This window comes from uncultured Stenotrophomonas sp. (assembly GCF_963519125.1).
Lineage (GTDB): Bacteria > Pseudomonadota > Gammaproteobacteria > Xanthomonadales > Xanthomonadaceae > Stenotrophomonas.
In genome coordinates this window covers 1-50,115 of the sequence record NZ_CAUQLJ010000025.1, presented here as the reverse complement: position 1 = coordinate 50,115, position 50,115 = coordinate 1, and the positions used below count along the sequence as shown (strand labels likewise).

General features: G+C 68.6%; 40 protein-coding genes. 19 read left to right on the top strand and 21 right to left on the bottom strand.

What is annotated here, in order from left to right:
- The first annotated feature begins 281 nt into the window (after nt 1-281).
- Nucleotides 282-1,475 (top strand): benzoate/H(+) symporter BenE family transporter, encoded by a 1,194-nt coding sequence (locus RYM47_RS17125; protein WP_315389479.1) that lies wholly within the window; start codon nt 282-284, stop codon nt 1,473-1,475.
- On the opposite strand, the gene RYM47_RS17120 is transcribed toward RYM47_RS17125, so the two are convergent.
- The 5 genes from RYM47_RS17120 to RYM47_RS17100 all read right to left on the bottom strand — a co-directional run bounded on the left by RYM47_RS17120 (nt 1,453) and on the right by RYM47_RS17100 (nt 6,973).
- Nucleotides 1,453-2,007, bottom strand: a complete 555-nt coding sequence (locus RYM47_RS17120; protein ID WP_315389477.1) for a DUF2628 domain-containing protein — start codon at nt 2,005-2,007, stop codon at nt 1,453-1,455. The genes RYM47_RS17125 and RYM47_RS17120 overlap by 23 nt on opposite strands.
- Entirely contained in the window at nt 2,004-4,181 is a 2,178-nt protein-coding gene (locus RYM47_RS17115; RefSeq protein ID WP_315389475.1) for a lytic murein transglycosylase, read from the bottom strand. Before RYM47_RS17115 ends, RYM47_RS17120 begins: the two co-directional genes overlap by 4 nt.
- 55 nt (nt 4,182-4,236) lie before the next feature.
- Nucleotides 4,237-5,211 (bottom strand): L-histidine N(alpha)-methyltransferase, encoded by a 975-nt coding sequence (gene egtD, locus RYM47_RS17110; RefSeq protein WP_315389473.1) that lies wholly within the window; start codon nt 5,209-5,211, stop codon nt 4,237-4,239.
- Nucleotides 5,208-6,500 carry an ergothioneine biosynthesis protein EgtB gene (gene egtB / locus RYM47_RS17105; RefSeq protein ID WP_315389471.1) on the bottom strand — a complete coding sequence of 431 codons (1,293 nt, stop codon included), beginning with the start codon at nt 6,498-6,500 and terminating at the stop codon, nt 5,208-5,210. Before egtB ends, egtD begins: the two co-directional genes overlap by 4 nt.
- A gap of 83 nt (nt 6,501-6,583) precedes the next feature.
- Entirely contained in the window at nt 6,584-6,973 is a 390-nt protein-coding gene (locus RYM47_RS17100) for a YchJ family metal-binding protein (RefSeq protein ID WP_315389469.1), read from the bottom strand.
- Nucleotides 6,974-7,032: 59 nt separating this feature from the next.
- Here RYM47_RS17100 and RYM47_RS17095 point away from each other — a divergent pair, with 59 nt between their 5' ends.
- Nucleotides 7,033-7,809 (top strand): TSUP family transporter, encoded by a 777-nt coding sequence (locus tag RYM47_RS17095; RefSeq protein WP_315389468.1) that lies wholly within the window; start codon nt 7,033-7,035, stop codon nt 7,807-7,809.
- Nucleotides 7,810-7,812: 3 nt separating this feature from the next.
- Here the strand turns inward: RYM47_RS17095 and RYM47_RS17090 are convergent, their stop codons facing one another.
- The 4 genes from RYM47_RS17090 to folE are packed head-to-tail and all read right to left on the bottom strand — an operon-like array spanning nt 7,813 to nt 13,974.
- Entirely contained in the window at nt 7,813-11,181 is a 3,369-nt protein-coding gene (locus tag RYM47_RS17090; RefSeq protein WP_315389467.1) for an SbcC/MukB-like Walker B domain-containing protein, read from the bottom strand.
- Between the two features lie 19 nt (nt 11,182-11,200).
- A complete protein-coding gene (locus RYM47_RS17085; protein WP_315389465.1) occupies nt 11,201-11,902 on the bottom strand; it encodes a DUF4194 domain-containing protein in 702 nt (233 codons plus the stop codon).
- Nucleotides 11,889-13,358, bottom strand: coding sequence for a DUF3375 domain-containing protein (locus RYM47_RS17080; RefSeq protein WP_315389464.1), 1,470 nt, complete (start codon nt 13,356-13,358; stop codon nt 11,889-11,891). The genes RYM47_RS17085 and RYM47_RS17080 overlap by 14 nt, the downstream gene beginning before the upstream one ends.
- A 13-nt stretch (nt 13,359-13,371) precedes the next feature.
- A complete protein-coding gene (gene folE / locus RYM47_RS17075) occupies nt 13,372-13,974 on the bottom strand; it encodes a GTP cyclohydrolase I FolE (RefSeq protein ID WP_102947124.1) in 603 nt (200 codons plus the stop codon).
- Nucleotides 13,975-14,103: 129 nt separating this feature from the next.
- Between folE and RYM47_RS17070 the strand changes: the two genes are divergently transcribed.
- From RYM47_RS17070 to RYM47_RS17045, 6 genes are all read left to right on the top strand, one after another.
- Entirely contained in the window at nt 14,104-14,559 is a 456-nt protein-coding gene (locus RYM47_RS17070) for a MarR family transcriptional regulator (RefSeq protein WP_102947082.1), read from the top strand.
- Between the two features lie 84 nt (nt 14,560-14,643).
- The gene (locus RYM47_RS17065; protein WP_017354740.1) at nt 14,644-14,853 is read left to right on the top strand and encodes a DUF1656 domain-containing protein; all 210 of its coding nucleotides are present in this window, start codon (nt 14,644-14,646) and stop codon (nt 14,851-14,853) included.
- Nucleotides 14,850-15,758 carry an HlyD family secretion protein gene (locus RYM47_RS17060; protein ID WP_315389459.1) on the top strand — a complete coding sequence of 303 codons (909 nt, stop codon included), beginning with the start codon at nt 14,850-14,852 and terminating at the stop codon, nt 15,756-15,758. Before RYM47_RS17065 ends, RYM47_RS17060 begins: the two co-directional genes overlap by 4 nt.
- Nucleotides 15,755-17,218: an efflux transporter outer membrane subunit gene (locus RYM47_RS17055; protein ID WP_315389458.1), complete on the top strand. Its 1,464-nt coding sequence runs from the start codon at nt 15,755-15,757 to the stop codon at nt 17,216-17,218. Before RYM47_RS17060 ends, RYM47_RS17055 begins: the two co-directional genes overlap by 4 nt.
- A gap of 3 nt (nt 17,219-17,221) precedes the next feature.
- Complete coding sequence (locus RYM47_RS17050) at nt 17,222-19,249, top strand: FUSC family protein (RefSeq protein ID WP_315389457.1); 2,028 nt, start codon at nt 17,222-17,224, stop codon at nt 19,247-19,249.
- A 37-nt stretch (nt 19,250-19,286) separates the two neighbouring features.
- Entirely contained in the window at nt 19,287-19,700 is a 414-nt protein-coding gene (locus tag RYM47_RS17045) for a hypothetical protein (RefSeq protein WP_315389456.1), read from the top strand.
- Nucleotides 19,701-19,820: 120 nt separating this feature from the next.
- On the opposite strand, the gene recD is transcribed toward RYM47_RS17045, so the two are convergent.
- From recD to recC, 3 genes are read right to left on the bottom strand one after another with little or no spacing between them, the layout of a single operon-like run.
- The gene (gene recD, locus RYM47_RS17040; RefSeq protein WP_315389453.1) at nt 19,821-21,692 is read right to left on the bottom strand and encodes an exodeoxyribonuclease V subunit alpha; all 1,872 of its coding nucleotides are present in this window, start codon (nt 21,690-21,692) and stop codon (nt 19,821-19,823) included.
- The gene (gene recB, locus RYM47_RS17035) at nt 21,689-25,336 is read right to left on the bottom strand and encodes an exodeoxyribonuclease V subunit beta (protein WP_315389452.1); all 3,648 of its coding nucleotides are present in this window, start codon (nt 25,334-25,336) and stop codon (nt 21,689-21,691) included. The genes recD and recB overlap by 4 nt, the downstream gene beginning before the upstream one ends.
- Nucleotides 25,333-28,677, bottom strand: a complete 3,345-nt coding sequence (recC, locus tag RYM47_RS17030; RefSeq protein WP_315389451.1) for an exodeoxyribonuclease V subunit gamma — start codon at nt 28,675-28,677, stop codon at nt 25,333-25,335. Before recC ends, recB begins: the two co-directional genes overlap by 4 nt.
- A gap of 231 nt (nt 28,678-28,908) precedes the next feature.
- Between recC and RYM47_RS17025 the strand changes: the two genes are divergently transcribed.
- From RYM47_RS17025 to RYM47_RS17000, 6 genes are read left to right on the top strand one after another with little or no spacing between them, the layout of a single operon-like run.
- Nucleotides 28,909-29,697 (top strand): ATP-binding cassette domain-containing protein, encoded by a 789-nt coding sequence (locus RYM47_RS17025; RefSeq protein ID WP_315389449.1) that lies wholly within the window; start codon nt 28,909-28,911, stop codon nt 29,695-29,697.
- Nucleotides 29,697-30,446: an MlaE family lipid ABC transporter permease subunit gene (locus RYM47_RS17020; protein WP_070208301.1), complete on the top strand. Its 750-nt coding sequence runs from the start codon at nt 29,697-29,699 to the stop codon at nt 30,444-30,446. The genes RYM47_RS17025 and RYM47_RS17020 overlap by 1 nt, the downstream gene beginning before the upstream one ends.
- Before the next feature lie 34 nt (nt 30,447-30,480).
- Nucleotides 30,481-31,005 carry an outer membrane lipid asymmetry maintenance protein MlaD gene (mlaD, locus tag RYM47_RS17015; RefSeq protein ID WP_070208321.1) on the top strand — a complete coding sequence of 175 codons (525 nt, stop codon included), beginning with the start codon at nt 30,481-30,483 and terminating at the stop codon, nt 31,003-31,005.
- Nucleotides 31,002-31,664 carry an ABC transporter substrate-binding protein gene (locus RYM47_RS17010; RefSeq protein ID WP_315389445.1) on the top strand — a complete coding sequence of 221 codons (663 nt, stop codon included), beginning with the start codon at nt 31,002-31,004 and terminating at the stop codon, nt 31,662-31,664. The genes mlaD and RYM47_RS17010 overlap by 4 nt, the downstream gene beginning before the upstream one ends.
- A complete protein-coding gene (locus RYM47_RS17005; RefSeq protein ID WP_315389444.1) occupies nt 31,654-31,968 on the top strand; it encodes an STAS domain-containing protein in 315 nt (104 codons plus the stop codon). Before RYM47_RS17010 ends, RYM47_RS17005 begins: the two co-directional genes overlap by 11 nt.
- 1 nt (nt 31,969) lies before the next feature.
- The gene (locus RYM47_RS17000; protein WP_315389442.1) at nt 31,970-32,989 is read left to right on the top strand and encodes a VacJ family lipoprotein; all 1,020 of its coding nucleotides are present in this window, start codon (nt 31,970-31,972) and stop codon (nt 32,987-32,989) included.
- A 125-nt stretch (nt 32,990-33,114) separates the two neighbouring features.
- Here RYM47_RS17000 and RYM47_RS16995 read toward each other — a convergent pair whose 3' ends face one another.
- The 4 genes from RYM47_RS16995 to RYM47_RS16980 form a co-directional block, all read right to left on the bottom strand.
- Complete coding sequence (locus RYM47_RS16995) at nt 33,115-33,675, bottom strand: glutathione peroxidase (RefSeq protein ID WP_315389440.1); 561 nt, start codon at nt 33,673-33,675, stop codon at nt 33,115-33,117.
- A 58-nt stretch (nt 33,676-33,733) separates the two neighbouring features.
- Nucleotides 33,734-34,105 carry a hypothetical protein gene (locus tag RYM47_RS16990; protein ID WP_315389438.1) on the bottom strand — a complete coding sequence of 124 codons (372 nt, stop codon included), beginning with the start codon at nt 34,103-34,105 and terminating at the stop codon, nt 33,734-33,736.
- 54 nt (nt 34,106-34,159) lie between these two features.
- Nucleotides 34,160-35,542, bottom strand: a complete 1,383-nt coding sequence (locus RYM47_RS16985; RefSeq protein ID WP_315389436.1) for a DNA recombination protein RmuC — start codon at nt 35,540-35,542, stop codon at nt 34,160-34,162.
- Nucleotides 35,543-35,609: 67 nt separating this feature from the next.
- Nucleotides 35,610-36,617 (bottom strand): zinc-binding alcohol dehydrogenase family protein, encoded by a 1,008-nt coding sequence (locus RYM47_RS16980; RefSeq protein ID WP_315389435.1) that lies wholly within the window; start codon nt 36,615-36,617, stop codon nt 35,610-35,612.
- An 87-nt stretch (nt 36,618-36,704) separates the two neighbouring features.
- On the opposite strand from RYM47_RS16980, the gene RYM47_RS16975 reads away from it, so the two are divergent.
- The 3 genes from RYM47_RS16975 (at nt 36,705) to RYM47_RS16965 (ending at nt 39,958) form a co-directional block, all read left to right on the top strand.
- Nucleotides 36,705-37,628, top strand: a complete 924-nt coding sequence (locus RYM47_RS16975) for a LysR family transcriptional regulator (RefSeq protein WP_315389433.1) — start codon at nt 36,705-36,707, stop codon at nt 37,626-37,628.
- Nucleotides 37,629-37,687: 59 nt separating this feature from the next.
- Entirely contained in the window at nt 37,688-38,323 is a 636-nt protein-coding gene (gene leuE / locus RYM47_RS16970) for a leucine efflux protein LeuE (RefSeq protein ID WP_315389432.1), read from the top strand.
- A 204-nt stretch (nt 38,324-38,527) separates the two neighbouring features.
- Nucleotides 38,528-39,958 carry an amino acid permease gene (locus tag RYM47_RS16965; protein ID WP_315389431.1) on the top strand — a complete coding sequence of 477 codons (1,431 nt, stop codon included), beginning with the start codon at nt 38,528-38,530 and terminating at the stop codon, nt 39,956-39,958.
- Nucleotides 39,959-40,008: 50 nt separating this feature from the next.
- Here RYM47_RS16965 and RYM47_RS16960 read toward each other — a convergent pair whose 3' ends face one another.
- Nucleotides 40,009-41,241, bottom strand: coding sequence for a dipeptidase (locus RYM47_RS16960; protein WP_315389429.1), 1,233 nt, complete (start codon nt 41,239-41,241; stop codon nt 40,009-40,011).
- Nucleotides 41,242-41,322: 81 nt separating this feature from the next.
- Nucleotides 41,323-42,495, bottom strand: coding sequence for a class I SAM-dependent rRNA methyltransferase (locus RYM47_RS16955; protein WP_315389428.1), 1,173 nt, complete (start codon nt 42,493-42,495; stop codon nt 41,323-41,325).
- A 282-nt stretch (nt 42,496-42,777) separates the two neighbouring features.
- Between RYM47_RS16955 and RYM47_RS16950 the strand changes: the two genes are divergently transcribed.
- On the top strand, nt 42,778-43,734 hold the full coding sequence (locus RYM47_RS16950; protein ID WP_315389426.1) for a TerC family protein: 957 nt from the start codon (nt 42,778-42,780) through the stop codon (nt 43,732-43,734).
- 99 nt (nt 43,735-43,833) lie between these two features.
- Nucleotides 43,834-44,604 carry a rhomboid family intramembrane serine protease gene (locus tag RYM47_RS16945; RefSeq protein WP_315389424.1) on the top strand — a complete coding sequence of 257 codons (771 nt, stop codon included), beginning with the start codon at nt 43,834-43,836 and terminating at the stop codon, nt 44,602-44,604.
- A 37-nt stretch (nt 44,605-44,641) separates the two neighbouring features.
- On the opposite strand, the gene RYM47_RS16940 is transcribed toward RYM47_RS16945, so the two are convergent.
- The 3 genes from RYM47_RS16940 to RYM47_RS16930 form a co-directional block, all read right to left on the bottom strand.
- Nucleotides 44,642-45,691, bottom strand: coding sequence for a glycerophosphodiester phosphodiesterase (locus RYM47_RS16940; protein WP_315389422.1), 1,050 nt, complete (start codon nt 45,689-45,691; stop codon nt 44,642-44,644).
- A gap of 185 nt (nt 45,692-45,876) precedes the next feature.
- A complete protein-coding gene (mnmE, locus tag RYM47_RS16935) occupies nt 45,877-47,220 on the bottom strand; it encodes a tRNA uridine-5-carboxymethylaminomethyl(34) synthesis GTPase MnmE (protein ID WP_315389420.1) in 1,344 nt (447 codons plus the stop codon).
- A 3-nt stretch (nt 47,221-47,223) separates the two neighbouring features.
- Nucleotides 47,224-49,902, bottom strand: coding sequence for a polysaccharide deacetylase family protein (locus RYM47_RS16930; RefSeq protein WP_315389418.1), 2,679 nt, complete (start codon nt 49,900-49,902; stop codon nt 47,224-47,226).
- Between the last annotated feature and the right edge of the window lie 213 nt (nt 49,903-50,115).

Genomic DNA, 50,115 nt, shown 5'->3' with positions numbered 1-50,115 from the left:
AGCGAGCCGCCTATTATGTCAGGCTTTTCGTTTCCGTCAACACCTTCTTTCGAAGCTTGTTGCCGCCGCTTCGGGTTGGTGTTCACCGGGGTGAAGACCGCGTCGCAGCGAGGGAGCGAATACTAAAGACTTCTGGAAATTCGTCAACCCTTTTCTGCAACTTTTCATCGGTGCGTCATGCGCGCGTGCGTCGGCGACACCACGAAACGCAGCACGCGCGTTGCGCGTGCTGCGCAGGACTGCCAACAATGCAGTTCTTGTGTGCTCAGGGAAGCTGCGTGATGCCGGGTGGTGCAAAGCGTTCGTTGTGGCGTGATCTCTCATTGCCTTCTGTAGTGGCTGGCTTCATTACCGTATTGGTGGGTTTCGCCAGTTCTGCGGTGATCGTGTTCCAGGCTGCGCAGGCGGTAGGCGCAACACAGGCGCAGATCGCGTCCTGGATGTGGGCGCTTGGGCTTGGCATGGGTGTGACCTGCATTGGTCTGTCCCTGCGCTACCGCGTGCCGGTGGTCACTGCATGGTCCACCCCGGGCGCGGCAATGCTGGTAGTGGGTGCGGGCGCGGTCGGCTACAGCGATGCCATAGGTGCGTTCGTGCTGGCTGCGGTGCTGGGCATGCTGGCCGGCTTCTCCGGCGTGTTCGCCAAGGTGATGCGGCGCGTACCGATGGCCTTGGCCGCCGGCATGCTGGCCGGTGTGCTGTTGCGCTTCGGGCTGGATGTGTTCGTCTCCATGGGTACGCAGCTGGGCATGGCCTTGGCGATGTTCGCCACCTGGCTGGCAGGTCGCCGCCTGTTTCCGCGCTATGCGGTGATCGCTACGTTGCTGGTCGGTGTTGGCGTGGCCGCCGCCCAGGGCCTTCTGCATGTAGAAGCCCTGCGGGTGGAACTGGCAGTGCCGGTGTTCACCTGGCCCACCCTGTCCTGGCAGGCCGTGTTCGGCATTGCCCTGCCCCTGTTCGTGGTCACCATGGCCTCGCAGAACATTCCCGGGGTGGCGGTGATCCGCGCCTCCGGCTACGACACGCCGATCTCACCGGTGATCGGCTGGATCGGGGTGGCCAACACGGTGCTCGCGCCGTTCGGGGCCTATGGGCTTAATCTGGCCGCGATCACGGCAGCGATCTGCATGGGTCGCGAGGCGCATGAGGATCCTGCGCGGCGTTACACCGCTGCGGTGGCAGCCGGTGCGTTCTATATGCTGGTGGGCCTGTTCGGGGCGACCGTGGCGGCGGTGTTCGCCGCCTTCCCGAAGGAACTGGTGGCCTGCGTGGCCGGCATTGCGTTGTTCGGGACCATCGCCAACAGCCTGGCGACCGCCCTGCGCGAGGAAGCAGACCGCGAGGCGGCGCTGGTGACCTTCCTGGTGACCGCGTCGGGGTTGTCGCTGGCCGGGATCGGCTCGGCGTTCTGGGGCCTGGTGGCCGGGGCGATCTGCCTGATGGTGTTGCGGGTCAGGCCTCAGCGAACAGCGTAATGGCGAACATGATGGCGATACCGATGACGAGGGCAAGCGCACTGGTTCCGCCGCGGCGCTCAAGTTCGGCCAGAACGCGGTCGGGCTGGTCGGGATGGCGTGCCTGCGTGCGCCTGATCAGGCGTTCGCAATGCCATCGATACACCTGGTTGGCTGAGAGGCAGAGCACCAGCTTCAAGGCCAGGATGGCGAGCAGCGCACCGGTCTCGGCCGCAGGCACGAGTGCGATCACGGCCCCTGCTACGAAGCTCAGCCCGAGGTAGGTAAAGGCGAGCAGGTACAGCTTGCGGTACATCAGCCAATAGAAGTCGAACAGCAGTGCCGGCCAATGCCATGGCCGCGCCAGCCTGTCGTCCCCCTGCTGCAGGTGCCAGCGCCGGGCGTAGTGTCCGAAGTATTGGCCCACTGCCTTGGCCAGCAGCGGGAAACGGTCGTGGACCGACACAGCGTCCGCGATCTCCTGATCGGTCGGCATGTCCGGCATCGCCACGTCCGAGGCGCGGTACGGGTTGTCGGCGGGAACCTCGCTCATAGCGGCGCCACTGCAAAGGTCTGCTTCAGGACATGACGGGCACCGGGAGCCAGGGTCACCACGTCGGGGCCGGCGTTGGCCGCTTCCAGGCAGATGTAGTTCTTCCAGCCGGCGCCGACGTCGGCCATGCCGGCTGCGCCCTTCTCGCCCGGGTTCCAGGCCACCAGCGAGCGGCTGCCTTCGGTGGTGATCTCGATGCTGCGCTTGAGGCCCGGGTCCTTCAGGACATAGCGGCCACCGGCCTGGGTGTAGATGCGGTCGCTGCGGCCGGGATCGCGTGGGTCGTTGAGCGACCAGTCGCCCTTCTGGGTGCGCGGGGTGGCGTAGTCCTCGAACTTGTCCAGGTAGGTCAGGCCGTCCAGGCCCGAGACGCTGACCTGCAGGGCGTCGCTGACCTTGAAGTAGTTGTGCAGCGCCTGGGTGAAGGTGACCGGGGTGGAGCCGATGTTCTCTGTGACCAGCTGCTGTTCGAGGGTGCGGCCGATGCGCAGCTGCATGGTCAGGCGCAGGTCCAGGTTGTCCAGGGTCGGCGGTGCCAGGGTCAGCACCACGGTGCCGTCGGCCTCGCGGCGCGCGTCACTCAGCGTCCACGGCACGTTGCGCACGAACCCGTGCGACGGCACATCCTTGCCCTGCCCCTGGCGGCCGAAGTACGGCCAGCACACCGGGCTGCCGCCCCGGATCGGGGTTGGCAACGCCTGCGCGGTGGGCGAGAGCCACAGCAGGTCCTGGCCGCCTTTGGGAATGAACGACAGGAGCTGGCCACCGAACACCGAGATGGCGGCAGTGGCCAGTGGGGTTTCTACCTTCCAGGCCGGGAAGCCCTGGACGTCGACCAGGCTCAGCCCCTCAAGCGTGGGCAGGGCGGCGCCGGGCGCGGCCGGCGACTGCACGTAACGGGCGTGGTTGGGCGGGAGGGTGAACACGGTGCTGTCGGGCATGGCGGTAGTGGGCTTGGGCAAAGGGGGCGCGGTGCGCAGGGTGGTGAGGATGCGTTGGCCGGCACGGCCGTCCGGGTTGGGCCAGCCGAGCTGCTGTTGTTCGAGCTGGATGGCGCGCCGGGTTGCGGTGCCGACCATGCCGTCGGCGGCGCCGATGTCATGGCCCCGCGCGAGCAGCAGGGTCTGCAGCTCGCGCCGCTCGGTGCGGCCGAGGCCAGGGTCGTCGGTCGGCCAGGCGGCGACGGTGCCCGACCCACCGCGCAGGCGGTCGGCCAGGGTGGCGATGGCCAGTGCGTAGCTTTCGGCAGCGTTATAGGCGTAGATCGCGTCGTAGTTGCGGAACACCAGCCAGGCCGGGCCCTTGGCGCCGGTGGGCAGCAGCAGCGCGGCGTTGGCGTCGGCCGGCAGGCCTTCGGGAGCCAGTGCGCCGCCGCCGACCGGGGTGATGCCCATGCCGCGCCAGTCGGCCAGCGGCTTGCGCTGGGTGCGTCCGGCCAGACTGGCGTTGAAGCCCGGCGGCAGCTTGACCTCGATACCCCACGGCTGGCCGGTACGCCAGCCGGCCTTCTTCAGGTAGTTGGCGGTGGACGCGAGCGCGTCGGGGATGCTGGCGACCAGGTCGCGGCGGCCGTCGCCGTCGCCATCCACCGCGATGCGCGCGTAGGTGGAGGGCATGAACTGGGTGTGGCCGAAGGCCCCTGCCCACGAGCCGGTCAGGCCGTCGGCACCGAGGTCACCGGCATCGAGCAGCTTGAGCAGGGCCAGCAGCTCGCCACGGAAAAATGGCTGCCGGCGGCCGTTGCAGGACAGCGTGGCCAGCGACGGCAGCAGCGGGCGCTTGCCGAAGACGCGACCGTAATCGCTCTCCACGCCCCAGACCGCGACGATGGTGGCCGGATCGACGCCGTATTCGGTCGACACGCGGGCCAGCAGGTCGCGGTGCTGGACGAGCTGCGCGCGTCCGTCATCGACGCGCTGGGTGTCGACCAGCGCGGCGAGGTAGTCCCACAACGGCGTGGTGAACTCCGGCTGCGCGTCCAGCAGCGGCAGTACGCTCAGGTCCGGGGTGAGACCCGCGGTGAGCCGTGTGAAGCCGGCGGCACTCACGCCCTGCTTGACGGCCTGCGGCTGCATCGCGGACAGGCAGCGGTCGAAGTCGTCCTGTGGCGCGGCCGCGAGCGGGTCGCTGGCCAGGCACAACACGCCGAGCAGTCCGACGGAGGTAACTCTCATTGGCGTGAATCCGTGCAGCCAAGTAGAACCGCATCATAGCGGCAAGCCGCGCGTTTCAGGCCCGTTGCAGCAGGCGCAGCCCAAAGGCCGGCGAGGCGGCGTCCCAGTGGGTGCGGACGCGCAGGCCTGCTTCGGCGACCAGCGCGGCGAACGAGGCGTCGGTGTACTTGTGGCTGTATTCCACGGTCATTGCCTCGCCTTCAGCGAAGTCGAAGCTGCGACCGTCCACGCGCACGCGCTGGGCGCGGGTGCTGACCAGCTCGGTTTCGATACGCAGGCGCGGCACGCTGTAGCGCGCACGGTGCTGGAAGCCGGCCAGGTCGAAGTCGCTGCCGATCTCGCGGTTGAGCCGTTGCAGCAGGTTGAGGGTGAAGGCGGCGGTGACCCCGGCGGCGTCGTTGTAGGCGGCCTCGATCAGCGCCGGGTCCTTGTGCAGGTCGATGCCGATCAGGGCCAGGCCGTTCGGCCCCATGGTCTGGCGCATGGCGTCGAGCAGGGCGACCGCGTCGTCGTGGGCGAAGTTGCCGAGCGTGGAGCCCGGGAAGAACATCAGCCGCCGCGCGGGTTCGTTCTGCGGCTCGGGTAGTTCCACCGGGCGGGTGAAATCGGCGCAGACCGGCAGCATCTCGATGTCCGGCAGCGCTTCGGCCAGCCGTGCGACGCTGTCGAGCAGGGCCGCGCGCGAGATTTCGATCGGGGTGTAGGCGACCGGGTCGACCAGTGCGTGCAGCAGGTGTTCGGTCTTGCGCCCGCTGCCGCTGCCCAGTTCGACCACGTGCACGCGCGCGCCCACGGCGCGGGCGATCTCGGCCGAGACGTCCTGCAGCAGCTGCAGTTCGGTACGGGTCGGGTAGTACTCGGGCTGGCGGGTTATCTGCTCGAACAGTGCAGATCCGCGCGCGTCGTAGAAGTACTTGGACGGCAGCTGGCGGGGGTGCAGCGACAGTCCGTGCAGGATGTCGGCGGTGATCCGCGCGCGATCCGGTTGCAGGTCGGTCAACGCGTCGAGGGCATCACTGACAGTACTCATGCGGCGTCCTTGGCCAGGCGCAGGCCGGCAAACTGCCAGCGCGCCGACGGTGCGAAGAAATTGCGGTAACTGGGGCGGATGTGGTCGGCCGGCGTGGCGCAGCTGCCACCGCGCAGTACCCACTGGCCGCACATGAACTTGCCGTTGTATTCACCGAGGTTGCCCTCGAAGGTGCGGAAGCCGGGGTAGGCGCCATACGCGCTGCTGGTCCATTCCCAGACATCGCCGAACAGCTGCGCGGGGCGGCCCGTTGGGCTGTCATGCGCAGGGGCCGCGGGGTGCAGGCGATCATCGTCGGCGAAGTTGCCGGCGGTACCCTGCCCTGCGGCCGCCGCTTCCCATTCGAATTCGGTGGGCAGGCGCGCGCTGGCCCAGCGTGCATAGGCATCGGCTTCGAAATAGCTGAGATGGCAGACCGGCGCGTCCGGGTCGATCGCGCGCCAGCCGGCCAAGGTGAACTCGCGGGCCAGTGCGTCGTCCCAGTACAGCGGGTGCTGCCAGTGTTCCTGCTGGCACAGGGTCCAGCCTTCGCTCATCCAGAAGCCGGGTTCGCGGTAACCGCCGGCTTCGACGAAGCGGCGGAATTCGGCGTTGCTGACCGGTCGGCTCGCCAGTGCGTGCGCGGGAACCAGCACTCGGTGGATCGGCGATTCATTGTCGTAGGCGAAGTCGGCGTTGGCCGGCCACGCCGGGGCACCGATCTCGATGATCTGCTCGGGGCTGTGGATCCATTCCAGCGGCGCGGCCACACCCGGTCGGCTGACCAGGTCGTCGCGGTAGGCCGACTGCAGCGGATTGCACCACAGTGCGTGCTTGATGTCGGTGAGCAGCAGTTCCTGATGCTGCTGTTCGTGGTGCAGGCCCAGTTCCAGTTGTCGTAGTGCCTGCGGGTCGAGCGCATCGGCCTGCAGAAGTTCGATCACCTGCTGGTCGACCCGACTGCGGAACTGCAGCACCTCGTCCAATGACGGTCGTGACAACAGGCCCCGCTGCGGCCGCGCATGCGCCGGGCCGATGCTCTGGTAGTAGCTGTTGAACAGGTAGTCCCAGTCGGCGTTGAACGGCGCGTGGTCCGGCTGGGTGCCGAGCACGAAGCGTTCGAAGAACCAGGTGGTGTGCGCCAGGTGCCACTTGGTCGGGCTGGCGTCGGGCATGCTCTGCACCATCGCATCTTCGGCGCTGAGCGGTGCGGCCAGGGCGACGCTGCGGGCGCGCACCGTGGCGTAGCGGGCGGCCAGCGCGTCGGTGGCGCGGGCGGCAGGTGAAGACGGGGCAGCGACAGCGTTCATCCAACCGAGGATCGGTGAGCGCGGGTGAGCGCTGTGTCACGGGCCGGGGTCTGCCGTATGACCGGTTCACATTGAATGGGGACTCAGGGCAAGGCGTCCAGATAGAACCAGCGCCCGTCCAGACGCTCGAAGCGGCTGTGTTCCTGCATTTTGACCGCACTTCCGCCGCCGATGCGGTACCGCGCGGTGAAGCGCACCTGGGCATGGTCGGGGTCGCTCTGGGTGTGCTCGTGGACGGTCAGCCCCAACCAGCGGGTGCGCTGCCCGGCGGGCTCCTCCAGCGAAAGGCTTTCCGGACGGGTGTCAGGATGCCAGCTGGCCAGCAGGTAATCGGGCAGCTGCTTCACGTACGCGCTGTAGCGCGACCGCATCAACGCCTCGGCATCGGGCGCGGCCTCACCGGCATGGAAACGGCCGCAGCAGGCGGCGTAGGGGTGCGGACGGCCGCAGAGACAGGGATCGGCAGGGGTCATGCGGGCATTGTCGCCCGAGCGGGCGTATGCTGGCGCGCTTTCCGCCGTGATGTGCTGCCGTGTTCGAGCTGGTACCCCCTGAGCTGTTGTGGTTGGTGGCGATCGCCTTCATTGCCGGTCTGGTCGATGCCGCCGTGGGCGGGGGCGGACTGGTGCAGTTGCCGGGGCTTTTCACGGTGCTGCCGCAGCAGGCCCCGGCGATGCTGTTTGGTACCAACAAGTTCAGTTCGATGTTCGGCACCGCCGCCGCAGCGTTCCGCTACGCGCGCAACGTGCGCTTCCCGTGGCGGCCGGTGCTGTTCGCGGCCGGCACGGCGTTTGTGTTCTCCTTCGCCGGCGCCACCGCGGTCAGCCTGCTGCCCAAGGACGCGGTGCGCCCGCTGGTGCTGGTGCTGCTGATCGCGATGCTGGGCTACACGCTGTGGAAGAAGGACTTCGGCGCGCTGCACCGGCCGCGTGAGATCGGCCGCAGGGAACTCACCATCGCGCTGGCGATCGGCGCGGTGATCGGCTTCTACGACGGCTTCTTCGGTCCCGGCACCGGCAGCTTCCTGATCTTCCTGTTCGTGCGCTTCTTCGGGCTGGACTTCCTGCGCGCCTCGGCCGCCTCGAAGGTGGTCAACCTGGCCACCAACGTGGCCGCGATCTCGTTCTTCGTGCCCACCGGCAACATCCTGTGGCTGTTCGCGCTGCCGATGGCCGCGGCCAACATCACCGGTTCGGTGGTTGGCACGCGGTTGGCGCTGCGCGGCGGCACGCCGTTCATCCGCAAACTGTTCGTCGGCCTGGTCGTGGTGCTGATCGCACGGATGGGCTGGGATACGTTCGCAGGCTAGCGGTCAGGCCTCGGCTTCTTCGGCCTGGCGGGTCCGCTCCGGCAGCTTGAGCCGCTTGCCCTCTTCGTCGTACTCGATCAGCAGCACGCCGGAGTCGTGGCGTCCGCTGATCTCGACGAAGCAGGCGCCGCCGATGAACGGTTCCAGCGTCATCACCGACTTCAGCGGGGTGGCGACCACCATCTGGAAGCCGAAGTTGTCGAAGATGTTCATCGCCAGCGCGGTGAACTCGTTGTCGGCCTTGTCGAAGGCTTCGTCGAGCACCACCGCCGCGTAGCTGGGCAGCTGGCTGTCGGCGCCACCCAACTGGTAGCGCAGCGCCGCGGCCAGGCAGGTGGTGGCCAGCTTCTGCCGCTGACCGCCGGACTTGCCGGCGCCGCTGCGGTAGATCTCGACCTGCTGGCGGGTGGCTGCATCCAGTTCGACACCGATGAATTCGACATGCAGGCGCACGTCCAGCACGTTTTCGCGCCAGCGCTTGTCCTCGCCTTCCTGCGAGCCCAGTCGCTTGACCAGCTCACGCAGCACCGCGAACTGCGACTCGGCGACCTCGCGTTCTTCGGTCTGGTGGTGCGAGAGGACTTCGCGCAGCTGCTGGTGGAACTCCAGCACTTCGGGCAGGCGACGGTCGCTGAGCTCGATGGTCAGCAGGGTGCCACGGTTGAACGGCACCTGCTCCAGCGAGGCGTTGACCTCGTCCAGGCGCTGGCCGATCGACTTGCGCGCTTCGGCACTGTGCCGCTGCAGGGCCAGCAGGTTGTTTTTGCTCTGGTTCTGCAGCAGGTCGAAGAAACGTTCTTCGTGCTGCGGCAGCCCGTCGCGCTCGAGCCGCTGCAGGCGGGCGAGGAAGTCGTCGGCCGATGCCACCGACGCGGTGAAGTCGCCGGACTCCTCCGGCCAGGCCTGGGCGAAGCGACGGAAACAGGCCACCAGCTGGGTCTCGACGCCGTGCACCTCGTGCTGCGAAGAGGCCAGGCTTTCGTTGATGCCCTTGCTGATCTCGCGCATGTGCGCTTCCAGCGTCTCCAGGCTGAGCGTGCCATAGGCGTCCAGGCGCTTCTGCAGCCCGGCCTCCTGGGTCGCGCCCAGCGCCGGCAGCACCAGGGCACGGCTGTGCTGGCGGCGCGATTCAAGCTTGTCGCGTTCGCGGGTGAGCTCGCGCAGTTCCAGCCGGGTGTCTTCGTAGGTGCGGCGCGCCTGGTCGATGTCGGCGCGGCCGCGGTCGATCTGCGCGGCCAGGCGGGCCAGGTCGGCATTGCCTTCCTTCAGGTCGCGCAGGGCCGATTCGATGTCTTCAACGCGCTGCAGCGCGGTGGCAACGTCCACCTCTTCCCAGCCGACGTTCACCAGCTGGTTGCAGGCCAGGCGACGGTCGTTGTCCAGATCACGCTGGCCGCGCAGGCGCGCGACGTCCTGGTCGCAGTCGGCGATGCGCTGGGCCAGTTCCTGCGCTTCCCGGCGGAACAGCGCGAGTTTTTCCGCATTGTTGAACCCCAGCAGCCAACGGCGACGGTCGCCGATGGCGTTGCGGTCGTCCTTTTCGAAGCGGTCGCCGGGATGCTTGACCTGCCCTTCGCGGGAGATGCCACGTTCGACATCGCGCAGCTGCTTTGCATCCACGCATTCGTAGTCGTAGCGTTTGCCCAGCTCGCGACGCAGCCACGGCTCGAACACGCTGTCGCGCAGTTCCAGCTTGTGCAGCAGCGAGCGCGCGGACGGCTGGCGTGCGATGGCGTCGTCATTGCGGCGCACGCGGTAGTAGGTGAGGCGCATGCCGAGGTGGCTGCGGTTCACCCACGCGTTGACCTCGTTGTAGTGCTTGTCTTCGACCAGCAGCGACTGCGCGAAACCGAACAGCACGCGCTCGATCGCACCCTGCCACGCCGCGTCGTCCTGGCCCACCTGGATCAGTTCGCCCACGAACGGCAGCGCCGCTTCGGGTACGCCGGTCTCTTCGGAAATGCGGCTGCGCAGCTTCTGCAGCGGCGCCGGGATGCTGGAGGGGTTGCGCTCCATCGCTTCCATTTCGCTGCGGACCTCGGCGAAACGACGGGTATCGTCCTGCTTGCCGGCCTGGCGTTCGGTGATGGCGTCGTCCAGCGCAGCAGCCGCCTGCTGGCGGTTGTCGAGCTCGGCCTGGGCGCGCCCGATCAGGTGCGCGAAGCCATGGGCGTCGTCGGGCAGCACTTCCTGCAGCCGTTCGGCGGCCTTGCCGATCTGGGCACGCTTGGCCTGGCGGCGCTCGTGTTCGGACTGGGCACGGCCCTGCTCGCGTTCCAGCTCCTCGATGCGCTCACCGCCCTGCTGGCGCCGCTGCAGCTCCAGCTCGGCAAGATGCTCCTCGTGGTTGGCCAAGGCCTGGCGGCGCTGGGTCTCTTCGCCCAGCAGCCCGCGGTGGCGGACGTCGATTTCCTGCAATCGCGTTTCCAGCAGCTTCTGCAGGCGCGATTCGCGGAAGCTGTCTAGGCCGAGCTTCAGGGTCTCTTCGTCGGCGCGACGCAGGTTCATCGCCTTCAATTCGGCATGCAGCGCACGCGCCGGCAGCAGCGTTTCGACCTGGCGACGGGCGGTGACCACCGAGGAGTGCGCACCGTCCAGCTCGGCGAAGTCGCTGACCAGCCGTTCGGAGGCATCGAAGGTCTTCGGCGTGTCCAGCATGAAGTCGCGCAGGAAGACGTTGAGGTCGCCCAGGTTCTTGGCCGACTGCGTCTTGTGCAGCAGGCGCAGCGCCATTTCATTGTCGATGCCGAGCAGGTGGCGGAAACGCTCCGCGTAGCCGGTGAAGCTGTCGAAGTGGTGCACGTCGCCCAGGCGCTGCTTGAGCTTGCGCAGGTCCAGGTCGAAGCCGCCGAGGTCCTTGGCGATGTCGAACGGCCGCTCGGCGATCAGGTAGTGCTTGCGCACGTCGGCGGCAGCCGCACCGTTGCCGGCGATCCAGAACAGGCGCACCAGGCTGACCACGCGGCCGTCGCCGGCGCGGTACTCCAGCACCAGCGCGGTCCAGGTCGCGCCCTTGCGCAGGTACTGCGTGGCGATTTCGCCGGTGCCCCGGTCCTGCTGGTCGGCCCAGGCGCCACGCACGTAGGACACGAGGTTGCGGTCGCGACCACTGCGTTCGGCTTCGCGCGCGGCAGCATTGAAATCGACGATCGACGGCGGTACCAGCATGGCCGACATGGCATCGAGCAGGGTCGACTTGCCCGAGCCGGAACGGCCGACGAACAGGAAGCCGCGCTCGGCGATGGGCACCTCGGTCAGGCCGTTGAACGTGCCCCAGTTGTGCACCTGCAAGCGGCGCATGCGGAACTGCGCCAGCCGCGGATCCGGCAGACCTTCGGTGAACAGGGCGGGCGTGTGCTTGGAGATGGCCATGCGTAGTCGGTCGTTCCGTTCAGGCGTTGGACGCCGGGGTGTCGCGCAGCTGTCGGTACACCGACGACAGCGCAGACACATCCTCGGCGGAGAACAGCAGCTTCAATGCCGGCGAGACTTCATGCCGGTCTTCCTGGCCTGCCAGGCGGGTCAGGATGTGGTTCTCTTTCATTTTCTGCACCGCCGCCGAGACACGGCGGTTGAAGCCGGCGCGGTCGGTGGACAGGTTCTTTTCGTAGATGGCCAGCGCTTCGGCCATCTCGGTGTCGGCCACAACCGCGCGGTTGCCGCGCGCATCGGCTTCGGCCAGCTGCTGGCGCAGGTACAGCAGCAGCACCGAGTCGATGAAGGTCAACGGCGAACTGCGCAGCAGCACCGGCGCTTCGATGTCTTCGGTGTCGGCCTGGCGGGTGAAGGCCACGCCACTGTCGCGGTCCAGTACCAGTTCGAGGAACAGGTCGGACAGCGCCGAGCGGATCGCCGGCTCGTTGCGGATCAGCGCCGGCCACAGCTTGGCGTGGCGCAGCTGGTCGATGCTGGGACCGATCAGCAGCTGGCACAGCGCGCGTCGCCCATCCAGCGGCAGGCGACCGGTGTCGCCCATGTAGAACACGTCGCTGTTGCGCTTGGGCAGCGGGGTCACCACCACCGGTTCTGCGTCGTACTCGTCGCCTGCGCCGTCTACCGGTGCAGCGCCGTTGGATTCTTCATGCCAGTTCATGGCGTTTCTCCTGGGTGAACCACACCAGCGGGATGCGGGCGCGTCGCCATTGCCCGTCATTGCCGCGCCAGTGGGCAAGTTCCTGTTCGCCGTCGACGATGACGCCGTGGCGGGTGCCCAGCGACAGGTAACCGATGACGCTGCCCAGGCCCTGCGGCGCGTCGCGCTGCGAGAGCGCCTGGGCGATGCTCAGTTTCGGCTGGACGGCCAGCAGCTCATGCAGGTCGCGGCGCAGGGTGCGGAAGTCGATTTCCGATGACGCCACCAGGTCGCCGACGCTTTCGAGGCTGATGCTGGCGGCGTCGTTGCGCTGCACGCTGCCGTCGACATGGGCGCTGCGCGGGTCGTGCAGCTTCCACTGCGACCACGAGCGCAGGCGGCTGGTGGTCAGCTGCAGGTCGCGGCCGATCGGTCGCTGCGCGGTGAAATCATCGCGCAGGGCCAGTGCTTCGGACTGCGCCTGCTTGAGCAGCTGGTTGAGTCGGCGCTGTTCCAGGTAACCCCGGCTCTGCACGAAGCCGCGCAGGCTGCGCGCGAAGTGCTGGAGTACGTCGTGGACCTGGCCGCCGCGGTCGAGCATGGTGCCGGTGAAGCCGCGCAGGAAGGCGCGCTCATTCCGGTCCAGCTTGCGTGCGAAGCCGCGCGCCAGCACGGTTTCCAGCGCAGCGTCGAGCTGCGCGCTCTGTTCGGCGTCATTGAGCAGTCGCCAGAACGCCTGGAAGCTGCGTCCCGCGTCGCTGTCGCCGATCACGTCCACGCCTTCGAACAGGCGCGAGAGCACGTCGCCGCGCTCGCTCTCGTCGTCGATGATGCGTTCGCGGAACTCGCGGTTGAGACGCTCGAAGTCGTCGCGGACGCGGCGGAAGTCTTCGGTGAGGTCGTCGGCCAGGCCGATGATCTGGCGGGCCCGTTCCAGCGCGCGCTTGCCGTCCAGGGTGGTGACCCGGCCGGCGCCGACCCGTGCGATTTCGGCGTCGATGCGGTCGCGCTCGTCGCGCAGCGCCGACAACCGGGCATCCGGATCGGATTCGGTCTGGGCGGCCAGCTGCGAGAGCTGTTCGATCACCAACGCCAACCGGCTTTCGGTGGCGGCAACACGGCTCTGCTCCAGGCTGTCGGCGAAGCGGATCGCCTGCAGTGCCTGGGTGGAGAGCTCGTACTGCTCCTGGTCGGCACCGTCGGGCAGGCGCCGCTCCAGCCAGCCCTGCGCCAGCCAATGGGCGACGTAGGCCTGGGCAGTGCGCGGCAGCTCACGCGAGAGTTCTTCGCCGTTGAGCTGGTCCAGCGCCCGCTGCAGGCGTTCGTGCAGGACGGCCGAAGCCAGGGTGCGCTCGCCGTCCATCAGCAGGCTCTGCAGCAGGCCGATGATTTCCGGGGCATTGGCAGCGGCCAGCAGCTTCCACTGGGGCTGTTCGCGCAGGGTGCGGTAGCGTGTAATCCGTTCGCGGTGCTTCATGTAGTGGGGGCGATCAGCGCTTGCCGCCCACTTCGATGAAACGCAGGAATTCGGCGCGGGTACGCGCGTCCTCGCGGAAGCTGCCGAGCATCTTGGAGGTGACCATGCTCACGCCGCGCTTGTGGATGCCGCGGGTGGTCATGCACTCGTGCGCGCCTTCCACCACCACGCCCACGCCGATCGGCTGCAGCACGTCCTGGATGCACTGCGCGATCTGGGCGGTCATCTTTTCCTGGACCTGGAAGCGGCGCGCATAGGCTTCGACCACGCGGGCCAGCTTGCTGATGCCCACCACCTTGCCGGCCGGCAGGTAGCCGACGTGCACGCGGCCGATGATCGGCGCCATGTGGTGTTCGCAGTGGCTTTCGTACTCGATGTCGCGCAGCACGATCAGTTCGTCGTAGCCGGCCACTTCCTCGAAGGTGCGCTCCATGTAGGCGCGCGGGTCGTCGCGGTAGCCACTGAACCAGTCGCCGTACGCTTCAGCCACGCGCCGCGGGGTGTCCAGCAGGCCTTCACGGGTGGGGTCTTCACCGGCCCAGCGCAGCAGGGTGCGCACGGCCGATTCGGCTTCGGCCTGGGTTACGGGGGTCGCGTCGTTGTCTTTCTGGCTCATGGCATACAGCACCCTAAGGGGGCGAGCATCGTACCCGACAGAGCCCTTGGCCGTCCCCCGCCCCGTTGGGCTGGGGTTGGGCCAGGGGTATTGATAGGATCGTAATTAGTAGTATCCTATCTATCTGCCATGAAACGCTCACTCGACGAACGCACCCAGCTGCAGATGCAGCTCAGCTCCGGCCTGCTCCACTCAGGGCGGCAATGGCAGCGCCTGGCCGACCAGGCGCTGGGCAGCTATGGCATTTCCGCCGCCTGCACCATGCCGCTGCTGATGATCGGCCGCGCCGGCGGTGGTATCCGCCAGGTCACCCTGGCCCAGCAGCTCGGCATGGAGGGCCCTTCGCTGGTGCGCCTGCTCGACAAGCTGTCGGCCAGCGACCTGGTCCGCCGCGAGAGCGACGCCAGCGACCGCCGCGCCAACCTGCTGTGGCTGACCGACAAGGGCGAGGCCCTGGTCAGCGAACTGGAGCAGCAGCTGATCGGCCTGCGCCAGGACGTGTTCGGCGAGCTGAGCACCGAGGAACTGCGCACCGTGCTGAAGCTGTGGAAGCTGCTGGCCGATGCGTCCGACCGCGTGACGTAAGCCCCTGCCCTGCCGTGTTTCCCGGTGTCGCCTGGCGACGCCGTGGCGTTCCCCTTTCCGCTCCCCTGCGAAGTTCCTGCCCCGATGTACGGTGAATTCAGTCTCTACGGTGTGTTCGTCCCGACCCTGCTCGGGCTGATGCTGCTGGCGTACCTGCTCAAGAGCGGGCTGCGCCTGGTCCTGCAGCGCACCGGCGCCTACCGCCACATCTGGCACCCCGCCCTGTTCAACCTGGCCGTATACGTGATCGTGCTCGGCGGGTTGTTTTCCCTGATGCGTTGGATGCAATCGTGAACAAGATCCTCAAGCACACCGTCCCGGTCGTCCTGACCGGGGTTGCCGTCATTGCCGCCCTGCTGGTGCTCCGTCATCTGTGGTCGTACTACATGGACGAGCCGTGGACCCGCGACGCGCACGTGAGCGCCGACGTGGTGCAGGTCGCACCGGACGTGTCCGGTCTGGTCGAGGCAGTCAACGTGGCCGACAACCAGCCGGTGACGCGTGGCCAGGTGCTGTTCGTGGTCGACCGCGCGCGCTACCAGATCGCGCTGGAGCAGGCCCAGGCAACACTGGGCGAACGCAACGCGACGTTGCAGCAGCTCCGCCGCGAGATCGCACGCGACCGCAGCCTGCAGGATCTGGTGGCCGCCGAAGATGCCGAAGTGCGCCGCGCCAAGCTGCAGGCTGCACAGGCCGCCGCCGCCACCGCGCAGGCCGCGGTGGACCTCGCCAAGCTCAACCTGGCCCGTACCGAAGTGCGCAGCCCCAGCGACGGCCACGTCAACGACCGCACCGTGCGTGCCGGCGACTACGTCACCGCCGGCCATCCGGTCATGGCGGTGCTGGACACCGGTTCGTTCCGGGTCGACGGCTACTTCGAGGAAACCCGCCTGCGCGGCGTGCACGCCGGGCAGAAGGTCGACATCCGCCTGATGGGCGAGGCGCAGCCGCTGCAGGGCCACGTGCAGAGTATTGCCGCCGGTATCGAGGACCGCTACCGCAGCGAGGGCTCGAGCCTGCTGCCGAACGTGACCCCGGCGTTCGACTGGGTGCGGCTGGCGCAGCGCATCCCGGTGCGTATCCATATCGACAATGTGCCCGACGGCGTGAACCTGATCGCCGGGCGCACCGCCACCGTCACCATCGAGCCGGACACCGCTCCAGCCGCGCCGACGCAGCCGGCACGGGCCGCACTGTGAACCGCCCGGCCCTGCACCGCATCGGTTTCGCGCTGGCCCTGACCAGCCTGGCCGCGTGCCGCACGGTCGGCCCCGATTACGCCGTGCCGACCGATGCGGCTTTCCAGCGCACGGAGGCCAACGCCGCCTTCATCGATACCGGCAACGTCCAGGTGGCGCCGGGTGCCGAACTGCCGCCACGCTGGTGGGAGCTGTACCAGGACGCGACCCTCAACGGGCTGGTCGAGCAGGCGCTGCGCGACAACGTGGAGCTCAAGGTCGCCGACGCCAACCTGCGCCGTGCCGCGGCCGTGTACGAACAGGCGCTGGATGCCGGCGGCTTCGAGTACGAGGCCGAAGCGGGCGTCAGTCGCGCGCAGCTGTCGGCCGAGTCGTTCCTGCTTGAACACGAGCTGCCGCCGATCAACCTGGCCGATGGCAAGTTCGCGGTGTCCTACCAGTTCGACCTGTTCGGCAAGCTCAAGCGCGCCTCCGAAGCAGCGCGGGCCGACGAGCAGGCCACCGCAGCGGCGATGGACCTGGCCCGGGTTTCGCTGGTGGCCCAGGTGGCCGGCAGCTACGTGGAGATCTGCCACGCCAACCACGAACTGCACGTGGCCGAGCATTCGCTGCAGCTGCAGCAGCGCAGCCGCACCGTTACCGAGCGCCTGATCGCCGCGGGCCGCGGCACGCCGCCGGAGCTGGCCCGCGCCAATGCCCAGGTGGCACTGCTGGAAGCTGCACTGCCGCCACTGCGCGCGCAGCGCTCGGCGGCCGCCTATTCGCTGGCCGCGTTGCTGGGCCAGACCCCGGGCCAGCTGCCGGCCGGCGTGATCGACTGCGCGCACGCGCCCAGCCTGGCGCAGCCGCTTCCGGTCGGTGATGGCCGTGCGCTGCTGCAGCGTCGCCCCGACATCCGCCAGGCCGAACGCAAGCTGGCCTCGGCCACCGCGCGCATTGGCGTGGCCACCGCCGAGCTGTATCCGGACATCCGTCTGGGTGCCTCGGTCGGCGCCGCCGGCCTGCTGGAAGACTTCGGCACGCCGATGACCCAGCAGTGGTCGATCGGCCCGCTGATCTCGTGGACGTTGCCGTCGTCGGGCACGCACGCGCGCATCCACGCCGCCGAAGCCGGTGCCGACGCCGCCTTGGCCGAGTTCGACCACACCGTGCTGCAGGCGCTGCGCGAGACCCAGACTGCGCTGGACCGCTATGCGCAGGACCTGCGCCGCCTGCAGTCGCTGAGCACCGCACAGGAGCAGGCCGCGCTGGCCGCCGAACAGAACCGCCGGCTGTACCAGGGTGGCCGTACGCCGTACCTGTCCAGCCTGGATGCCGATCGCAGCCTGGCCACCAGCGATGCCACCCTGGCCGCTGCCGAAGCCCAGGTCTCACGCGACCAGATCCATCTGTTCCTGGTGCTGGGTGGCGGCTGGCAAGCCAGCACCGCTGCGGCCGGCACCCCGACCGCAGCGAAGTAAGCCATGAACGCGCTGACCGACCGCCAGGCCTGGCTGTTCTCGATCAAGACCTACCTGGCCGCGGTGGCCGCGCTGTACATCGCCATGGCCGGCAACCTGTCGCGCCCGTACTGGGCGATGGGCACGGTGTACATCGTCAGCCAGCCGCTGCTGGGCCCTACCCGTGCCAAGGGCGTGTACCGCATCGTCGGCACCCTGGTGGCCGGCCTGGCCACCCTGCTGGTGCTGCCAGCGCTGGTGGAAACGCCGCTGGTGCTGAGCGCGGCGATGTCGATCTGGCTGGCCGGCTGCCTGTTCATGGCCCTGCTCAACCGCGGGCCGCGCGGCTACGCGTTCCTGCTGGCCGGCTACACCACCGCCTTCATCGGCTTCCCGGCAGTGACCTCGCCGGACACCATCTTCGACACGGTGGTGGCACGCAGCGAAGAGATCATCCTGGGCACGGTGGTGGCGGTGCTGTTCGCCTCGCTGTTCTTCCCGAGCTCGGCGCGACCGATGCTGCGTGCGCGGATCGGCAGCTGGATGGGCGATGCGGCGCAGTGGTGCCGGCAGATTCTGCTGCGCGGCCAGGCGCACGGCCCGCGCAACCGGCTGGCTGCCGACCTGGTGCAGTTCGAGGCGCTGATCGAGTTCATGCGCCGCGATGATCCGCGCCATGCCGGTTCGGCGGTGTCGATGGAGCGCCTGCGCGAGCGCATGCTGCTGATGCTGCCGGTGCTGTCGTCGATTGCCGACCGGCTGGGTGCGCTGCGCGCAGGCGGCCGCGCGCTGCCGCCCGGACTGGAGCCGCTGGTGCAGGACATCGCGCACTGGCTGGAACAACCGGGCCGCGCGAGCGGCGCCGAACATGACGCGCTGCGCGCGCGCATCCTGGCGCTGAAGCCAGCGGTGGACGGCGAGCTGGACCACCTGTTGCTGGTGACCCTGCTGCTGCGCCTGGAGGAGCTGGTGGACCTCTGGCAGGACTGCGCGACCCTGCAGGACGCCATCGAACACGGCAGCGCCCCGCGCGACACCGCCCACTACCGGGTGCGCGCCCAGCGCATTGGCGATGCGCGCCACGTGGATTACGGCATGGCGCTGTTCTCGGCCGCCAGCGCCGGCGTGGCGCTGATGACGTACTGCGCGCTGTGGATCGGGCTGGGCTGGGAGGGCGGTGGCAACGGCGCGATGATGGCAGCGGTGGCGGCCGCGTTCTTCGCCGCGCAGGACGACCCCGCGCCGAGCATGCTGCAGTTCCTGCTGTGGGCGATCGTGGCCAGTGGCGTGGCGGCGGTGTACCTGTTCGGGGTGTTCCCGGCGGTGCACGACTTCGGCAGCCTGGCCCTGGTGCTGGCGGTGATCTTCCTGCCGCTGGGCCTGCTGCTGCACCGGCCCAAGACCGCGCTGATCGGGCTGCCGCTGACGGTGAACCTTGTGGCGCTGCTGAATGTGCAGAACACCTACAACGCCAACATCCAGAGCTTCATCAACTCCTCGGTGGCGATGTTCATCGGGATTGGTTTCGCGGTGGTGATGACCCGGGTGTTCCGCTCGGTCGGCGCCGAATGGACCGCGCGCCGCCTGGTCCGCCAGGGCTGGACCACCCTGGCCGAGGCCGCCGAGGGCCGAGGGCAGCAGGACCGCCAGCAGTTCGCCGCGCGCATGCTGGACCTGCTGGGCCTGCTCGCCCCGCGCCTGGCCGCCACCCCCGAGGGCAGCGACATCGCCTCGGTGGACATGCTGACCGAGGCGCGCATCGGCCTGAACATCCTGCAGCTGCGCCGCGCCCGGCACGGGTTGCCGGCCGCCAGCATGCAGGCCATCGAGACCATTCTGGACGACGTGGCCGCGCACTACCGGGCCCAAGTGGCCCAGCGCCGGCCGCTCTCGGCCCCGCCGGCGTTGCAGGCCCGGCTGGAGGCATCGCTGCAGCGGGTGCAGACCGTGGACCCCGGCAAGGCCCGCGACGAGGCCCTGATGGGCGTGCTGGGCCTGCGCTATGCGCTGTTCCCCGAGCAGCCGGCGGTCACACAGGGCGGAGTATCCTGACGCCCTGCATTCCTGCATGGCACAAGGTGAGACTTCGATGAGTTATGACGTGATGGTGTTCGACCCGGCGGTAGCGCCGCGCGAAGTCGAAGCGTTCCTGCAGTGGTACGACGCCCAGACCGAATGGAACGAGAAGCACGAGTACGACGATGCGGCGGTGTCGGTGGCGGCGCTGCAGGCGTTCTTCGCCGAGCTCGCCGAAGACTTCCCGCCGATGGACGGTCCGCTGTCGGATGACGAAGATGACCGCCCGCAGGTGACCGATTACAGCATCGGCACCCACGTCATCTACGCATCGTTCGACGACGAAGTGGCCGAAGACGCGCATGGTCAGGTGCAGATCCTGGCCAACAAGCACCAGGTGGGCTTCTTCGACGTCAGCGGCGACGGTGCGATCGTGTATCCCGACGGCACCGTGCTGATTCCGGGTGAAGTGGAAGAAGGCGAATAACTTTGCGTTGTAGAGCCGGGCTCTGCCGCGCCCCGGTCGCAATGACGCGCCAGACTGAAGAACGCGTCGCCACGCGTCATTGCAATGAATGACCGACGCACAGCCGAGCAGAGCTCGGCTCTACCCGAACAGCTCTCCCTGAGCCGGTGCTTCCGCACCCGCCCCCAGCCGCAGCGCCAGCCCGGACAACCGGCTGGCGTGCCGCGCCAGCGCTTCCTGCACCACCTCCGCACTGCCCAGCACATGCAACGCCTGGCGTGCCCGGGTCATGCCGGTGTACACCAGCTCGCGCGACAGCACCCGGTTGTCGCGCCGCGGCAGCTGCAACCACACCTCGTCGAATTCCGAGCCCTGCGCCTTGTGCACGGTCATCGCGAACGCGCTTTCGTGCGCGGGCAGCGCGGCCGGGTGGAACGCACGCGGGTGCTCCGGGCTGTCGCCGGGGAACCACGCCAGTACCGCACCCTCGCTGCTGCGCAGGCACAGGCCGATGTCGCCGTTGAACAGGCGGTGGCGGTAGCTGTTCTCGGTGATCAGCAGCAGCCGGCCGTGGAAGTAGCGCGGCCCGCCGCCCGGGCGCGCGCTGCCGGCCAGCGCCGCTTCGATGCGTTCGTTGAGGCCGCGGGCGCCCTGCGGGCCTTCGCGCAGCGCGGTGAGCAGGCGCAGCTGGCCGGCCTGGGCCAGCGCCTGCGCCGGGTCCGCCGCCTCGCCCAGCCCGCGCCAGTGCGCCAGCAGGGTCTGCCGATGCTGCTGCAGCGGATCCACCTGGTCTTCGTGGAAGTGCACGCCGGCCAGCTGGCCGTGGCGCAGCAGCTGCAGCGCACTGACGCTGTCGCCCTCGCGCACCGCACGCGCCAGCGGCGCCAGGTCGAGCGCGTCGCTCTGCCGGTAGCCACGCTGCAACTGCACCCGACGCCCCGCGAACGGTAGCGGAGCGGCCTGCGGCTGCAGCGCGGCCGCGGCCAACAGCGGACGCAGCGCATCGGCATCGTCGGCCTGCGTGCCGAGTCCATCGCCACTGGCCTGCAGCACCGCACTGAGCACGTCGCCGGCTTCCACCGACGGCAGCTGGTCCGGGTCGCCCAGCAGGATCAGCCGGGTGCCGCTGGCCACCGCTTCAACCAGCTTGGTCATCAACGGCAGGTCGATCATCGAGGCTTCGTCCACCACCACTACATCGAACGGCAACGGGTTGTCGGCGTGGTGGCGGAAGCGCGGCGAATCGGGAATCACGCCCAGCAGGCGATGCAGGGTGGCACCGGTGGTCGGCAGGGCTTCGGCCAGTTCAGCGGCCACCCCGACCAGGCGCAGGCGCTGCAGGGCCAGGCGCAGGCTTTCGGCCATGCGCTCAGCCGCGCGCCCGGTGGGGGCCGCCAGCGCGACCCGGGGCAGCGCTGCATCGGCCTGCTGCGCCTGCGCGGCCAGCAGCACCAGCAGCCGCGCAATCGTGGTGGTCTTGCCGGTGCCGGGCCCGCCGGTCACCAGCACCAGCGGGTGGCGCAGCGCCACTGCAGCGGCGCGTGCCTGGTGGTCGATACCCTGCAGCGCCTGCGGGAACAGCTGTGCGAACAGCGGCGCCAGCGCGGCCGGGTCGTGCGCGGGCAGCGGCTGGCTGGCGATGCGCTGCAGGCCCAGCGCCAGCCGCCGTTCGTATTCGCGGTAACGGCGCAGGTACAGCAGCCCGTGTTCGAGCACCAGCGGTGCATCGGCGGCGGCGTGGTCGTCGCGGTCCGGCGAATCCACCCAGGGCGATGCACGCAGCTGCGCCATCCAGTCGCCGGGCAGCGGCCAGTCCAGTTCGGCATCCACCAGCCGCCGGGGCTGCTGCGGGTCCAGCGCGGCGTGGCCCTGCGCCACTGCCAGCGAGGCCAGCGCGGCCGCGGCCAGCACCGCGTCGGGCGTGTCCGGCTGCAACCGTTGCAGGCTCTTGGCCAGCGCGTGGTCCAGGGTGCGCAACGTGCCCTGCTTCTTCAGCGCTTCGAGCAGGCTCATGCCTCACCCCGCGCGCGTGCGACCAGGCTTGCGTGGGCGTCGGCACCGCCTGCGAACAGCGCGTCCATCGCCTCGACCAGTGCGGGGTCGAAGCGCTGCGCATGCACGCCCGGCGCGTCGGCACGGCCGGCCTCGAGCCCACGGCAGAACAGGTAGCGGATGCCGCCCATGTCGCGCGCCAGGTCATAACCGGTGCCGAGCCGGAAGCGCAGCCAGCGGTGCAGGGCCACGGTGTAGATCAGCGCCTGCAGGTCGTACTCGCTGTGCTGCATGGCCTCGGCCAGGCGCGCGGCGTCGTAGCCCGGGAGCCGGTTGGATTTGTAGTCGAGCACGTACCAGCGTCCATCGCGCACGTAGGTGAGGTCGATCTTGCCGGTCATCAGCCCTTCCAGCTGGCGCCGTGTGCCGAAGCTGCGCCGGTCGCGCACCAGCCCGTGCCGGTGCAGCAGCTGCAGCAGCGCCGGCACGGCGGTGGCCTGCATCGCGAAGTGGAACTCGATCTCGGCGCGACGGTCCGGCTCCGGCACGCTGCACAGCGCACCGCCTTCGGGCAGTTGCACGGTCAGGGTCTGCCCGACCAGCGGCACCAGCACCGCCACGCCATCGTCCAGGTCGGCGTCGGCGTAGCCTTCGGCGCGCAGCGACTCGCGCAGCACCTCGGCCTGTTCCGGCGGTGCGGCATCGCCCGCGCGCCAGTCGGACCAGCGCGCGAAGTCGGTGTTCTCCAGCGCGTCGTGCAGCACGTTGCCGAAGCGACTGCCCATGAAGCGCGGGTCGATCTCCGGCTGCGGTTCGCTGGGCGCCAGCGGTTCGACTTCCAGCGGCAGCTCGCCGCCGGCCGGTTCGTCGGCGGCCGGGGCCGGCGCTTCAGTGGCCATCGCGTCGGTGTCGTGACCGGCGTCGGCATTGGCCAACTGGGTGAAGCTGTACACCCACCAGTCGTGCGGCACGCGCCGGGTGACCGCGCGCACCGGTGGCAGTTCGCCTTCGCGTTCCACCGGCAGCTGCGCAGGGCGCGACTCCAGCGGGCCATCGATCACCTGGATGTCCGGGTGCGCGCGCAACGCGTCGAGGTCGGACAGCATTGGCGCCAGCCGGGTCTTCGCCAGCCCGGCCAGATCGCCTGCAGCGATCCACAGCGCGTGCTCGGCGCGGGTCAGGCCCACGTACAGCAGGCGGGCATCCTCGGCCTCCTGCTCCTGCGCAGCGCGCGCACTGGCTGCGTTCCACGCCTCGTCGCGCTCCAGCTTCCAGTGCAGCTCGCGGCGGCCGTCGGCATACACGGTGCAGTTCGCGTCGGTGCTGGCACCGCCGCTGCCGATGCCGATGAACGGCAGGAACACCAGCGGGTACTCCAGGCCCTTGCTCTTGTGCAGGGTGATGATCTGCACCCGGCGCGCATCCGATTCCAATCGCAGCAGCTGCTGTTCGTCGTCCTGGTCGGCGTGCGCCATCTGCACCTGCAGCCAGTCCAGCAGGCCGTGCATGCCCAGTGCCTGCCCGGCCGCCTGCTGCAGCAGCTCGCCCAGTTGCAGGTAGTTGGTGAGGCGGCGTTCGCCATCGAGCAGGCCAAGCAGGCGCTCGGCATGTTCGGCGCACAGGTCGGCGATGACCGCGAACGGTCCGCCGCGCAACCAGCGTTCGCGCCACAGCAGCAGCCGGGTCTGGAATGCCCGCTGCGGGTCGCCGTCGCGCTCCATCGCATCGATCGTGGCGGCGTTCTCCCCGAGCAGCACGGTCGAGAGCGCCGCACGCAGGCGGCCCTCATCGGCCGGCTGCAGCAGCGCCAGCAGCAGTACGCGCAGTTCACGCGCCTCAGCGGTTGCGTACAGGCTCTGCTTGCCGGCGGCGACCGCCGGAATGCCGACCGCGCTCAAGGCCTGCTGGATCCGGGTGGCTTCATGGTGGCGGCGCACCAGCACCGCGATATCGCCCGGCTGCACCGGCCGGCCGCGCAGCAGCGCGCGGCCCTGCCGCCCCTCCAGCAGCAGCTGGTGGATTGCCGCCACGCAGGCGTCGGTGGCCTGCTGGCGCGACGGGTCGGCCTTGAGGTCGGCACCGTCGTCGCTGCGCAGCAGGCGCAGGGTCAGGCCCGGCGCGGGCTGGTCGTCGCGCAGGAAGTCGTCGTCGCTGCGGGTGCTGCCGGGCAGCACCGGTTCGAAGGCGATGTCCGCTTCCAGGAATGCACGTTCGCCAGCCACGTCGTACAGCGCCTGCAGCGCGCGCAGGACGCCGGGACGTGAGCGGAAGTTGCGGTTCAACGCCGGCGCGGCCACGGCCTCGCGCTTGGCCTTGAGGTAAGTGTGGATGTCGCCGCCGCGGAAACCGTAGATGGCCTGTTTGGGGTCGCCGATCAGGAACAGCGCTGGGTCCAGGCCTGCTTCGCGGGTTTCCGGCGAGTCGCCGAACACGCGCTGGAAGATGCCCCACTGGCGGTCGTCGGTGTCCTGGAACTCGTCCACCAGCGCGATCGCGTACTGCGCGCGCAGCTGTTGTACCAGCGCGGCGCGGTGCGGGCCTTCCAGCGCGGCGGCCACGCCGTCGATCAGGTCGTCGTAGGTCTGCACCCGGCCCACCCGCTTCAGTTCGTCCAGGCGTTCGCGCGCCTGGCCACGCAGGTCGTGCAGCAGCAGCAGCGCCTGCTGGCGCAGCCACTGGTCGTAGCTGTCGGCGGTGTGCCACCAGGTCTGCAGCGCATCGAACAACGGCGAGGCCGGGCACAGGCCCTGCTGGTCGTCTTTGCAGAAGCCGAGCAGCGCCACCGGCAGCAGCTTGCCCAGGTGCAGCTTGTCGCTGCGTGGCCAGCTGCGCGAGGCGCGGCCTGCGAACAGTTCTGCGAATGCCTTGTCGAAGCTGGGCCGACGTGCGCGCCGGCCGTCGAAGATCTTGCGCTCGAACGCGTTGGCGATGCTGGCCTGCGCGTCCTCGGCGTGGCTTTCGATCGCCCCGGCCAACGCCTCGGCAGCGGCCTGCAATGCTGCACTGGGGTCGTCCAGGCGCTGTGCGGGGACGGGTGGCAGCAGCGGCAGCGGCTTGATCAGCGCCGACAGGTCACGTGCCAGCGCGTCCGGGCCCGACCACAGCCGGGTGAGTGCATCGACCCGCGCGGGGTCGTTGGCATGCACGCGCCACAGGTCGGCGCCGAGCTGGTCGTGCAGCTCGCGTTCGCTGGGCAGCAGCGTGGGCGGGTCGAAGGTGTGGCCGCTCTCCAGCGCGTGTTCGCGCAGCACGCGGGTGCAGAAGCCGTGGATGGTGAAGATCGAAGCCAGGTCGATCTCGTCGGCCGCGGTCTGCAGGCGCTGCGCCAGCGCTGCCGGGGTTTCGCGGCCGCGCGCCAGTTCGCGCTGCAGCAGGTAGCGGGTGAGCTGCGCGTCGGGCGCTTCGTCGTCCGACGGCGCGCGCGCCAGCAGCTGCGCGGCCAGCGCCAGGCGTTCGCGGATGCGCTTGCGCAGTTCCTGGGTGGCGGCGTCGGTGAAGGTCACCGCCAGGATCTGGCCGATGCGGTAGCCCTGCTCCACCACCAGCCGGGTGAACAGCGTGGCCAGGGTGAAGGTCTTGCCGGTGCCGGCGCTGGCTTCGATCAGGCGCACGCCATCCAGCGGCAGGGACAGGTACGGATCATCCTGCAGCTGCAGATCGCTCATGCCGGCGCTCCTTCGTCGGTGAAGCCCTGGAACACCCGGCCCTCGCGCACGGCGCAGAACACCCGGAAACTGGTCTGCAGCAGCAGCTGGTAGCTGTCCGGGTCTGCGAACGGATCGCGCCCGCGCAGGGCCAGCTGCAGGGCGTCGCCACTGGCCTCGCCCCAGCGCCGGTCGCCGCCATGCCACTGCGCCCAGGCCTCGCCTTCGCGCTTGGCGGCCGGGGTGCGGTACAGCGTCCACGCCGTGTAGGGGCCGTACAGCAGCGGACCGCACAGTCCTTCAGCGCGCAGCTGCAGCAGGGTCTGCAACGCCGCCTTCGCGGTCGCGGCCGGCAGGGCCGGCAGCACATGCGGCCCCACCCCGTCGTCGCCGCCATCGTGGAATTCGACCAGCGGCAGCGCGTCACCCGCGGCGTTGGCCAGCAGCCAGTCCAGCCCGTGGCGGATTGCCGCCGGGCCGTTCAGGCCAGCGGCGCGCAGGCGCACGATGCCCTGCGGGTGGATGTCGTCGACCCGGCCGTGCAAGCGTACGCCATCGATTTCCACGTCGTAACGGCGGCTGTCGGCCGTGCTGTCGCCGCGCCACTGCGCCAGCGCCAACGCGTACGGACGGGTCTGATCCTGCAGCGCCTGGAACTGACGCTCACCCAGCGCACCGGATGGCAGCAGCGCGCGCGCGCGCAGCCGGGCATACAGCGGCGTGTCATCGCCGGCCAGGGTGGCCTCGATCACCGCGTGCTGCAGCAGGCGCTGCTCCAGGCCGCGACCGGCCAACACCAGCGGTTCCAGATCCTCGGCGGTGCCGAGCTCTTCCGGCAGGCGCAGGCCCAGCCGCTGCGACAGGAACTGTCCGGCCGGGTCGGTCAGGAAGCGGCGCAGCGCGTCCAGCGATAGTTCCGGCGCGACCTCGTCCGACAGCGGCGCAAGCGGTTGCTGGAACCACGCCGGCGGCGCACGCCGCACGCTGCCCAGTGAGCCCGCGGCAGGGTGCCACTGCTGGCGGTAGCTGAAACGGCGCGGCTCGTCGCCGCCGCCGAATGCGGCCGGCGAGAACGGCTGGAGCGAATGGCGCACGGTGAACTGCTTCACTGCAGCCGGAGGGTCCTGGTGGTACTCGGCGGCGGCGTCGATCAGTTCGCTGACCAGCACCGAGGGCTCACGCACGCTGCCGTCGCGCGGGTCGGCGCCGAGGTAGCTCAGGTAGAACACGTCCTGCGCCGAGGCGAACAACTGCAGGAACAGGAAGCGATCGTCCTCGCGCAACGAGCGGTCGCCGTGCCGGCGCCGGTCGGTGCCCAGTTCGGCGGTGAGCTGGTTGAGTCCGGCCGCCGGGTCGCGGCGCGGGAAGTCGCCGTCGTTGAGGCCGAGCACGCAGATCACCCGGAACGGCAGCAGCCGCATCGGCACCATCCGCCCGAAGCTGATGCCGCCGGTGAGCAGCGGCGCGCGGGTGTCGGCCTCGCCGAGCACGCCAGCGAAATGCGCACGCACCACTTCCGGCGGGACCGGGGCATCGAAGCCGGCTCGTTCGGCCTCGCGGGCGAATTCGTTGATCAGCTTGCGCAGCCGCTCCAGCGCGCGCTGGCTGCTGGCCGCTTCCGGGGTCCCGGGCAGCAGTGCGTCGAGCAGGGCCAGCAGGCGCTGGCGCCACTGCGTCGGTGGCAGGGCGTTGCCCAGCGCGCGCTGGTAGCGGGCCAGCACCCGCATCAGCCCGAGCAGGCGATCCAGTGCGTCCAGCGCGCTGCCTTCCAGCTCCGGCCACGGTGCCACCCCGGCAATGTCGCCGTCGCTGCCGCTGGCATGGCCGAGCAGCAGGCGGTCCAGCGCGAACTGCCAGGTGTAGGCATCGTCATCCGGCGCCTGGTGCTGCGCGCGGTGGCCGGCATTCAGGCCCCAGCGCGCGCCGGCGGCCTGCAGCCAGTCGTGCAGGCGATCGAACGCGGCCGCGTCCAGGCCGGCGGCCTCGGCCAGCGGCGCACTGGCGAGCAGGTCCAGTACCTCGTTGAGGCCAAAGCGCGACACCGGCAGGTTCAGCAGGTGCACGAACACGTCGGCCAGCGGTTCGCCGGTGAGCGGGCTGGTGTCGGCCAGTGCATAGGGAATGTGGTCCTCGCCGCCGCTGCGGCCGCCGAACACTGCTTCCAGGTACGGCACATACGGATCGATGTCCGGCGCCAGCACCGCGATGTCGCGCGCCTGCAGCGGCGGGTCGAAGCGCGGGTCCTGCAGCAAAGCGCGCAGCTGGTCGTGCAGCACCTGCAGTTCGCGCAGCCGGGTGTGGCAGGCATGCACCTGCAGGCTCGGGTCGTTACGCAGAAGGTGCGGACGCAGCGCACCTTCCGGCCTGGCACGGCGATGGAACAGGTCGCGCTGCAGCCGGTGCAGCAGGCTGTCGGCCAGGCCGCCGTGGGCCATGTCCGCGCGGGTGTCGTCCTCAGGGTCGTCGTAGGCGGCAATCTCACCGGACGGGTGGACCACCTCGTAGCTGCCCAGCACCGCCATGAAGTCGCGTCCGGCCGCACCCCAGGCCTGCAGCAGGCGGTTTTCGTCTGCGCCGCTGCCGAACGGGTCGACCGCGCCGCTGCGCAGGCGACCGCCCAGGGTCTGCAGGTCGCCCCAGTACGAACGGGTGGGGGTGGGCATGTAGAAGTGCAGCGTGCCCACCCGCGCCTGGGTGGCAACCACCCGCAGCACGTCCGGCGACACGTTCAGGGTGGCAAAGGCGAACAACCGTGGCGGCAGCCCGGCCGGCAATGGCCGCCCAGCGCCTTCGAACTGCTCCAGGTACGCGTGGATGCGGCGGGCCCGGTACTGGTGCCCCGTGCCGATGCGCCGCCACAGGATCGCCTGCGGGTCGTGCGGGTCGGCACCAGCCTCCCACCGCAGCAGCCAGTCGCGGCGCCAGGCCTGGTACTTCTCGAACACCGCCGCCAGCTCCCCGGCCAGCGCCCACGGCTTGAGCGGGTCCGGCTGGGACAGGTAGGCCTGCAGTGCGCGCAGCGGCGGCTGCGCCATCAGTTCCCGGTCGGTCAGCGCGGCATAGACCTTCCAATGCAGCGCGGCGGCGGTGAGATCGTCATGTTCGCCGGGCACATTGGCATTCAGCGCCCGCGCCACGAACTCGCCCGGGGTCAGGAACGACAGGTTGGCGGCAATGCCATACTCGGCCGCCAGGGTGGACTGCAGCCAGCGCCGCATCGCCACCTGGGGAATCAGTACCACGTCCGGTTCGAGGATCGACTGCCCGGCCACCGGCTCGCGCAGCGTCCTGGCCAGCAGCGCGGCCAGCACATCAAGCGAATTGGAGTGGTACAGGCGGAAGTCTGAAGCGGGGTCGGTCATCGCGGCAGTGTGCCGCAGCGCGGCGCCGATCTCGACCTTCTTTGATACCGACGAGCCTGGTTGACGCCCGCAGCCTCCTTTTCGGCGCTGCGGTACGCACTGTTGCAGGCTCCATCCCCCGTTCGGGCGGGGCGCGGGGGACGGGCATGCGACAATACTGCACGGTCCAGTTCGGTTTTGTTCAGCCGTTCACCACGATCTTAGAACGTTGGAATTTTGTTAATGGCGACCATGACGGCTTCCGAAGAACCTCTGGTGCGGTTGGACAACGTGCGAATCGATCGCGGCGGTCGCGCCATCCTGCGCGACGTTTCGCTGTCGGTACCGCGTGGCAGCATCACCGCCGTGCTCGGTCCGTCCGGCAGCGGCAAGTCGACGCTGCTCGCGGCGCTGACCGGCGAACTGCGCCCGGTGGCCGGCAGCGTGACCCTGTTCGGTCGGCCTATTCCCACCGGCAGCAGCGCCCTGCGCGCGATGCGCCGCAGCGTGGGCGTGCTGCTGCAGGGCAATGGCCTGCTCACCGACCTGACCGTAGCCGAGAACGTGGCCCTGCCGCTGCGCACCCATACGAAGCTGCCGGCCGCGGTGCTGGACCGCCTGGTCAACATGAAGTTGCACGCGGTCGGCCTGCTGGCAGCGGCCGACGCCTGGCCGCGCGAGCTGTCCGGCGGCATGGCGCGCCGGGTGGCGCTGGCCCGCGCGCTGGCGCTGGACCCGCCGCTGATGATCTACGACGAACCGCTGACCGGGCTCGACCCGATCGCCAGCGGCGTGATCATGAGCCTGATCCAGCGGCTCAACCACAGCCTGGGCCTGACCAGCATCATCGTCAGCCACCATGTGCATGAAACCCTGCCGATCTGCGACCAGGTGATTGCAATCGCCAATGGCGGCGTGGTGTTCCAGGGCAGCCCGGCCGCGCTCGAGTCCAGCCAGGACCCGCTGCTGCGCCAGTTCCTGCACGGGCAGCCGGACGGCCCGATCCCGTTCGATGCCGCGCCCCGCGCGAAGGTGGCCTGATGCCGTTCGTTGAAAGCACCCGTTCGCTCGGCCGGGCCGGCCTGTTCTCGCTGACCGTGCTGCGCGGCTCGCTGCCGACCCGCGACTTCCTGGCCGAGCTGACCCGCGAGATCTACAAGATCGGCGCGCGTTCGCTGCCGATCATCGCCGTGGGCGGTGCGTTCGTAGGCCTGGTCCTGACCCTGCAGGGCTATCGCACGCTGACCACGTTCGGCGCCGCCGATGCGCTGTCCACGCTGTTGGGCCTGTCGCTGTACCGCGAGCTGGCACCGGTGCTGACCGCGCTGCTTTTCATCGGCCGCGCCGGCAGCTCGATCGCCGCCGAATTGGGGCTGATGCGCGCCACCGACCAGATCAAGGCGCTGGAGCTGATGGCGATCGATCCGGTCGCCAAGGTGGTGGCGCCGCGCTTCTGGGCGGCAGTGCTGACCGTGCCGCTGTTGACCGGCATTTTCTGCTCGCTGGCGATCAGCGCCAGCTACTTCGAGGCCGTGCATGTGCTCGGCCTGGACAATGGCGTGTTCTGGTCGGCGCTGAGCAACAGCGTGGACTTCCGGGACGACTTCGGCGTGGCAATGCTGAAGTCGGCCATCTTCGGCGGTACCGCCGCGCTGGTCGCTTCGTACGTGGGCTTCCACGCCGAGCCGACCATCGAAGGCACCTCGGTGGCCACCACGCGCGCGGTAGTAAATGCTTCGCTGCTGGTGCTGATGTTCAACTTCGTGCTGTCGGCGATGCTGTTCCGCTGACGCCCTGACGCTCTTCAAATACGGTGATATGAACATGGCCATCCGCGGTCCCAGACTCGAATTTTCCGTCGGCGCTTTCCTGCTGCTGGCGCTGGCCTCGCTGCTGGTGCTGGCGATGGCGTCCACCAACCAGCGCTGGGGGTTCGGCAGCGAAGGCTATGAACTGAAAGCCCGCTTCACCCAGATCGGCCAGCTGCGCAAGCAGGCGCCGGTCAAGATCGGCGGCGTGGTGGTGGGCCAGGTAGGCGATATCGACCTGGACCCGACCCGCTTCGATTCGATCGTGACGCTGAAGCTGGATCCGAAGTTCAAGGACCTGCCCGCCGACACCTCCGCCGGCATATTCACCAGCGGTTTGCTTGGCGAAAGCTATATCGGTCTGCAGCCGGGTGGTGATCCGGACGTGCTGAAGTCCGGCGACGAGATCGTCTTCACCCAACCGGCCGTGGACCTGATCCAGATGGTTGGCAAGTACATGTTCAGTGGCCCCGGCAATGCCGGCGCCGCTTCCCAGGATGCTCCCGGCGCAGCCGCGCCGGCAACGGAACCGCAGAAATGAAAAAGACCCTGATTCCGGCGCTGCTCGCTTCGGCCCTGCTCGCCACCCTGCCCTCGCTGTCCTTTGCCCAGCCGACCCAGGCGGCGGCGGCAGCCACCCAGAGCGCGGCCGGCAAGACCGTGCTGGATGCCAGCTCGCGCATCCTCGCCACGCTGCAGCAGCGCCGCGCCGAGTTCACCAAGAACCCGACCGCGCTGCGCAGCTACATCGACAGCGAACTCAACCGCACCTTCGACCGCGATTACGCGGCCCGCCTGGTGCTGGGCGCCAACGCGCGCGGCGCCTCCGACGCGGACGTGAAGCTGTTCGCCGACGCCATGGCCGACAACCTGATGCAGCGGTACGGCTCGGCGCTGCTGACCATCCAGGGCAACCCGACCTTCCAGTTCAAGGGCGAAGCACCGCTGCCGGGCAACCGCGGCGTGAAGGTATCCACCGAGCTGAAGCGCTCCGGCAGCGAAACCACCCCGGTCGAGTACATGATGCGCAACGTCAACGGCCAGTGGAAAATCTTCGATGTGACCATCGAAGGCATTTCCTACGTGCAGACCTTCCGCACCCAGTTCGACGCGCCGCTGCGCCAGAAGGGCATCCAGGAAGTGGCCAAGGAACTGCGTACCGGTTCCATGCAGGCCGGGCCGGCAGGCAATGGCAAGTAACAGCGCCAGCGCGCGGATCGACGGTTCGCGCGTCCTGCTCGACGGCGTGCTCGACCGCGACGCCGTGGTGGCGTTGTGGTCGAAGCTGAAGGACCTGCCCGACAACGTGCTGCAGCTGGACCTGAACGCAGTCACGCGGGTGGACAGCGCCGGCCTGGCGCTGTTGGCCGAACTGGCTGCGCGCGCGCGCGACGACGGGCGTACGCTGGTGGTCCATGGCAGCCCTGCCGGTTTCAACGAACTCAGCGCCGCTTACCGGCTGGCGCCGTCCCTGGATTTCAATGCCCTTACTGCCGCGAGCTGACATGAACGTCGTACGCACTGCCTCCCTTCTCCTGCTGGCCTTGGCGCTCAGCGCCTGCGCGGCCAAGCCGGCCCGCGACAGTGCACCGGCCAGCGTCGCCGTGGCACCCGCTGCGGCGACCGATGTTGCGGCCCCGGTGGCCGACGGTGTTGCTTCAGAGCCCGCATCGGCCCCGGCTACGGTCGCTGCACCGGTCGCAACCACGTCCGACGCCGCTGCTGCCGATGGGACTGCACCGACTGCCGCCGGCGCAGCACCGACCGGCGCCGAAGATGATTTCGCAGCGCTCTACGGCGGCCCGACGCCCAACGCCGACGGCGCCGAGGCGTCGACCTCGGCCTACGACCCGTGGGAAGGCTTCAACCGCCGCGTGCATGCCTTCAACAACGTGGTCGACCGCGCCATCGCACGTCCGCTGGCGACCGCCTACACCAACGTGGTGCCGCGCTTCGCACGGACCGGTGTCAGCAACTTCTTCAGCAACCTGCGTGCGCCGGTGACCATCACCAACCAGCTGCTGCAGGGTCGCCCGGGCGACGCCTGGGACAGCCTGGGGCGGTTCATCATCAACACGACGGTGGGCATCGGCGGCCTCTGGGACCCGGCCAGCGCGGGGCAGGTGCCGCGTCGCAGCGAGGACTTTGGCCAGACCCTGGGTGCCTGGGGCTGGCGCAGCTCGCGCTATGTAGAGTTGCCGTTCTTCGGCCCGCGTACCGTGCGCGACGTGTTCGGCCTGGCCGGCGACATCCCGCTCTCGCCGATCCGGACCATCGAGCAGGACAACATCCGCATCCCGCTGCAGGGCTTGCAGCTGGTGGACATGCGCTCGCAGCTGCTGGCGTTGGACGACATCCGCGACAACGCCGTGGATGAGTACGCGCTGACCCGCGATGCCTGGCTGCAGCGCCGCAACTACCAGATCGTGAACGACCTGCGCGGTCCCCGCGAACGCGGCAAGGATGCAGACGACACCGCCCCGATCCCGGTCGACGCGATGCCGATGCCCAACTGGGGCAATTGACCGAAAAAAGAACCCCGCTCACGCGGGGTTTTTTTTCAATCAATTGCCTTCGCATGCCGCCTTAACCCCGCGCCGTTGGCGCGCCCCCTTCAACAAGAAGGGGGCTCTCCTCCAGCGGATGCGCCTCACTCGGCCAACGCGTCTTCGATCGCGGCGAGCAGGCGCGGGTCGTTGGCCGGGACGTCGGGGGCGAAGCGGGCGATCACCTGGCCGTCGCGGCCGACCAGGAACTTCTCGAAGTTCCACAGCACGCCCGGGGCCGGGTTGACCACCAGGTCGGGGTACTTGGCGACCGCGCCCTGCAGCTTTTCGCGCATCGGGCCTTCGCCGGTGGCGACCGGCTGGGCCTGGGTGAGCTGCTGGTACAGCGGATGGATGTCGTCGCCGGCCACGCTGACCTTGGCGAACATCGGGAAGCTGACGTTGTATTCCAGCTGGCAGAACTGCTGGATCTCCGCTTCGCTGCCCGGCTCCTGGGCGAGGAAGTTGTTGGCCGGGAAACCCAGCACTTCCAGGCCTGCAGCCTGCTTGTCGGCGTACAGGGCCTGCAGGCCTTCGTACTGCGGGGTCAGGCCGCACTTGGAAGCCACGTTGACCACCAGCAGCACCTTGCCGCGGTAGTCGGCGAGGGCGCTGGGCTGGCCTTCGATGGTGGAGACGGGAATGTCGTAGACGGTCTGGCTCACGGGTGATCCTGTGCAGTGTGGAAGGGGCACATGGAATATGTGCCCCGGAAAGGCGAAATCAATCGACGCAGATCGTGCCCTGGGCTACACCACCGTCGATGCGCTGGCGGCAGCCGAAGTTCTGGCTGACGTCGGTCTGGCAGATGCCGGTGGTTGTGGTGCCTGCTGCAATCTCCGTCTCACCGTTTGCCAGGCACTGCCCGGTGCAGTCCGACTTGGCGCTGCAGGTCTTGCCGGCGTCTGCATAGGGCACGACGCACTGCACGCGCTGCAGCCGACCGAGCGGCTTGAGTTCGCCACCCGAAGCCGCGCACGACGCCGCTTCGGCAGTTGCATCACCTGCAGGCGCAGGTGCGGCGCGGTCGGTTCCCGGCGCGGTACTGCAGCCGGCCAGCATCAACAACAAGGAGAGCATCACGGTCAGGCGCATCGACTATTTCCTGGCAGGTAAGAGCATGGCCGCACACTGTAGCAACTGCCGATGTCAGTCCTGCGTGGTGGCTGCGTCGTCTGCGGGCTCATCCTCATCCGGTGCACCCAGGCCGATGCCGCCCAGCAGCTGCTCGGTCTGCTCGCTGCCCAGCGACTCAACGCCGCGCAGGCGTCGCTCGATGGTACGCGTCTTGCGGCTCGCCTCGCCCAGGCTCTTGCCGACGGTGCTGATCTGCTTCTCGGCTTTTTCCAGGATGCCGGCAAACTTGCCGAACTCGCTCTTGACCGCACCCAGCAGGCTCCACACTTCGCTGGAGCGCTGTTCGATGGCGAGTGTACGGAAGCCCATCTGCAGGCTGTTGAGCAGTGCGGTGACCGTGGTCGGCCCGGCCACCACGACGCGGTGTTCGCGCTGCAGCAGGTCGACCAGGCCCGGGCGCCGGATGACTTCGGCATACAGCCCTTCGGTCGGCAGGAACATCACCGCGAAGTCGGTGGTGTGCGGCGGCACGATGTACTTGTCGCAGATCGACTTGGCCTGGATGCGGATCGCGCGTTCCAGCTGCGCGCCCTGCACGCGTACGCCGTCGACATCGCCCTGCTCCTGCGCATCGAGCAGGCGTTCGTAGTCTTCGCGTGGGAACTTGGAGTCGATCGGCAGCCACACCGGCGTGTCTTCGTGGCCGCGCCCGGGCAGGCGCACCGCGATGTCGACCATTTCGCCGCTGTCCGGACGTACCTTTACGCCACGTGCGTACTGCTCCTGGGTGAGAGTCTGCTCCAGGATGTTGTCGAGCTGCACCTCGCCCCAGCTGCCGCGGTTCTTGACGTTGGTCAGCACGCGCTTGAGGTCGCCCACGCCGGTGGCCAGCTGCTGCATTTCGCCGAGGCCTCGCTGCACCTGTTCCAGGCGGTCGGACACCAGCTGGAACGACGCGCCCAGGCGCGCTTCAAGGGTGGTCTGCAGCTTCTCGTCCACGGTGACGCGCATCTGGTCGAGCTTCTCGGCGTTGTCGCTCTGCAGATTCTTCAGCTGCTGCTCCAGCGTGGCTCGCATTTCGCCGATGCGCAGTTCGTTGCGCTGGGTCATGTCCTGCAGGCGCTGGCCCAGCGACTCGGCCGAACGTTGCTGGGTCACGGCCGCTTCCTCGCGCGCCTTGCGCGCGTCTTCGCCCAGCGCGTCGCGCAGCAGGTCCAGACGCTGGTCGGTACGCGTGGACAGGTCGGTCAGCGCGCGCGCGAACGATTCCAGCCGGGCATCCTGCTGCCGGCCCAGCCCTTCCAGCTGCTCGCGCAGCTCGCTGCGCCCTGTCCGGGCTTCTTCGCGCAGGGACTGCTCAAGCTCGCCATGGTTGGAACGCCGCAGCAGTGACACCAGCTGCAGCACGAGGACGGCACACAGCAGGCCGCCGAGGATGAGGAATTCAGGTTGCATGGCGGAAGTGTAGGCCGAGCCGGTCTCATTCGCTGAGCCAGCCCGGCCGCAGGTGCCGCTGCTGCGCTCAGAAGCCTTCCAGCACCAGCTTGCCGACCGCCCGGTGGGATTCGATCAGGGCGTGCGCGCGACGCAGGTTGGCCGCGTCGATGCGCCCGTAGTTTTCGCCCAGGGTGGTACGCAGCACGCCGGCATCGACGAGGTCGGCGACCCGGTTGAGCAGGTCGTGCTGGCGCTGCAGGTCAGGGGTGCCGAAGCTGGAGCGGGTGAACATCGACTCCCAGTGCAGCGACAGGCTCTTGCGCTTGAGCGCCATCACATCGAGCTGGCCGGGATCGTCGATCAGGGCCAGGTGGCCCTGCGGGGCCAGTGCGCTGACGATCTGCGCGTAGTGCTGATCGGTGTGGGTCAGGCTGGCCACGTGGCTGACGCTCTCGAACCCGATCCGGGCCAGGCCTTCGGCCAGCGGCTGGCTGTGGTCGATCACATGGTGCGCGCCGAGTGCGTACACCCAGTCCTGGCTGTCCGGCCGCGAGGCGGTGCCGATAACGGTCAGCCGGGTCAGCTGGCGCGCCAGCTGCACCAGGATCGAGCCCACCCCGCCGGCCGCGCCGATCACGAGGAGGGTCTGGCCCTCGCCACCGCCTTCGGCAACGCGCAGGCGGTCGAACAGCAGTTCCCAGGCGGTGATCGCGGTCAGCGGCAGCGCAGCGGCGGCGGCATCGTCCAGGCGGGCCGGCTTGCGGCCAACAATGCGCTCGTCCACCAGCTGGTACTCGGCGTTGCTGCCGGGACGGTTGATATCCCCCGCGTAGAAGACGGCGTCGCCGGGCTGGAACAGGGTCACGTCGCTGCCCACCGCATCGACGACGCCGACCGCGTCCCAGCCCAGCACGCGCGGCTCGGACACGGCCGCGCCCTTGCGCACCTTGGTGTCGACCGGGTTGACCGAGATCGCCCGCACCTGCACGCGCAGGTCGCGCGGACCGGGTGTGGGCACCGCCAGGTCGATGTCGACCAGGGCGGCCGGGTCGGTGATGGGCAGGCCGTGCTGGGTATAGGCGATGGCTTTCATGGGGAAGTCCTTGGGTAAGGCGCTCAGGGTGGCGCGGCCGGGCCCCTTCGGAAAGGCGCAGAATGCAGCAGCACTTTCACTGCTGGAATGAAAATGGTCCGTTTCGAGGATCTGCATCTGTTCGCCCGTACCGCCGCGCTCGGCAGCTTCTCCAATGCAGCGCGCGAGGCCGATCTGCTGCCCGGCCAGGTAGCAGCCGCCGTCGCCCGGCTCGAGCGCGAACTGGACTTGCGCCTGTTCGTACGCTCCACCCGCAGCCTGCGCCTGACCGCCGAAGGCGTGCTGTACCTGCCCTACGCGCAGGACATGCTCGCTACCCTGCACGAAGGCCAGGCCCGGGTGCGCGGCGACGAGGCCGAGCTGCACGGCGTGCTGCAGGTGGCGGCACCGTCGGACCTGGGCCGCAACGTGCTGCTGCCCTGGCTGACCGAGTTCCGCGCGGCGCACCCCAAGCTGCAGCTGCGCCTGCTGCTCTCCGACCAGGTCGCCGACGTGTTCCGCGACCCGGTGGATATCGCCTTCCGGCTGGGTCGCTTCGATACTGCCAGCTACGTAGCGCTGCCATTGCTGCCCGGTAACCGGCGCGTGCTGGTGGCGTCGCCCGGTTACCTGGAGCGGCATGGCACGCCCACCGAGCTGGATGCATTGAAGGACCACCACTGCCTGGTCTACCAGCTGGCCGGGCGCCCGTATGACCGCTGGAGCTTCGAACAGGACGGCCGGCGCGTGGTGGTACCCGTGCGCGGCCCGCTGGTATGCGACGACGCCGACGTGGTGCGGCGCTGGGCGGTGGCCGGCGAAGGGATCGTGTTCAAGTCGTGGCTGGATGTGTGCGACGACGTGCGCGCCGGGCGCCTGCAGGTGCTGATGGGGGGCACAGGCGACAGCCTGCCGCTCAATCTGGTGTGCCCGCACCGCAAGCAGTTTTCGCCGGCAATCCGCCAGCTGCATGCGTTGTGCGTGCAGCGTCTTGCGCCGATGCTGGCGGATCTGCCCGGGCACGCCACGTAGCGCTGTCCCGGCGGCGCCCGGTAGCCGACAATGGCGCCCCCCGTTGTCGAGTCGCCGCCATGCCGTGGATGGGCATCCAGGACCTGTGGACCTTCGTCGTTGCCGTGCTGGTGTTCCTGGCGCTGCCCGGTCCGGGCACCTTCACCCTGCTCACCGCCACCGGTCGCGGCGGCGTGCGCGGCGGCTACACCGCGCTGTTCGGGTTGCTGCTGGGCGACCAGATCCTGATGTGGCTGGCCGTGGCCGGCGTGGCCGCCCTGCTCCGCGCCAATCCGCTGGTCTTCCACGCGGTGCAGTACCTGGGCGCGGCCTACCTGGTGTGGGTGGGCATCGGCCTGCTGCGTCCGGCCCGCGCCGGCGCTGAAGAGGGCGACGGCGGCGGCATCCGCCTGCAGCCGGGCCGCTACTTCCGCCAGGCGATCCTGATCAGCCTGCTCAATCCGAAGGCAATCATCTTCTACATGGCGTTCCTGCCGTTGTTCATCGATCCGGCCCGGCACAAGGGCGTGCTGACCTTCGCGACCATGGCGGTGCTGATCTTCGTGCTGAGCCTGGCGTACTGCTCGGTGCTGATCGGAGTGGGCAACCTGCTCCGGCGCAGGATCATCCAGCACCCGCGGGTCGGGGTGGTGCTGAAGCGCGTGGCAGGGGTGTTCCTCATTGGGTTCGGCGTGCGGCTGGGCCTGAACGGCTGACCAGCGCGCCGTGGTTGGGCGCGACACCCACGCGGCGCAGCAGGCCCGCTGGATCGCAAGCGGCCCGTTCGGTTGTGCCGGATTCGTCAAACCGGGTCATTTGAAATGATCGTCAAGCGATTCGCGACGCCCGGCAGTAGTAATGCTGCGCCGCGTTCGGTCACACTCGGGAAATTGTCGATACCAGTCACCCTGTGAGGTTCCATGTCATCGCTGCTACGGCGCAAGTCGCTCGATTCCGTCACCGTCCATGAAGCCGGCAGGAGCCTGGTCCGCACCCTGAGCTGGCCGCACCTGATCGCCATGGGGATCGGCGCCATCGTCGGCACCGGCATCTACACCCTGATCGGCGTGGGCGCCAACCTGGCCGGCCCGGCGGTGCTGATCTCCTTTGCCATCGCCGGCGCGGTCTGCGCCTGCGCCGCGCTGTCGTACGCCGAGCTCTCCACCATGATGCCGGCGGCCGGCAGCGCCTACACCTACAGCTACACCGCGTTGGGCGAGATCTTCGCCTGGGTGGTGGGGTGGAGCCTGATTCTGGAGTACTCGCTGGTGGTGAGTACCGTGGCGGTCGGGTGGTCCGGCTACTTCGTCGGCTTCCTGGAATGGGTGCACACCCAGATGGGCATCGACATCCGCCTGCCGGCGTCGCTGTCGGCCGGTCCGCATGTGGATGGCGGCATGTTCAACCTGCCGGCCGTGATCATTACCTGGATCGTAGCCGGCGGCCTGATGCTGGGCACCAAGGAAAGCGCGACCCTCAACGCCATCCTGGTGGTGCTGAAGCTGATCGCGCTGGCGGTGTTCGTGGCCGTGGCCCTGCCCGCCTTCGATCCGGCCAACCTGCAGCCGTTCATGCCGTATGGCTTCGCCAAGACGATGGGCCCGGACGGCATCGAGCGCGGCGTGATGGCCGCGGCGGCGATCATCTTCTTCGCGTTCTACGGCTTCGATGCGATTTCGACTGCGGCCGAGGAAACCAAGAACCCGGGCCGCGACCTGTCGATCGGCATCATCGGCTCCATGGTCGGCTGCACCATCGTCTACATGCTGGTGGCGCTGGGTGCGATCGGCGCGATGAGCTACGCGGTATTCGGCAGCAGCGCCGAGCCGCTGGCGCTGATCATGCGCCAGCTGGGTCAACCGGAAGCCGCACTGGTGATCGGCATCGTCGCCATCGTCGCCCTGCCGACCGTGCTGCTGGCCTTCCTGTTCGGCCAGAGCCGGGTGTTCTTCGTCATGGGCCGCGACGGCCTGCTGCCGCGTGGCCTGTCGGCCGTGAACAAGCGCACCGGCACCCCGGTGGCGACCACGCTGTTCAGTGCCCTGCTGGTCTCGGCGCTGGCAGGTGTTGCGCGCCTGGATGAAATTGCCGCGCTGGCCAACGCCGGTACCCTGGCCGCGTTCACTGCGGTCGGCATCTGCCTGGTGGTGATGCGCCGTCGTGCACCGGACGCGAAGCGCAGCTTCCGAACTCCGCTGGCCTGGATCGTCGGCCCCGCTGCGGCGCTGGGCTGCATCTACCTGTTCATCAGCCTGCCGCACAGCACCCAGAAGTACTTCCTGATCTGGAACGCGATCGGCCTGGCGGTGTACTTCCTGTACAGCCGCCGGAATGCGCTGATCGGCCGCTGACCGGCACTGCGTGGAGCCGGGCAGAGCCCGGCTCTACGGCGCGGTAGGCGTCATGGCGCCTTGTACGCCTGCGCCTGCTGCATCACCCGCAGCAGGTTGCCGCCCCAGATATCGGCAATCTGCTTCTCGCTGTAGCCCTTTCGCAACAGCCACGCGGTGATCTTCGGCAGTGCACTGACATCCTGCAGGTCGGCCAGGCCGCCACCGCCATCCCAATCCAGCCCGATGCCCACGTGCTCGGGCCCGACAACGCCCAGGATGTGTTCGAAGTGGGCGAAGAAGTCGTCGAGGGTGGCCTTTCGCAACGGCATCTGCTCGTCCAGTTCGGCCAGGCCCTTCTTCAGGGCCACGCCCTGGGCCATGCTCAACGCGTCGTACCCTGCGCCGATCTTCTTCATCACCGCTTCTTCGGCCTGCTTCCGCGCATCGGTCTTGCCGGTGTCGATCAGGTAACCGCCATACGCGTTGACCTGGATCACCCCGCCCGCCTTCGCCAGCTGCTTCAAGCGCGCATCATCCAGGTTGCGCGGGTGGTTGTAGATCGCCTTGGCCGAACTGTGCGACAGCACGAACGGCACCGGCATGCGCTGGATCAGGTCGTCGAACACCGCATCCGACGCATGCGACTGGTCGATGACGATGCCCAACCGTACCGCCTCGTCCACCAGCGCCTTGCCGGCCGGACTCAGCCCTTTCCATTCGGCACCCTTTTCGTCGGTGGCCGAATCGGCGAACTCGTTGTTGGCGAAGTGCACGGTGCTGAGCAGGCGCAAGCCGGCCGCGTGATAGAAGCTGAGCAGCGAGGGGTCATCCACCAGCGGGCTGGCGTTTTCCATGCTGATGTAGACCACGCGCTTGCCGTCGCGCTTGATCCGCGCCGCATCGGCTGCGGTCAACGCCAGTGCAAAGGTGTCCGGGTGCGCCGCCAGCATTTCGCGGATTTCCATCAGGCGCAGCAGGCCGGCGTCGCGGTCATGCGTGTGCGCTTCCGCGCTGCGGTCGCCCTGGTCGGTGTAGATGGCGAAGAAGCCGCCATCCAGCGCGCCTTGCTGCATGCGTGGCAGGTCTACCTGCGAGAGCGCGTTGTGGTCGTGCCGCTGCGCGATGTCGAAGCCTTCGCGGTGGAAGTTGGCCGGCGTGTCGAGGTGGCTGTCGAGGGTTAGCAGCTTCTTCTGCAGGGTTGCAGCGCGCGCGAGCTCCTGCGCGCTGAACTCGATGGCCTGGGCGGACAGCGGCGCGGTGAGCGCCAACGACACCAGCAACGACAGAACACGTACGGTCATGACGCCTCACCAAGGTTGGGAAACGTCAGACCATAGCGCACTGCGGTGGTAGAGCCACGCCCTGCGTGGCTCTACCGCAGATCAATCCACGACGCGGCAGAAGACTGCCTTGAGGTAACGCGACTCCTGCACGTGCGCCATGAACGGGTGGTCCGGACCGGCGCCCGACACCTTCAGGATCTGGATGGTGCGGCCGGAGTAGAACGCCGCGCGGCGCAGCATGTCCAGGAACTGCTCTTCAGACACCAGACCGGTGCACGAGAACGTGGCGAACAGGCCGCCCGGCTTGACCACGCCCAGCGCCAGCTTGTTCATGTCCAGGTACTTCTTCAGCGCGGTGATCACCTGGTCGCGGTCGCGGGTCATCTTGGCCGGATCCAGGATCACCACATCAAACTGCTCGCCGCGGTTGGCGGCATCGCGCAGCCACGGGAAGATGTCGGACTGCACGAAGCGCGGGCGCACGTTGTTCAGCCGGCCATTGGCCTTGGCAATGGCGATCACGTCTTCATCGATGTCGATGCCGAGCACGTCCGAGGCACCGCGCGCGGCCGCATACACCGCGAAGCCACCGGTGTTGCAGCAGAGGTCGAGCACCGACTTGCCTTCCACTTCCTGGCTCAACCACTGGCGGTTCTCGCGCTGGTCGGCGAAGAAGCCGGTCTTGTGCGCACCGGCCGGGTCGGCGCGGAACTTCACGCCGTACTCGGTGATCACCGAGGCTTCGGTGGTGGTGTTGCCGTGGAAGTCGAAGCTCTCCTGCTTCTGCACGTGTTCGTCTGCGAAGCTGTGGAAGCGGCAGCCCGGGAACTGCTCGCGCAGCGCCTCATACACCCACTCGCGGTGGCGGAACATGCCGGCGGCGAAGAACTCCACCACCACCAGGTCGCCGTAGCGGTCCACCACCAGGCCGGACAGGCCGTCGCCCTCGCTGTGGACCACGCGCCAGGCGTCGGAGACCGTGTCCAGCTTCAGGACATCACGGCGCAACGACACCGCCTGCGCGATCTTCCGCGAGAACCAGCCGGCATCGACGGGGACGCGCTGGTCGGTTTCCAGGATTCGCACCGCAATGCGCGAGTGGCCGTTGTAGAAACCGCGGCCGATCCACTCCCCGTCCACGCCGACCACATCGACGATGGCACCGGGCTTGGGCCGGACGGCGGGCTTTTCGACCAGTTTCTGGAAGATCCAAGGGTGGCTGGAGCGCCAGGCGTTCTTGAGGCGGACTACGGGGGCAGTGGGGTTGTTCATATGTCCATTGTATCCGGGCACCGGGCCGGTCCGGCGGCTGTCCGATTTGACGCAGGGGCGGCATGCCCCCAGAATCGACCGCAGAAGGGGAGTAGCTCCCAGACGTTGTCGCCGTCAATTCGAGCCCGCAGGCTCCGGTGCAACGGCAGTTCCCACCGCTGGGGACTGCGAGCGAGACCTTCGCCGCATGGCGAAGCTCTGTCCCTGGATCCCCCCTGGTGTTCCGTTGCAGGTCCTCGCCGTCCCGGCTTGAGGCATTTCATTCATTCAACGGACAAGACGATGCAGACGATCGGTAATGTGTGGTTATGGGGTGGCTTCGGCGCGGTGGTGATCATCGCCCTGCTGATCGACCTGGTACTGATGCGCCATGGCGGCCCGCACAAGGTGACCTTCAAGGAGGCCCTGTGGTGGTCGGTCGGCTGGGTCGTGCTGGCCCTGGCCTTCAACGGCGGCCTCTGGTACTACCTGAACGAGACCGCAGGCCAGGTGGTGGCCAACAAGGTCGGCCTGGAGTTCCTGACCGGTTACCTGGTCGAGAAGGCCCTGGCCGTCGACAACATCTTCGTGTTCCTGATGATCATGGGCTACTTCGCCGTGCCCGAGGAACAGCGTCAAAAGGTGCTGATCATCGGCATTCTTGGCGCCATCGTGCTGCGAACGATCATGATCTTTGCCGGCAGTGTCCTGCTCACCAAGTTCCACTGGCTGCTCTACGTGTTCGGCGCCTTCCTGCTCTTCACCGGCTGGAAGATGTGGTTCGCCGCCGGCCAGGAGCCGGACCTGGAGACCAACCCGGCGCTGCGATGGATGCGCAAGCACCTGCGCCTGCTGCCGGACTACGCCGGCAACGCGCTGAGCGTGAAGCGCGATGGCGTGCGCTGGTTCACCCCGCTGTTTGCGGTGCTGATCCTGATCGCGGTCACCGACGTGATCTTCGCGGTGGACAGCATCCCGGCGATCTTCGCGATCACCACCGACCCGTTCATCGTGCTCACCTCCAACGTGTTCGCGGTGCTGGGCCTGCGTGCCATGTTCTTCCTGCTGGCCGGCATGGCCGATCGCTTCCACCTGCTGCCGTACGGCCTGGCCCTGGTGCTGGCGTTCATCGGCATCAAGATGATGCTGATCGACATCTTCAAGATCCCGACCCCGATCTCGCTGGGCGTGGTCGCCGTGATCATTGCCGCCACCGTGGTGCTGAGCCTGAAGAACCCGCCGAAGACCGGCGACGCGTGACCCGAGCGTGCCGCCGGCGGGATTGTCCCGCCGGCGGTACCACTCTCTCCCGATGCGTTGCCCTTGTGTTCAGCCTGGGGCGGCGCAATCCATGAAGGTATGAACGCCAACCTGACCCTGCCCGCCGGCGAGCCGCCGGTCTCCCCCCGCACCGACCGCGGTCGCGTGATGCGGGCGTTCAACCTGAGCCTGGCCTTCGTGCTGGTGCTGGTGGCGGTGTTTACCGCGCAGGGCCACTTCGACTGGCGACCGTGGGCCGTGGCGCCGCTGGAATCGGCCGGACTGCTTGGCATCCTGGGGGCACCCCTGTTGCATGGTTCGGTCCAGCACCTGGCCGCCAATAGCTTCGCTCTATTGATCCTTGGCACTTTGGCAGGCAGCGTCTATCCAAAGGCCACCCTGCGCGCCTTCCCGCTGCTGTGGATCGGCTCAGGCCTCGGCGCCTGGTTGCTCGGGGACATAGGCAGCCGCCATCTCGGCGCCAGTGGGATCACCCACGGCCTGATGTTCCTGGTGTTCGTACTGGGGCTGCTGCGCCGGGACCGCCCGGCCATTGCCGCGGGTCTGATCGCATTCCTGTTCTACGGCAGCATGTTGATCACCATCCTCCCGCACGAACCGGGCGTGTCCTGGCAGTCGCACATGGGCGGCGCCTTCGCCGGCATCATCAGCGCGCTGCTGTTCCGCCTGTCCGACCCGATGGCGCCGCGCAAGCTGTACAGCTGGGAGGAGGAGGAAGAAGACGAATCGGATGTACAGCGCGACAGCGATCTTGAGCCGCCGTCCCCGCACCGCGTGCCGGTGTTGTGGCAGCCGCGCGAGGGGCAGGATTTCGTCGTGTTGCCGTTCCGGCGGCCTGACGAGCGGTGATGGACCGCCTGGGGACGCGCATGGCGTGTCCCGCGCATCACCGTGCCGCGTTCGAATCCCCATCCACCGCGCGCCGCCCCAACGCGGGGTCATCGGTGAAAAACGCATCGATCCCGGTCGCCAGATACGCGCGCATCTCCGCCACCGACCCCTGCGGATTCCGCGCATTCGCCTCGCCCTTGCGGAACTCGGCGGCCATGAACGAATTTTCCGGCCGGAACGTATACGGCACCACCATCAACCCCGCCGCATGCGCATCGCGCACCAGTGTGGTCGGCGTGCCCAGGCGACCGCTGGCGTCCAGCGGAATCACCATGCGCAGGCTCGGTCCAATTCCGTCGGCATACCCGGCAATCTGGTCGAGGCCGGTCGGGGTGATCATGTCGGCATAGCGCTGGCTGCCCTTGGCCGCCAGCACATCGCCCGGCTGCTGCTTCGGATCGCCCAGCAGCTGCAGCAGGCGGATGTTGCTGTCCTTGCCCAGCGTGCTGCGCAGGTAACGCAGGTTGGCGACCTCGAACGATTGGATGGTCACCGGCGCCACGCGCGTGTACGGATTGGCCTGCAGGGTCTTCACCAGCAGGTCTTCCATCGGCAGGCCGATGCCCTTGAAGTAGGTGCCGTGCTTGATCTCCGGCACCAGCCCGATCCCGCGCCCGGCGCGGCCGGCCTGCTGGACCAGAAAGCTGACGATCTCGTCCAGGGTGGCAATGCGGAACTGGCCGTCGAACGCGGTGCTGCGCATCTGCGGCAGGCGCTCGCGCACGTAAAGGGTCTTCAGCTCGGCCAGGGTGAAGTCTTCGGTGAACCAACCTTCCACACGCTCGCCGTCGATGGTCTTGACGGTCTTGCGGTTGGCGAACTCCGGGCGGGCGGCCACGTCGGTGGTGCCGCTGATCTCGTTCTCGTGCCGGGACACCAACACGCCATCCTTGGTCATCACCAGATCCGGCTCGATGTAGTCGGCACCGTCGGCAATGGCCTGGGCGTAGGCCGCCAGGGTGTGTTCGGGCAGCAACGCGCTCGCCCCGCGGTGGCCATAGACCGCCGCCTTGCGGGACACGGGTGTGGAGGATTCAGCGCTCATGGCCTCCGATGGTGCCACGGCCAGCGACAACAGCAACGCACAACCCCACAACGACTTCGACACTGCAACACCCCTGTTGGTACCGCCCCGCCAGTGCGGCAAGGGCCGGAAAAGACGTGCGGCATTGTGCCGAGCCGGTGTTACAGCCGCAAGAAACGGTGATGCAGGACACGCATGGCGTGTCGCTACTTGCCTATGCAGAAGCTGGAGAAGATGCGGCCGAGCAGGTCATCCGCGCTCATCCGCCCAGTGATCTCGCCCAGCGCCTCATGCGCCAGCCGCAGTTCCTCGGCGGCCAGCTCCAGGTGCTCGTGCACCATCTCGCTTTCGGCGCGTTCGGCGTGGCCGATGGCCAGGGCGATGGCTTCTACGTGGCGCGAGCGGGCGGAGAACTCACCTTCCACGCTGTCGCCGGCGCTGCCGCTGGCCAGTTCGCGCAGACGGGTGTGCAGGCGCTCCAGGCCTTGGCCGGTGGCGGCCGAGACGTGCACGACGTTGGCGTCGATGTCGGCCGGCAGGGTCTCCAGCAGGTCGCTCTTGTTGTGGATCCACAGCTGCAGCGGGACGTCGGCGATGGCGTCGGCCACGGCGGCGTGGCCGGCCTGCGGATCGCGGGCGTCGACCACGACGATCGCGAGGTCGGTGCGCTGCATCTCGGCGCGGGCGCGGCGCATGCCTTCGCGTTCGATGGCGTCGCCGCCTTCGCGCAGGCCGGCAGTGTCGACCAGGGTCAGCTCGAGGCCGTCGATGCGGATGGTTTCGCGCAGGGTGTCGCGGGTGGTGCCGGCGATGTCGGTGACGATGGCCCGTTCGCTGCCGGCCAAGGCGTTGAGCAGTGAGCTCTTGCCCGCATTCGGCGGACCGACCAGGACCGCGTGCAGGCCATCGCGCAGGCGACGGCCGCGTTCGGCGTCGTCGCGCAGGGTGACCAGCGCGCGCATGACCTCGCCCAGCCCTTGGCGCACCTGGTCGCCGCCGAGGGTATCCAGCGGTTCATCGGCGAAGTCGATGGCCGCTTCCACATGGATCCGCAGGCGCACCAGCTGCTCGCCGGCGTCTTCCACGCGACGGGAGAACACGCCGTCCAGCGAGCGGCGAGCGGCACGTGCGGCGCGGGTGTCGCTGGCGGCGATCAGGTCGGCGATGGCTTCTGCCTGGGCAAGGTCGAGCTTGCCGTTGAGGAACGCCCGCTCGCTGAACTCACCGGGGCGCGCCTGCCGCGCACCGAGCGCGATGCAACGGGCCACCAGCTGCTGCAGCACGACCGGGCTGCCGTGGCCCTGCAGTTCCACCACGTCTTCGCCGGTGAAGCTGCGCGGATTCGGGAAATACAGGGCGATGCCGTCATCGAGGACCTCGCCGGCCGCATCGCGGAAGCGGGCGTAGTGCGCGTGGCGCGGCTGCAGGTTTGGGCAACCCAGGTCCACGGCAATGCGCAGCGCCTGTGGGCCGGACACGCGCAGCATGCCCACGCCGCCGGCGCCGGGCGCGGTGGCGATGGCAACGATGGTCTCGGTGGTCGCGTTCATGGCTCAGAGCTTCTCCAGCTGGGCGCGGGCCTGCGCGGGGCCGCTGCCCTGCGGCTGCAACGCCAGGTAGGTGGTGTAGGCCTGCTTCGCCTTGGCCTTGTCGCCCGCGTTGAAGTACGCGTCGCCCAGGTTGAGGTGGGCTACGGCGCGCGACGGGTCGATCTTCAGCGTGTTCTCCAGCCAGCGCGCGGCTTCAGCGTAGCGCTGCTGGCGGTAATAGACGAAGCCGAGGTTGTTGGCGGCCTGGGCGAAGTCCGGGCGCAGCTTGAGGGCTTCGGTGAACTGGGCCACCGATTCGTCGTAGCGCTTTTCGCGGTACAGCTGCAGGCCGCGGTCGTTGGCCTGCTGTGCGCGCTGGCGGTCGGAGGTGGGCACGGCGACCGGCACCACCAGCGTGCTCTTGCCACCCTGCAGGTCGGCGACGGTCACCGGCGCCTTGTCCGGCGTGGCCTCCTTGGCGGCGTCGACCTTGCTGTTGAGCGCGATGGCGTCCGCGGTCAGCTGGCTCGTATCGGCATTGAGGTACTCCTGGCTGTCGGGCACCTGGAACACGAACTCGCCGCCCTGCGATCCGGGCAGGCTGCCGAACGCCGGGGTCTGTCGCGACACCGCCGACACCGCCGGCGCCACATAGGCGGCCAGCTCGGTACCGGTGATGAGTCCGTCGCCATTGAGGTCGCCCTTGCCGGCGAGCGCCTGCAGCAGCACCCAGGTGAAGACCGAATGGCCGTTCGGGCCACTGTCGGCCACCTGCTGGTCGCTACCACCGGCGGTGAGCATCTGGCGGGCGCTGCGGCGCGCGTTTTCGCGCAGGAACGACGACGAAGACGGGCCGCCGCGGGTCAGGCCGAGGCCGCTGTAGCAGGCGTCCATGACGAACATCACGTGCTTGGCCTGCATGCTTTCGGCGATGTTCTGGATGTCGGTCATGGCGATCGCGTCGGTGGCGAACGCGTTCGGATCCGAGTCGACCGGGATGATGTAGCCCAGGTCGCGGCCCGAGGCGAGGCGCTGGGTGGCGCCGTGCCCGGCGAAGAACACGAACACGCGGTCGTTGCGGCCGGTGCGGTCATCGGACAGGCGGTCGTGGAACGCGGCCAGGATGTTGTTGCGGGTAGCCTGCTGATCCTTGAGCACGATCACCTGCGAGGACGGGAAGCCGAACTGCCCGGTGAGCGTGTCGGCGATGGCCTGCGCGTCGTGGCTGGCGTACTCCAGCTTCGGCCACTTGGCGTACTGGTCGATGCCGATCACGATCGCCCACGACTTCTCATAGCCGGTGGTGACGGTGGCTTCGCTGGCGGCGGCATTGCGCGCGCGGCTGACGGTGAAGTCCCGGCCGTTCCAGCCGGCGAACTGGTAGCCGTCGGCGATCAGCCGGTCCAGGATCTGCGGCAGTGCCTTCACCGCACGGTCGTGGATGTCGTGGAACAGGATGATCCCGCGCTGTTCCTTCTGCACCTGGCCGAGCACGCGCTGCACGATCGACTCGGGCACCGGGTCGGCCCAGTCCATCGAGTCGATGTTCCACATGATCGACTTCAGCCCCGCCTCGTTGAGCAGCTGCAGGCCTTCGGCATTGCGTGCGCCATACGGGAAGCGGAACAGCGGGGCGCGGCGCGAGTCCACGTCCTTGAGCAGGGTGTCGGTGGCCAACACCTGTTCGCGCAGGGCGTCGCCGGTGGTGCGCGAGAGCTGGGCGTGGGTCAGGCTGTGGTTGCCCACCGCGTAGCCCTGCTCCATCAGGTTGCGGCTGATGTTCGCCATCGGGCCCAGCTTGATGCTGCCGTCGCCATGCACTTCGCCAAGGTTGCGCCCCACTTCGAAGAACACGCCGGGCACGTCGTAGCGCTTGAGGATGGCGACCACTTCATCGGTGTAGGCCTTGTGCGGGCCGTCGTCGAAGGTGAGCACGACGGTCTTGGGCGGCAGGTCGCGGCCGAAGATCTCGCGGTCGCTGTCCTTCATCGACATCGGGTAGGGCTCGATCACCCCGAAGTCGCGCAGGATCGCGTCGCGGCTGTACTGCGTGTGCAGATGGGCGATGTAGTCGTCCCACTTCTCGCGCTTGAGTTCAATCGCACGGGTGCGCTCGAAACGGCTGAAGATGCGGGTGATTTCCTGGTTGTAGTTGCGCTCGATCTCATCCAGCGCGTCGAGGTCTTCGCCGATCCGCTGGTGCAGCTTCACCGCCGGCAGCGAAGAGTCGGCGCCGACGCGCTCGTGCACGTCGCGCAGCACTTCGCGGAAGGCCAGGCGGTCGGCGTCGAACAGCTCCGGGGCCGATTCGATGTAATCCAGCACCGTGCCCAGTGTCGTGAAGCGCTGCGGACTGCTTCCGCGCAACAGCTGGTCGAACTGCGCGGCGATCGCTCGGCGCTGTTCCAGGCCGTCGTGGAACAGCTGCTGGCCGATGCGGCTGGAGGTGTCGCGGTCGCGCGCCGACTGTTTCTCTTCGTCAGCGAGCAGCACGATGATCCGGCGGTGGCCGTCGAGCTGCTTCTGCAGGGCGGCCAGCAGCGGCGCGGCGGCGGGGTCTGCGGCAGCGGCGGCCTGCGCGCTGGGTTGCTGGGGGGCTGTCGCGCCGGGAGCTGAGCTGTCCGTGTGGTTTCCGCAGGCGGCGATGGCCAGGGTCAGCACTGCGGAGAGGGTGAAGCGGAACAGCGACGGCGCGCGGTGCATGGGCAATCCATTGAGTGGAGCGTGCGCGGTAAGCGCGGGTGGAGAAATTCTAACGCTGGAAACGCACAAAGCCCGCCGGAAGGCGGGCTTTGCGGGTGATGCTGCCGGGCAGAGCCTGGCTTTACTTCTTGGCGGGGGCCGGCACCGGGTCGCCGCCGTGGCGCTTGGTCATCCACCACTGCTGCAGCAGGCCCAGGCCGCCGTTGACCACCC

Coding starts and splice junctions, on each gene's coding strand:
- RYM47_RS17065 (WP_017354740.1), top strand. CDS start 14,644: ATGTACGGTGAATTCAGTCTCTACGGTGTGTTCGTCCCGACCCTGCTC.
- RYM47_RS17115 (WP_315389475.1), bottom strand. CDS start 4,181: ATGAGAGTTACCTCCGTCGGACTGCTCGGCGTGTTGTGCCTGGCCAGC.
- RYM47_RS16955 (WP_315389428.1), bottom strand. CDS start 42,495: ATGAACAACCCCACTGCCCCCGTAGTCCGCCTCAAGAACGCCTGGCGC.
- RYM47_RS17025 (WP_315389449.1), top strand. CDS start 28,909: ATGACGGCTTCCGAAGAACCTCTGGTGCGGTTGGACAACGTGCGAATC.
- recD (WP_315389453.1), bottom strand. CDS start 21,692: ATGAGCCTGCTCGAAGCGCTGAAGAAGCAGGGCACGTTGCGCACCCTG.
- RYM47_RS16940 (WP_315389422.1), bottom strand. CDS start 45,691: ATGAGCGCTGAATCCTCCACACCCGTGTCCCGCAAGGCGGCGGTCTAT.
- RYM47_RS16980 (WP_315389435.1), bottom strand. CDS start 36,617: ATGAAAGCCATCGCCTATACCCAGCACGGCCTGCCCATCACCGACCCG.
- egtB (WP_315389471.1), bottom strand. CDS start 6,500: ATGAACGCTGTCGCTGCCCCGTCTTCACCTGCCGCCCGCGCCACCGAC.
- RYM47_RS17125 (WP_315389479.1), top strand. CDS start 282: ATGCCGGGTGGTGCAAAGCGTTCGTTGTGGCGTGATCTCTCATTGCCT.
- egtD (WP_315389473.1), bottom strand. CDS start 5,211: ATGAGTACTGTCAGTGATGCCCTCGACGCGTTGACCGACCTGCAACCG.
- RYM47_RS17020 (WP_070208301.1), top strand. CDS start 29,697: ATGCCGTTCGTTGAAAGCACCCGTTCGCTCGGCCGGGCCGGCCTGTTC.
- RYM47_RS16965 (WP_315389431.1), top strand. CDS start 38,528: ATGTCATCGCTGCTACGGCGCAAGTCGCTCGATTCCGTCACCGTCCAT.
- leuE (WP_315389432.1), top strand. CDS start 37,688: ATGCCGTGGATGGGCATCCAGGACCTGTGGACCTTCGTCGTTGCCGTG.
- RYM47_RS17100 (WP_315389469.1), bottom strand. CDS start 6,973: ATGACCCCTGCCGATCCCTGTCTCTGCGGCCGTCCGCACCCCTACGCC.
- RYM47_RS16985 (WP_315389436.1), bottom strand. CDS start 35,542: ATGCAACCTGAATTCCTCATCCTCGGCGGCCTGCTGTGTGCCGTCCTC.
- RYM47_RS17050 (WP_315389457.1), top strand. CDS start 17,222: ATGAACGCGCTGACCGACCGCCAGGCCTGGCTGTTCTCGATCAAGACC.
- recC (WP_315389451.1), bottom strand. CDS start 28,677: ATGACCGACCCCGCTTCAGACTTCCGCCTGTACCACTCCAATTCGCTT.
- RYM47_RS17045 (WP_315389456.1), top strand. CDS start 19,287: ATGAGTTATGACGTGATGGTGTTCGACCCGGCGGTAGCGCCGCGCGAA.
- RYM47_RS17085 (WP_315389465.1), bottom strand. CDS start 11,902: ATGAACTGGCATGAAGAATCCAACGGCGCTGCACCGGTAGACGGCGCA.
- RYM47_RS16945 (WP_315389424.1), top strand. CDS start 43,834: ATGAACGCCAACCTGACCCTGCCCGCCGGCGAGCCGCCGGTCTCCCCC.
- folE (WP_102947124.1), bottom strand. CDS start 13,974: ATGAGCCAGAAAGACAACGACGCGACCCCCGTAACCCAGGCCGAAGCC.
- RYM47_RS16990 (WP_315389438.1), bottom strand. CDS start 34,105: ATGCGCCTGACCGTGATGCTCTCCTTGTTGTTGATGCTGGCCGGCTGC.
- RYM47_RS17010 (WP_315389445.1), top strand. CDS start 31,002: ATGAAAAAGACCCTGATTCCGGCGCTGCTCGCTTCGGCCCTGCTCGCC.
- RYM47_RS17080 (WP_315389464.1), bottom strand. CDS start 13,358: ATGAAGCACCGCGAACGGATTACACGCTACCGCACCCTGCGCGAACAG.
- RYM47_RS17070 (WP_102947082.1), top strand. CDS start 14,104: ATGAAACGCTCACTCGACGAACGCACCCAGCTGCAGATGCAGCTCAGC.
- RYM47_RS16975 (WP_315389433.1), top strand. CDS start 36,705: ATGAAAATGGTCCGTTTCGAGGATCTGCATCTGTTCGCCCGTACCGCC.
- recB (WP_315389452.1), bottom strand. CDS start 25,336: ATGAGCGATCTGCAGCTGCAGGATGATCCGTACCTGTCCCTGCCGCTG.
- RYM47_RS17090 (WP_315389467.1), bottom strand. CDS start 11,181: ATGGCCATCTCCAAGCACACGCCCGCCCTGTTCACCGAAGGTCTGCCG.
- RYM47_RS16950 (WP_315389426.1), top strand. CDS start 42,778: ATGCAGACGATCGGTAATGTGTGGTTATGGGGTGGCTTCGGCGCGGTG.
- RYM47_RS17000 (WP_315389442.1), top strand. CDS start 31,970: ATGAACGTCGTACGCACTGCCTCCCTTCTCCTGCTGGCCTTGGCGCTC.
- RYM47_RS17005 (WP_315389444.1), top strand. CDS start 31,654: ATGGCAAGTAACAGCGCCAGCGCGCGGATCGACGGTTCGCGCGTCCTG.
- RYM47_RS17120 (WP_315389477.1), bottom strand. CDS start 2,007: ATGAGCGAGGTTCCCGCCGACAACCCGTACCGCGCCTCGGACGTGGCG.
- RYM47_RS16930 (WP_315389418.1), bottom strand. CDS start 49,902: ATGCACCGCGCGCCGTCGCTGTTCCGCTTCACCCTCTCCGCAGTGCTG.
- RYM47_RS16960 (WP_315389429.1), bottom strand. CDS start 41,241: ATGACCGTACGTGTTCTGTCGTTGCTGGTGTCGTTGGCGCTCACCGCG.
- mnmE (WP_315389420.1), bottom strand. CDS start 47,220: ATGAACGCGACCACCGAGACCATCGTTGCCATCGCCACCGCGCCCGGC.
- mlaD (WP_070208321.1), top strand. CDS start 30,481: ATGGCCATCCGCGGTCCCAGACTCGAATTTTCCGTCGGCGCTTTCCTG.